General features: G+C 67.8%; 50 protein-coding genes and 1 pseudogene (2 of these 51 only partly in view). 23 read left to right on the top strand and 28 right to left on the bottom strand.

All coding sequences use genetic code 11. The features are described 5' to 3' along the window. The 11 genes from DFLDMN_RS20265 to DFLDMN_RS20215 form a co-directional block, all read right to left on the bottom strand. On the bottom strand, positions 1 to 796 hold the 5' portion of the coding sequence (locus DFLDMN_RS20265) for a tripartite tricarboxylate transporter substrate binding protein (protein ID WP_423199667.1). 176 nt of this gene lie to the left of the window's left edge; 796 of the gene's 972 nt are visible here — the first part of the coding sequence; its start codon is at positions 794 to 796; the stop codon falls past the left edge of the window. Between the two features lie 75 nt (positions 797 to 871). Continuing rightward, positions 872 to 1618 (bottom strand): SDR family NAD(P)-dependent oxidoreductase, encoded by a 747-nt coding sequence (locus tag DFLDMN_RS20260; RefSeq protein WP_423199666.1) that lies wholly within the window; start codon positions 1616 to 1618, stop codon positions 872 to 874. A 43-nt stretch (positions 1619 to 1661) separates the two neighbouring features. Continuing rightward, complete coding sequence (locus tag DFLDMN_RS20255) at positions 1662 to 3023, bottom strand: MmgE/PrpD family protein (RefSeq protein WP_423199665.1); 1362 nt, start codon at positions 3021 to 3023, stop codon at positions 1662 to 1664. Positions 3024 to 3043: 20 nt separating this feature from the next. Next, positions 3044 to 3817: an SDR family NAD(P)-dependent oxidoreductase gene (locus DFLDMN_RS20250; protein ID WP_423199664.1), complete on the bottom strand. Its 774-nt coding sequence runs from the start codon at positions 3815 to 3817 to the stop codon at positions 3044 to 3046. Next, positions 3818 to 5020, bottom strand: coding sequence for an NADH:flavin oxidoreductase/NADH oxidase (locus DFLDMN_RS20245; protein ID WP_423199663.1), 1203 nt, complete (start codon positions 5018 to 5020; stop codon positions 3818 to 3820). A gap of 4 nt (positions 5021 to 5024) precedes the next feature. Next, positions 5025 to 6191, bottom strand: coding sequence for a CaiB/BaiF CoA transferase family protein (locus tag DFLDMN_RS20240; protein ID WP_423199662.1), 1167 nt, complete (start codon positions 6189 to 6191; stop codon positions 5025 to 5027). Positions 6192 to 6252: 61 nt separating this feature from the next. Next, entirely contained in the window at positions 6253 to 7137 is an 885-nt protein-coding gene (locus DFLDMN_RS20235) for an HpcH/HpaI aldolase/citrate lyase family protein (protein WP_423199661.1), read from the bottom strand. Next, positions 7137 to 8036 (bottom strand): FAS1-like dehydratase domain-containing protein, encoded by a 900-nt coding sequence (locus DFLDMN_RS20230; RefSeq protein ID WP_423199660.1) that lies wholly within the window; start codon positions 8034 to 8036, stop codon positions 7137 to 7139. Before DFLDMN_RS20230 ends, DFLDMN_RS20235 begins: the two co-directional genes overlap by 1 nt. A gap of 9 nt (positions 8037 to 8045) precedes the next feature. Continuing rightward, positions 8046 to 9203, bottom strand: a complete 1158-nt coding sequence (locus DFLDMN_RS20225) for an acyl-CoA dehydrogenase family protein (protein ID WP_423200520.1) — start codon at positions 9201 to 9203, stop codon at positions 8046 to 8048. A 226-nt stretch (positions 9204 to 9429) separates the two neighbouring features. Beyond that, positions 9430 to 10302: an IclR family transcriptional regulator gene (locus DFLDMN_RS20220; RefSeq protein ID WP_423199659.1), complete on the bottom strand. Its 873-nt coding sequence runs from the start codon at positions 10300 to 10302 to the stop codon at positions 9430 to 9432. 24 nt (positions 10303 to 10326) lie between these two features. Further along, on the bottom strand, positions 10327 to 11301 hold the full coding sequence (locus DFLDMN_RS20215) for a tripartite tricarboxylate transporter substrate binding protein (RefSeq protein WP_423199658.1): 975 nt from the start codon (positions 11299 to 11301) through the stop codon (positions 10327 to 10329). A gap of 173 nt (positions 11302 to 11474) precedes the next feature. Between DFLDMN_RS20215 and DFLDMN_RS20210 the strand changes: the two genes are divergently transcribed. Then, the gene (locus DFLDMN_RS20210) at positions 11475 to 12326 is read left to right on the top strand and encodes a fumarylacetoacetate hydrolase family protein (protein ID WP_423199657.1); all 852 of its coding nucleotides are present in this window, start codon (positions 11475 to 11477) and stop codon (positions 12324 to 12326) included. Positions 12327 to 12515: 189 nt separating this feature from the next. Further along, complete coding sequence (locus tag DFLDMN_RS20205; protein ID WP_423199656.1) at positions 12516 to 13229, top strand: IclR family transcriptional regulator; 714 nt, start codon at positions 12516 to 12518, stop codon at positions 13227 to 13229. A gap of 282 nt (positions 13230 to 13511) precedes the next feature. Here DFLDMN_RS20205 and DFLDMN_RS20200 read toward each other — a convergent pair. From DFLDMN_RS20200 to DFLDMN_RS20190, 3 genes and pseudogenes are all read right to left on the bottom strand, one after another. Next, a pseudogene (locus tag DFLDMN_RS20200) lies at positions 13512 to 13940 on the bottom strand (hypothetical protein); the annotation flags it as partial. A 112-nt stretch (positions 13941 to 14052) separates the two neighbouring features. Continuing rightward, entirely contained in the window at positions 14053 to 15219 is a 1167-nt protein-coding gene (locus DFLDMN_RS20195) for a CaiB/BaiF CoA transferase family protein (protein ID WP_423199655.1), read from the bottom strand. A gap of 48 nt (positions 15220 to 15267) precedes the next feature. Further along, complete coding sequence (locus DFLDMN_RS20190; protein ID WP_423199654.1) at positions 15268 to 16479, bottom strand: acyl-CoA dehydrogenase family protein; 1212 nt, start codon at positions 16477 to 16479, stop codon at positions 15268 to 15270. 315 nt (positions 16480 to 16794) lie between these two features. Between DFLDMN_RS20190 and DFLDMN_RS20185 the strand changes: the two genes are divergently transcribed. The 5 genes from DFLDMN_RS20185 (at position 16795) to DFLDMN_RS20165 (ending at position 21636) form a co-directional block, all read left to right on the top strand. After that, on the top strand, positions 16795 to 17967 hold the full coding sequence (locus tag DFLDMN_RS20185; RefSeq protein WP_423199653.1) for a CaiB/BaiF CoA transferase family protein: 1173 nt from the start codon (positions 16795 to 16797) through the stop codon (positions 17965 to 17967). 61 nt (positions 17968 to 18028) lie between these two features. After that, entirely contained in the window at positions 18029 to 18787 is a 759-nt protein-coding gene (locus DFLDMN_RS20180; protein ID WP_423199652.1) for a crotonase/enoyl-CoA hydratase family protein, read from the top strand. Next, complete coding sequence (locus DFLDMN_RS20175; RefSeq protein ID WP_423199651.1) at positions 18784 to 19779, top strand: NADPH:quinone oxidoreductase family protein; 996 nt, start codon at positions 18784 to 18786, stop codon at positions 19777 to 19779. Before DFLDMN_RS20180 ends, DFLDMN_RS20175 begins: the two co-directional genes overlap by 4 nt. Positions 19780 to 19852: 73 nt before the next feature. Continuing rightward, positions 19853 to 20818 carry a Bug family tripartite tricarboxylate transporter substrate binding protein gene (locus DFLDMN_RS20170; protein WP_423199650.1) on the top strand — a complete coding sequence of 322 codons (966 nt, stop codon included), beginning with the start codon at positions 19853 to 19855 and terminating at the stop codon, positions 20816 to 20818. 185 nt (positions 20819 to 21003) lie between these two features. Further along, complete coding sequence (locus DFLDMN_RS20165) at positions 21004 to 21636, top strand: TetR family transcriptional regulator (protein ID WP_423199649.1); 633 nt, start codon at positions 21004 to 21006, stop codon at positions 21634 to 21636. A 75-nt stretch (positions 21637 to 21711) separates the two neighbouring features. Here the strand turns inward: DFLDMN_RS20165 and DFLDMN_RS20160 are convergent, their stop codons facing one another. Beyond that, positions 21712 to 22911, bottom strand: coding sequence for an MFS transporter (locus DFLDMN_RS20160; protein ID WP_423199648.1), 1200 nt, complete (start codon positions 22909 to 22911; stop codon positions 21712 to 21714). A 149-nt stretch (positions 22912 to 23060) separates the two neighbouring features. Between DFLDMN_RS20160 and DFLDMN_RS20155 the strand changes: the two genes are divergently transcribed. From DFLDMN_RS20155 to DFLDMN_RS20120, 8 genes are all read left to right on the top strand, one after another. Further along, on the top strand, positions 23061 to 23519 hold the full coding sequence (locus tag DFLDMN_RS20155) for a winged helix-turn-helix transcriptional regulator (RefSeq protein ID WP_423199647.1): 459 nt from the start codon (positions 23061 to 23063) through the stop codon (positions 23517 to 23519). Positions 23520 to 23716: 197 nt separating this feature from the next. Further along, a complete protein-coding gene (locus tag DFLDMN_RS20150) occupies positions 23717 to 25135 on the top strand; it encodes a PLP-dependent aminotransferase family protein (RefSeq protein ID WP_423200519.1) in 1419 nt (472 codons plus the stop codon). Positions 25136 to 25299: 164 nt separating this feature from the next. Continuing rightward, positions 25300 to 25917, top strand: coding sequence for a nitroreductase family protein (locus DFLDMN_RS20145; protein ID WP_423199646.1), 618 nt, complete (start codon positions 25300 to 25302; stop codon positions 25915 to 25917). Between the two features lie 58 nt (positions 25918 to 25975). Continuing rightward, positions 25976 to 26521: a carboxymuconolactone decarboxylase family protein gene (locus DFLDMN_RS20140; protein ID WP_423199645.1), complete on the top strand. Its 546-nt coding sequence runs from the start codon at positions 25976 to 25978 to the stop codon at positions 26519 to 26521. Between the two features lie 73 nt (positions 26522 to 26594). Beyond that, complete coding sequence (locus DFLDMN_RS20135; RefSeq protein WP_423199644.1) at positions 26595 to 27560, top strand: cupin domain-containing protein; 966 nt, start codon at positions 26595 to 26597, stop codon at positions 27558 to 27560. A 31-nt stretch (positions 27561 to 27591) separates the two neighbouring features. After that, positions 27592 to 28506 (top strand): LysR family transcriptional regulator, encoded by a 915-nt coding sequence (locus tag DFLDMN_RS20130; RefSeq protein ID WP_423199643.1) that lies wholly within the window; start codon positions 27592 to 27594, stop codon positions 28504 to 28506. A gap of 50 nt (positions 28507 to 28556) precedes the next feature. Continuing rightward, positions 28557 to 29249 (top strand): glutathione S-transferase N-terminal domain-containing protein, encoded by a 693-nt coding sequence (locus DFLDMN_RS20125; RefSeq protein WP_423199642.1) that lies wholly within the window; start codon positions 28557 to 28559, stop codon positions 29247 to 29249. Positions 29250 to 29326: 77 nt separating this feature from the next. After that, positions 29327 to 30325, top strand: coding sequence for a helix-turn-helix domain-containing protein (locus DFLDMN_RS20120; RefSeq protein ID WP_423199641.1), 999 nt, complete (start codon positions 29327 to 29329; stop codon positions 30323 to 30325). 65 nt (positions 30326 to 30390) lie between these two features. Here DFLDMN_RS20120 and DFLDMN_RS20115 read toward each other — a convergent pair whose 3' ends face one another. After that, positions 30391 to 31833, bottom strand: coding sequence for an MFS transporter (locus DFLDMN_RS20115; RefSeq protein ID WP_423199640.1), 1443 nt, complete (start codon positions 31831 to 31833; stop codon positions 30391 to 30393). 253 nt (positions 31834 to 32086) lie between these two features. Here DFLDMN_RS20115 and DFLDMN_RS20110 point away from each other — a divergent pair, with 253 nt between their 5' ends. Continuing rightward, positions 32087 to 32593 carry a YkgB family protein gene (locus tag DFLDMN_RS20110; RefSeq protein WP_423199639.1) on the top strand — a complete coding sequence of 169 codons (507 nt, stop codon included), beginning with the start codon at positions 32087 to 32089 and terminating at the stop codon, positions 32591 to 32593. 61 nt (positions 32594 to 32654) lie between these two features. Here the strand turns inward: DFLDMN_RS20110 and DFLDMN_RS20105 are convergent, their stop codons facing one another. Next, complete coding sequence (locus tag DFLDMN_RS20105; RefSeq protein ID WP_423199638.1) at positions 32655 to 33548, bottom strand: LysR family transcriptional regulator; 894 nt, start codon at positions 33546 to 33548, stop codon at positions 32655 to 32657. A gap of 115 nt (positions 33549 to 33663) precedes the next feature. Between DFLDMN_RS20105 and DFLDMN_RS20100 the strand changes: the two genes are divergently transcribed. Next, complete coding sequence (locus tag DFLDMN_RS20100) at positions 33664 to 34374, top strand: SDR family NAD(P)-dependent oxidoreductase (protein WP_423199637.1); 711 nt, start codon at positions 33664 to 33666, stop codon at positions 34372 to 34374. A gap of 47 nt (positions 34375 to 34421) precedes the next feature. Here the strand turns inward: DFLDMN_RS20100 and DFLDMN_RS20095 are convergent, their stop codons facing one another. The 5 genes from DFLDMN_RS20095 to DFLDMN_RS20075 all read right to left on the bottom strand — a co-directional run bounded on the left by DFLDMN_RS20095 (position 34422) and on the right by DFLDMN_RS20075 (position 42393). Further along, a complete protein-coding gene (locus DFLDMN_RS20095; RefSeq protein ID WP_423199636.1) occupies positions 34422 to 36164 on the bottom strand; it encodes an ATP-binding cassette domain-containing protein in 1743 nt (580 codons plus the stop codon). A 137-nt stretch (positions 36165 to 36301) separates the two neighbouring features. Then, complete coding sequence (locus tag DFLDMN_RS20090) at positions 36302 to 37954, bottom strand: ATP-binding protein (RefSeq protein ID WP_423199635.1); 1653 nt, start codon at positions 37952 to 37954, stop codon at positions 36302 to 36304. 219 nt (positions 37955 to 38173) lie between these two features. After that, complete coding sequence (locus DFLDMN_RS20085; RefSeq protein WP_423199634.1) at positions 38174 to 39727, bottom strand: MFS transporter; 1554 nt, start codon at positions 39725 to 39727, stop codon at positions 38174 to 38176. Positions 39728 to 39754: 27 nt separating this feature from the next. Then, the gene (locus tag DFLDMN_RS20080) at positions 39755 to 40933 is read right to left on the bottom strand and encodes an efflux RND transporter periplasmic adaptor subunit (RefSeq protein WP_423199633.1); all 1179 of its coding nucleotides are present in this window, start codon (positions 40931 to 40933) and stop codon (positions 39755 to 39757) included. Beyond that, positions 40930 to 42393, bottom strand: coding sequence for an efflux transporter outer membrane subunit (locus DFLDMN_RS20075; RefSeq protein ID WP_423199632.1), 1464 nt, complete (start codon positions 42391 to 42393; stop codon positions 40930 to 40932). Before DFLDMN_RS20075 ends, DFLDMN_RS20080 begins: the two co-directional genes overlap by 4 nt. Before the next feature lie 459 nt (positions 42394 to 42852). On the opposite strand from DFLDMN_RS20075, the gene DFLDMN_RS20070 reads away from it, so the two are divergent. Further along, complete coding sequence (locus DFLDMN_RS20070) at positions 42853 to 43203, top strand: hypothetical protein (RefSeq protein WP_423199631.1); 351 nt, start codon at positions 42853 to 42855, stop codon at positions 43201 to 43203. Between the two features lie 105 nt (positions 43204 to 43308). Here DFLDMN_RS20070 and DFLDMN_RS20065 read toward each other — a convergent pair whose 3' ends face one another. Together DFLDMN_RS20065 and DFLDMN_RS20060 are read right to left on the bottom strand one after the other, a co-directional pair. After that, positions 43309 to 43620 (bottom strand): Spy/CpxP family protein refolding chaperone, encoded by a 312-nt coding sequence (locus DFLDMN_RS20065; protein WP_423199630.1) that lies wholly within the window; start codon positions 43618 to 43620, stop codon positions 43309 to 43311. A 559-nt stretch (positions 43621 to 44179) separates the two neighbouring features. Next, positions 44180 to 46846: a cation-translocating P-type ATPase gene (locus DFLDMN_RS20060; protein WP_423199629.1), complete on the bottom strand. Its 2667-nt coding sequence runs from the start codon at positions 46844 to 46846 to the stop codon at positions 44180 to 44182. 363 nt (positions 46847 to 47209) lie between these two features. On the opposite strand from DFLDMN_RS20060, the gene DFLDMN_RS20055 reads away from it, so the two are divergent. Continuing rightward, positions 47210 to 48118 (top strand): DMT family transporter, encoded by a 909-nt coding sequence (locus DFLDMN_RS20055; protein ID WP_423199628.1) that lies wholly within the window; start codon positions 47210 to 47212, stop codon positions 48116 to 48118. Positions 48119 to 48213: 95 nt separating this feature from the next. Here the strand turns inward: DFLDMN_RS20055 and DFLDMN_RS20050 are convergent, their stop codons facing one another. Together DFLDMN_RS20050 and DFLDMN_RS20045 are read right to left on the bottom strand one after the other, a co-directional pair. Next, positions 48214 to 49200, bottom strand: a complete 987-nt coding sequence (locus tag DFLDMN_RS20050) for a Bug family tripartite tricarboxylate transporter substrate binding protein (RefSeq protein WP_423199627.1) — start codon at positions 49198 to 49200, stop codon at positions 48214 to 48216. Between the two features lie 59 nt (positions 49201 to 49259). After that, on the bottom strand, positions 49260 to 50303 hold the full coding sequence (locus DFLDMN_RS20045; protein WP_423199626.1) for a cyclase family protein: 1044 nt from the start codon (positions 50301 to 50303) through the stop codon (positions 49260 to 49262). Positions 50304 to 50445: 142 nt separating this feature from the next. Here DFLDMN_RS20045 and DFLDMN_RS20040 point away from each other — a divergent pair, with 142 nt between their 5' ends. Together DFLDMN_RS20040 and DFLDMN_RS20035 are read left to right on the top strand one after the other, a co-directional pair. Next, entirely contained in the window at positions 50446 to 51960 is a 1515-nt protein-coding gene (locus DFLDMN_RS20040) for a class I adenylate-forming enzyme family protein (protein ID WP_423199625.1), read from the top strand. 136 nt (positions 51961 to 52096) lie between these two features. Further along, a complete protein-coding gene (locus DFLDMN_RS20035) occupies positions 52097 to 52846 on the top strand; it encodes an IclR family transcriptional regulator (protein ID WP_423199624.1) in 750 nt (249 codons plus the stop codon). A 184-nt stretch (positions 52847 to 53030) separates the two neighbouring features. Here the strand turns inward: DFLDMN_RS20035 and DFLDMN_RS20030 are convergent, their stop codons facing one another. Then, positions 53031 to 54335: an MFS transporter gene (locus DFLDMN_RS20030; protein WP_423199623.1), complete on the bottom strand. Its 1305-nt coding sequence runs from the start codon at positions 54333 to 54335 to the stop codon at positions 53031 to 53033. Between the two features lie 144 nt (positions 54336 to 54479). Here DFLDMN_RS20030 and DFLDMN_RS20025 point away from each other — a divergent pair, with 144 nt between their 5' ends. Both DFLDMN_RS20025 and DFLDMN_RS20020 read left to right on the top strand, forming a co-directional pair. Further along, a complete protein-coding gene (locus DFLDMN_RS20025) occupies positions 54480 to 55649 on the top strand; it encodes an acyl-CoA dehydrogenase family protein (RefSeq protein WP_423199622.1) in 1170 nt (389 codons plus the stop codon). Positions 55650 to 55701: 52 nt separating this feature from the next. Beyond that, a complete protein-coding gene (locus tag DFLDMN_RS20020) occupies positions 55702 to 56169 on the top strand; it encodes a MaoC family dehydratase (protein ID WP_423199621.1) in 468 nt (155 codons plus the stop codon). A gap of 42 nt (positions 56170 to 56211) precedes the next feature. On the opposite strand, the gene DFLDMN_RS20015 is transcribed toward DFLDMN_RS20020, so the two are convergent. After that, positions 56212 to 56526, bottom strand: the 3' end of a protein-coding gene (locus DFLDMN_RS20015) for a diguanylate cyclase (protein WP_423199620.1). 1113 nt of this gene lie beyond the right edge of the window; only the last 315 of its 1428 coding nucleotides appear in the window; its start codon lies beyond the right edge, outside the window — the gene reads right to left on this strand; its stop codon occupies positions 56212 to 56214.

Raw genomic sequence — 56526 nt, 5'->3', positions numbered from 1 at the left:
TCTGCACCTCCCTGCTCACGCCCTTGGGCACGAACACGCCGACCTGCGCCGGGTCCAGCGACGGCAGGCCCGCCTCCTTGAGCGTGGGCGCATCGACGCCGGCGACGCGCTCGTCCGACACCACGCCGAGAATGCGTATCGGCTTGCCCCGGCCGCCGTTGAGCGTGCCGATGGCAAAGTCGAGCCGCTTGGCCATCAGTTCCGGATAGATCGGCGCCTCGCCCTTGTACGGTACTTCCACCGCCTGCAGTTGCAGCGTATCGAGCAGGTTGCGGCCAACCATATTGCCGAGGCTGTTCGGGCCGAAATGGCCATAGCTGAGCTTGCCTGGCCTCGCCTTGATGTCGGACATCAGCTGCTGGATGGTCCGGTACGGCGAGTCCGCCGGCACCATGACCGTAAATACGTTGTCGTAGACCTTGCAGATGTACTGAAAGTCGTTGGCCGAATAGCCCGGATTGCGCATGGTGTAGCTGACCGCGGCAATCGGCGTGATCGGGCCGAAGCCGATCGTATAGCCGTCCGGACGGGCCCGCGCGACCTGCTGCGCGCCGATCATGCCCGAGGCTCCGTCACGGTTCATCACGACGAAGCTGCCGCCCGAAACCTCCGAGATCGAGCGGGCGAACGCGCGCGCGGTGGCATCGATGATGCCGCCCGCCGCCCAGCCGACCAGGACCTGCACGGGCTGCTCGGGATAGGTCTGCGCGCGCACGGGTTGCGTTGCGAGGGCGCCCGCGAGCGCGGCGCATGCGAACACGGGAAAGCAGGATTTGAAGCGGTTCTTGGTATGCACTATGGTCTCCTCCGTTGCTGATTCGAACAGGAATACGACTGCGAAACGACGACAACGCCACTGCCAGACGACGGCTCAGATTCCGCTGTTGCCGACGGTCAGCCCGCCGCACACATACAGCACCTGGCCGGTAATGAACGAGGCCTGCTCCGAGGCAAAAAAGCCCACCGCGTGCGCCACGTCACGCGGCTCGCCGATGCGCTTGACCGGAATGCCGGCGACGATCGCACGCGTGGCGGGACTGTCGGGCGGATTCGAGCGCGCGAACAGCTCCGTGTTGATCGGTCCCGGCCCCACCGCGTTGACGGTAATGCCGTGCTGCCCCAGCTCGAGCGCCCAGGTGCGCGTCAGGCTGATCAGCCCGGTCTTGGTGGCGCCGTAGATCGAACGACCCTCCTTGCCCAACGCCGCGCGGCTGGTGATATTGACGATACGGCCCCAGCCGGCACGCTTCATCGCCGGCAACGCAGCCTGTGCGCACTGCAGCGCTGCCCGCAGATTGGTATGGGTCAGCCGCTCGAACGCCTCCAGCGTGACCTGCTCCAGCCGCAACGGCCCGCCCACGGCCGCGTTGTTGATCACGCAGACGATCTCGTCCCGCGCGGTCACGCGTGCAAGCGCGTCGGTCAGTGCGGCGGCATCCGACAGGTCCACCTGCACATGTCGCGCGCCGTCGACAGCGACCGCTGGCGCCTCGCGATCGAGGTTGATCACGGCCATGCCGGCCGCGCTCAGCGTGCGCACGATCTCGGCACCGATCCCCCGGCTGCCGCCCGTGACGAGCGCGGTGCGGCCGCGCGCGTGGTGTCCCGTGGTGGTCATGTAGCGGTCTCCTTCATGTAGCGGTCTCCTTCATGTGCCGGCGTCATGGCGCCGGCTGGTCTTCGAGCCGCGCCAGGCGCTCGTACAGCGCGGCCGCATCGCCGGCATAGCCACCGTAAGCGAGGCAGTCGAGAAACTTGGCACGAACCGCGCCGGCGTCGAGCGGGTGCTGCGCATGACCACTCGCGCGGTGCACCGCCTTCGTGCGCACGCTGCCATCCTTGCCGAACAGCGTCACGCGGTCTTCGTGCGCGGCCCCGGGCGTCTCGGCGTCATAGCGGTCGTCGGGCACGATCGCCACGCGGCGCATCAGCGCCTGGATATCGGCACGCTGCACGCAGGCATCGGTGAGCTCCAGCAGGCCGACCTTGCCGCTGACCAGCGCGCAGGCCATCGCGAACTGCATGCTGAATTTGGCGGCGAGCGCGGTTTGCGGCTGCGCATTGCGCAGCGCCAGCGCGTGCTCCTTGCTGAGCGTCACCTCGACACGTTCGACCGCATCGGGCGCCACCGGCTGCTCCCGCACCAGCGCCAGCACGGCATCGAGCGCGCGGTGGGTGTAGTAGCAAGTCGGGTACTTCTTCAGGTTGACGCGACGCGCCGCCAGCTGCCAGGTCTTGCCGAGCCCGTCGGCGGCGCGGTCCGTGTCGACCGCGCCCTGGGGGGACACCGCCATCAGGAACCCGCGCGGATGCTCGAGCGCATCGGGCGATGCGGTAAAACCCACCGCCGCCAGCTGCGCGGCCACCACACCGGCCTGCGCGGCGCGCCCAACGTGGAACGACTTCGACATCGCGCCAAAGTTGGACATCAGCCCGGCGCTCTGGCTCGCGGCAAGGCCCAGCGCGTGCGCCGCCTGGCCCGCGTCGAGCCGATACAGCACCGCCGCGGCGGCCGCCGCGCCAATCGCGCCGAAGATGCCGGTCGGATGCCAGCCCTTCATCTGGTGGAAGCCCGCCTCGCGATCGACTAGCTCCGCCCAGACTTCATAGCCCGCCACATAGGCATCGATCATGGCCGCGCCGGACGCCTGCCGCGCGTCCGCAATGGCGAGAATCGCGGGCATCAGCACCGCGCTCGGATGGCCGCGCAGGCACGAGTCGTCATAGTCGAGCACATGGGCGGCAATGCCGTTCAGCATCGCCGCGTCGGTGACGCTGGCGCGCCGCCCGGACAGCCACAGGCGCGACGGTGCGGATAACGATGGCAAGGGCGAGGGCGCCACCGACGGAAACACCCGCAGCGCGAGCGTCACTGCCTCATCCCCGCTGCCCGCCACCATGCAGCCGATGCAGTCGATCATGCCGTCCTTGGCCGCCTCGCGCACTGCAGCCGGCACACCGTTCGCCACCACATCCGCCAAAAAATGGCCAAGCTCCTGCGTCAGCCCTTGCGTTACTGCCATCGCTCTCCCTTTATCCGTTGTCACATCATCACCGCGCCGCCGTTGATGTCGATGGTGGCGCCGGTGATAAAGCCGGCCGCCTCGCTGGCGAGGAATGTCACCAGCGCGCCCACCTCCTCCGGCTTGCCCATGCGTCCGACCGGAATGCTCGCCACCATGCGCGCCTGCACCTCCGGCGCGGAGCCGCTCGTCATCGGTGTCTCGATCCGACCCGGCGCCAGCGCATTGACCGTGATGCCGTGCGCGGCAAAGTCCCGGGCCAGCGAGCGCGTGAAACCCAGCATGCCGGACTTGGTCGTGACGTAATGGATCGCCGCCACCCCGCCCGGCGAGCGGCCGCCCTTGGACGAGATATTGACGATGCGCCCCCACCGCTGCCGGACCATGCCAGGCAGCACCAGCTGGCTCAGGCGGAACGGCGCGGTGATGTTTACCTTCATCACGAGGTCCCACTCGTCGAGCGACATGTCGATGGTCTCGACGCGCTTGCCGTTGCGCTTGGGCGAAATCCCCGCGTTGTTGACCAGGATCGCCACGCGCGCCCATGCTTCCCCTAGCCGCTGCGGCAACTGGCCGATCTGCGCGTCCTGCGAGAGATCGATCTCGATACCGCTGGCGCGGATGCCCGCCGCCCGCAAGCGCGCCACTGCCTCGTCCAGTGCGCCGCGCTGGATATCGAGCAGGACCACTTCGTGCCCCGCCCGCCCGAGCGCCTCGGCAATCGCATGGCCGATGCCCATGGCGGCACCGGTGACGATGGCGACCTTGCCTTCCATATTGACCGCGCTTTGCATTCAGACTCCCTTCGTGGTCATGCCGGTCAGATCGGCCACCTCGCCGATACCGTCCCGCCGCGTCGACAGGTGCGCCTCGAAGCCAGCCTCGGCGCGCTTCCTGAGCCAGTAGCCGTAGCTCGGCGGCACCTTGGCGTAGACCTCGTCGGCCCCGAGCTTGACGGCCGCGTCGAGGACCCAATGCGGGTTATGCAGCAGCTCGCGGCCCACGCCGATCAGGTCCGCGCGCGCGTCCTGCAGCACGGCCTCGGCCTGATCCGCGTGCATGATGAGACCGACGGCCATGGTGAGGATGCCGGCATCGCGGCGAATCCGTTCCGCGTAGGGGACCTGATAACCAAAGCCCTGCGGCGTGGCGTGCGCCACCACCGACTGCGGCGTCATGCCGCCACTGCTGCAGTCCACCACGTCGACACCATGTTCCTTGAGCGCGCGTGCCAGCACGACGCTGTCGTCGAGGCTCCAGCCATCCTCGTCGACAGCCGAGGTGCGATAGAACAGCGGCATGTCGGCGGGCAAGGCGCTGCGCACCGCGTCCACCACCTCGATCACGAAGCGCATGCGGTTCTCCAGCGAGCCGCCGTATTCGTCGTCGCGCCGGTTCGCGGCGGGCGACAGGAACTGGTGCAGCAGGTAGCCGTGCGCGCCGTGGATTTCCACCACGTCGAAGCCGGCCCGCACCGCGCGCCGGGCTGCCTGCTCCCACGCCGCCACCTGCGCCCCGATATCGGTCTTCGACATCGCCGTCGGCACCGACGCGCGCGGACTGTGCGCGATGGCACTCGGGCCGATGATCTCCCACGGCTCGCCATGGTCGACCCCAGGACACTGGTCCATCGGCGCGCGTCCCTCCCAGGGCAGCGTATTGCGCGCCTTGCGGCCCGAGTGGCCGAGCTGGATGCCGGCCACCGCGCCGTAGCGGTGCAGCAGCGCCGTCACCCGCTGCATGCCTTCGATAAAGTCGTCCTTCCACAAGCCAAGGTCATTGGGCGTGGTGCAGCCGCGCGGATCGACCTTGGTCGACTCCATGAAGACCAGTCCGACCCCGCCGATCGCGTACTTCGCGAGATGGGCGAGATGCCAGTCGTTGATGTAGCCATGCGTGGCCGAGTAAGTCAGCATCGGCGGCAGCACGATGCGGTTTCTCAACCGTACCCCGCGCAAGGTCAGCGGCGAGAACAACAGCGGATGGGGTGTCATCATGGCTTCACTCGTCCTGCGCGGCGTCCGCCGCGAGCCGTGGCAGCAACTCGGCCGTGTGAGCACCGAGGGTGGGGGCGCCAAGCCGGTACGGCGGCCGCTCGCCGTCGAACGTGAGCGGCAGGCCCACGGTCGGGAAGGCGCCCTCGGGCCCCTGCTGGATCATGCCCAGCGCTTGCGTCTGCGCGTTCTGCACCACCTGCTCGATGGTCTGCACCGGCGCGTTGGGTACGCCGGCCTCGTCCAGCACGGCGGCGAAGGCCGCGGCATCGAACCGCGCCGCAAAGGCCTCGATCAGCGGAATCAGTGCCGCCTGGTTGCGCACGCGGCCCGCGTTGGTGCGGAAGCGTTCATCGGTGGCCAGGTCCGCGCGGCCCATCACCCTGGCCAGCTTGGCAAACAGCCCGTCGTTGCCGGCCCCCACCACGACCCAGCCGTCGGTGGTGCGAAACGCCTGGTACGGCACGATGCCGGCGGCCCCGGAGCCTTGTGGCAACTGCGGCTTGCCGCTCATCTGCTGGCGACAGATCGGCGTGGCGGTCCAGGCCAGCGCGGTCTCGAACAGCGACGTGCGGATATGGCTGCCGAGGCCGGTGCGACGTCGCTCGATCAGGGCGCCCATCACGCCGATCGCGCCCCACATGCCCGAGCCCATGTCGATGATCGACACGCCCACGCGAATCGGCGGCCGCTCGGCGCTCTCGCCGGTGATGCTCATCATGCCGCCGTACGCCTGCATCAGCGGGTCGTAGCCGGGCTTGCTCGCGAGCGGGCCTTCGTGGCCGAACGCGCCGATTTCGCAGTAGATCAGCGCGGGATTCTCCGCGCGCAGGCCGACCGGGCCCACGCCCAGCGCTTCGGCCGCGCCCGCGCGCATATTGCAGATCACGACGTCCGCGCTCTCGATGATCATCTCGCGCAGCGCATCGCGCTGTTGCGGGTCCTGCAGGTCGACCGCCACGCTCTGCTTGTCGCGATTGAACGCGGTGAAATGCGGGCCCGATCCTTCATGGAACGGTGGCCCCCAGCCGCGCGCGGCATCGCCGCCGCGCGGGTTCTCGACCTTGATCAGTTCGGCGCCGAGCGACGCCAGGATAAATCCCGTGTATGGCGCCGCGACGCTATGTCCGAGCTCGACGACCGTATAGCCGGCGAGCGGTTGCGGATGTGTCATGTCCTCTCCTGTCTGGTGCCGTGATGGGTACCCGGGCGTGTACCGTGGTGGATGCGGTGCGTCATGCCGATGGCTTCTCCCCAGCGCGCGCGAGCAGCTGGCGGGCGCGCTCGGCCACAGGCCTGTCGACCATGAGGTTCTCGAATTTCACCGCGCCCATGCCGCGCGCCAGTCCGGCCTGGTAGGCCGCGACGAGCTCGCGCGCACGCGCCAGCTCGGCCGGCGACGGACCGAAGGCCGCGTTGAGCAGCGGCACCTGCGCCGGATGCACGCACGTGGCACACGCAAAGCCGAGGCTGCGCGAGCGCTTGAGCATGGCGCGGTAGCCATCGTGGTCGGCCAGCGCGGAAACGCCGGCGAGCGTGCCCACCGGCAGGATGCCGGCGGCGCGCGCCGCGTGCAGGCCCAGCATCTTGGCGACATAAAGCGTGTCCGCGCCCGGCTCCGCGTGCAGGTCGGTGGCGAGGTCCTCGCCGCCGATCGCGAGGCCGACCATGCGTGGATGCGCGCGGGCGATGGCCGGCAGTTTTTCCAGCGCGGGCGCGGACTCCACCAGTGCCAGCAGGCCGGTATGGCCCGCCGTCATGCCGAGCGCCTGCTCCCGCGCTTCGATCAGTTCGGCCAGCAACTGCAGATGCTCGGGTCCCATCACCTTGGGCACCACCAGCGCGCGCACGCCGGGCGCAACCGCCGCGCGGATATCCTCGACCGCGAGATCGAGCTCCCGGTTGATACGCACCAGCACATCGGCACCGGCCTGGCCGACGGTGGTCACCGCGCCGGACAGGGCCGCCCGCGCGGCCGGCTTGTCAGTCGGCGCCACGGCGTCCTCGAGGTCGAGAATGATGGCGTCGGCGCCGCGTGTATGGGCCTTGTCGACAAAGCGTTGGCCATTGGCGGGGCAGAACAGCAGCGAGCGCCATGCCGGCAGGGTTGCGGTACGCATCAGGCCGCTCCGAACGTGAACGTGCAGACCGCCGCTTCATTGCCGGCATCGTCGCTGGCCCACACGTCGAGCGTGTCCCCCGCCAGCGCGCCGCCCGATATCACCAGCTTGCCGCCCACGAACAGTGGCTTGACGAGCCGCGCGCTCAGGGAGACGAGCGGGCGGCCGGCGGCGCGCTTGAGCGCCTCGTCGATCGACAGGTGCAGCGTCAGCGCGCCGTTCATGACGCAGCCGGGGTACCCTTCCTCGTTACGCGCGTAGTCGGCGTCGTAGTGGATGCGATGGCCGTTCCAGGTGAGCGCCGAGTAGCGGAAGACGGTGACGGGATCCATGTCGATGGTTGCGCGCCACGCCGCTTCGCGCACTGGCGCCGCGGCCGTGGCAGCTTTCCCCGCGCCGGCCGCGCCCGCACCCTGGCCGGTTGCCGGCGGCGCATCCCGGTAGACCACTTCCTGCTGCTCGATCACCGCCGGCGTGCCCGCCACCGAGATCGTGTGACGCACCGTCAGGAACACCAGCGTGCCGCTGCGCCCCTGCTTCTGCTCGATGCGCGCGATCTCGGAGCGCTTGGTCGCGTGGTCGCCCACGCGCAGCACGCCGGGGAACGACACCTTGCGTCCGACGAACATGCGGCGCGGCAGCGGAATCGGCGGCAGGAAGTCGCCCTTGCGCGGATGGCCGTCGTGCCCGATCTGCGACCGGCGCGCGTTGGCGGTAAAGAACATCGAGTACCAATGCGGCGGAAGCGCGCTGCCGTGCCGGTAGTCGGTCTCGTCCTGGTCAAGCATGGCAGCCATGCGGCGCACGGCGGGCAGCGTGATCTCGTCGTCGACGGTGGTCGCGCGGCCAATCCATGCCGAGAACTCGGCCGCGAAGTCCTGCTCCTGGATCGTGGTCATGGCGTCTCCTCAGTACGAACGCGGCATGCCCAGCACGTGCTGGGCGATGTTGGCCAGGATCAGGTTGGTGGAAACCGGGGCGATGCGTGCCAGGCGCGCTTCGCGCCACTTGCGCTCGACGTGGTATTCGCGCGCAAAGCCAAAGCCACCATGCGTCTGCATGCAGGCCTCGGCCGCATTCCACAGGCATTCGGCGGCCAGGTAGCGCGCCATATTGGCTTCCGCGCCGCACGGTGCGCCGGCTGCGAACAGTGCCGTGGCCCGGCGCACCATCATGTCGGCCGCCTCCATCTGCACATGCGCCTGCGCAATCGGGAACTGGATGGCCTGGTTGGCGCCGATGGGGCGGCCGAACACCACGCGCTCGGACGCATAGGCCCTGGCCTTGCGCACGAACCAGCGCGTCGAGCCGATGGCTTCGGCCGCGGTGATCATGCGTTCGGCGTTCATGCCGTCGAGAATGTAGCGAAAGCCCTGCCCTTCTTCACCGACCAGCGCGTCGGCGGGTATGTCGAGGTCCTCGAAGAACACTTCCGTGGCATGGTGGTTGACCATCGCCTTGATCGGGCGGATGGTGAGGCCGCGGCCCAGCGCTGCGCGGATATCGATCAGGAACGTGGAGACCCCGTCCACCTTCTTCTTCACGTCGGCGGCGGGCGTGGTGCGCGCCAGCACGAGCATCAGGTCCGAATGCTCGGCCCGTGACGTCCACACTTTCTGGCCATTGAGGCGATACCCGGTGGCGGTCCGTTCCGCGCGCGTCTTCAACTGCGTGGTATCGGAGCCTGTGGTCGGCTCGGTCACGCCGAAGGCCTGCAGGCGCAGCCGGCCCGAGGCGATCTCGGGCAGATACTTGCGCTTCTGGGCTTCGCTGCCATGACGCAGCACCGTACCCATGATGTACATCTGCGCGTGGCCCGCGGCGGCATGGCAACCGGCCGCGCAGATCTCTTCCATGATGACGGCGGCGGCGCGCAGGGGCAGGCCCGAACCACCGTACGCTTCGGGAATCAGTGCGGCAAGAAAGCCTGCTTCGGTCAGGGCGGCGATGAAGTCGGTGGGATAGGCCCCGCGCTCGTCGAGCTCGAGCCAGTACTCGTCAGGGAAATCGGCACAGACGCGACGCACGGCGTCCCGGATCTCCGCGAAATCTTCGCCCAGCTGCATGGCGATGTTCTGCTGCGAGTTTGCCGACTCGCTCTTGGCGTTGGACATTCGATTCGTCTCCGTGGTTGATGAGAGGAATCGTAGCTGCCATTGTCCGGGCGTTGAACGTGTCGCCACACATATCAACTGGCTGATGGCACCAGGCCGAAGCGGGTCGATGCGCGCCGATGCCAGTGCATGGCGAGGTCCGCCGCGGTGCTGGCGATGGGCCCGACATGGCGACGGGCTACGACGTCTTGACGATCGCGTAGCCTGGCTGGCACACCTGCACGCGCGGACGCTCCGGCGTGCTGGCGGCACCCGGTGGAAAATGCCTGTCGATCGATTCGCGCAGCAGGTCCATCATGGCCTGCTGGAGCGCCTCGCGCTGCCAGCTGTGCACGCCGATGCCGATGGCGAGCGCCTGCCCGCCGAGGCTGGCGGGCAGGCGCGTGGCGATCACCGAGGAGCCCTGCGTCACCGAATCGACGCTGAAAGCAAACCCGGTGCGCCGGCACTCGTCGATCTCGCGCATCAGGGCCTTGCCGTCCACCGGCTCGGGAAAGTCGATCTCCATCGCCGAGACGTTGCGCACGATGCGCAGCACCTCGTCGTCGGCCATCGTGCTGAGCAGGACCTTGCCCACCGCGGAACGGCAGATCGGCCGCAGCAGCCCGGGCTTGAGACCCACGCGCGACGAGCGCGCCGACACGATGTGGATGTACTGCGCATGAATGCCGTTTTGCATCGCCAGCATCACCACATGGCCCGAGCGGCTCGCCAGGGTCTCCATGAACTCGAGCAGGTTGCCTTGCGCCAGCACCCGCTGGTGCACCCACATGCCGAGAAAGCTCACGCGCAGCGTCGGCTGGAACGTGCGGGTATGGCGGTCGTGATACAGGTAGCCGAGGTCGCTCAGTCCATGCAGCAGCACGGAAGTGCTCGACTGCGGATAGCCGAGCCGCTGCGCAACCTCGCCGACGGTCAGCGCGCGCTGCTCCACCGCAAACAGCTCCAGCACTTCCAGGCTGCGGTGAATCGAACCGACCGTCTTGCCGTATGGAAGTTCGGGCGCGACACGGGTCAGCGGAAAATCGTCTGCCGGATGGTCTGACTCCATGGGTGCGCCTCCTCGCTGATTGACTTACTCGACCTTCACGTTCGCGGTCTTGACGATCGCCGACCATTTCGCGATCTCGCTACGGATCATCGCGCCAAACGCGTCCGGCGACAGCGCGCCCGGTTCCACGCCCTGGCGCGCCAGATGCTCGCGGATCTCCGACGATGTCAGGGCTTCGTTGATCGCGGCGTTAAGCTTGCCGACGACCGCTGCCGGCGTGCCCTTCGGCGCGACGATGCCGTTCCAGCCGATGGCCTCGAAGCCGGGAATCGTCTCGGCGACGGCGGGCACATCCGGCAGTTGCGGAATGCGCTGCCGGGTCATGACGGCGATCGGTGCCACCTTCTTCGCGCCCAGCAGCTGCAGCGCCGGTTCAATGCTGCTGAAGGCAATCTCCACGTGGCCGCCCATCAGGTCGGTCAGCGCCGGCGAGCTGCCCTTGTACGGGATGTGCTTCATCTGCACGCCCGCCATGCTTTCCAGCAACTCGCCGCCAAGGTGGGCGGGACTGCCCTGCCCGTACGAGGCAAACGTGATCCTGCCCGGCCTGGCCTTGGCCGCGGCGAGCAGATCCGCCAGCGTCGCGTACGGCGTATCGAGATTGCGGATGATGATCAGCGGCACCTTGGCCACCAGCGCCACCGGCACGAAGTCGCGCTCGGTGTCGTAGGGCACGTTGTACAGCGAAGGGTTGATCGAGAACGAGCTGGCCACGTACAGCAGCGTCAGGCCGTCGGGCGCACGCCGCGCGACATCGGTCGAGGCCAGCATGGTATTGGCGCCGGGCTTGTTCTCGATCACCACCGGCTGCGACAGGATCTCCGCCACGCGCTTGCCGACCAGTCGCGCCAGGCCATCGGCCCCGCCGCCGGCGGGGTACGGCACCACCAGGCGGATGGGACGATCGTTGTCCGGCGCGGCGGCGCACGGTTGATGGATGAAGGCGCCGGCAAGGCCGGCAGCGAGAATGGCAGTCCTGAAAAACGCGCGCGTGCTCACGAGTGTGGTCTCCGTTGAATGATTGTGATCTCGCGAAATGCTAAGGCGCGCATGGCCCCGCTGAACAGCGTTGTCCCGCAGAGTTCAGCCCGCTGATATCTGCGCGCGGGCGCCTTGTCCGGGGAACGTGCAATGGCTAGCATCGTCGCGATCAACCTGGAGGAAGACCAACCGTGAGATTCATCAGCTTCCGGCGCGCGGGCGCCGATCACATCGGGATACAGCAGGGAGACGATGTCGTCGACCTGTCGGCGGCAACCGGTTGCACCGATCTCGGCGCCGCGCTGCGCAAGCTCGGCGCCGATGGCCTGCGGCGCGCGGCGGCGGCGGCGACACAGCGCCATGCGCTGCGCGAGATCGACGCGTATCGCCCGGCCGTGGCCGACCCCCAGCGCATCTTCTGCGTGGGTCTCAACTATGAGGAACACCGCGTGGAGGCCGGGCGCAACCGCACCGCGCACCCTACCATCTTCCTGCGGCTGCCATCGTCGCAGGTCGGGCACATGGCACCGATCGTGGTGCCGGCCGAAGCCGCCAACGGGCTCGACTTCGAAGGCGAGATCGCGCTCGTGATCGGCAAGTCGGGGCGTCGCATCGCGGAGCATGACGCGGCGCGTCATATCTTTGGCTTCTCCGCCTACAACGATGCTTCGGCACGCGACTGGCAGTCGCACTCGACGCAGTGGACCGCCGGCAAGAACTTTCCGGATACCGGTGCGTTTGGCCCGGCGCTGGTCGACACGGAAGACGTCGCGGCCGACGCCGTGCTGACGCTCGAGACGCGCCTCAACGGCGTAACCATGCAGCACGCCGACACCAGCATGATGATCTTTCCAATGCCCGAGCTCGTCGCCTACGTGTCCCGCTTCTGCGAACTGCTGCCGGGCGACGTGATCGTGACCGGCACCCCGGGCGGGGTCGGCTTCAAGCGCACGCCGCCGGTGCTGATGCATGCGGGCGACATCGTCGAGGTGGAGGTCGGCGGCGTGGGCCTGCTGCGCAATCCGGTCGCGCAGGAAGACTGAAGCCAACGTAGATCGCATTCTGGACATCGGCGAGCGGGCGCGTCCCTGCCTCGACAGGGCGCGCCATGGGTGGTCTCCTGGTGACGGCCGACGCACGGAACAGCGTGCGTGATGGCCCGGCGTTGCAGCTTGTATTCGCTATGCGAATAACTTACTCTGTCTGCAAATCAGCGTACGAGAATCCCCCAGATGCCGCAAGCCTCCATAACCCCCGGTCCGCGGGGGAAGCCAGGGAAGACGGAGAAGCCGGAGAAGCCGGAGAAGGACCGTCAGTTCGTGACGGCGCTGGCGCGCGGCATGCGCATCCTGCAATGCTTCGATACGTTCACGCCGGAGCTGAGCTGCTCGGAACTTGCCAGGAAAACGGGCCTGCCGCAGCCCACGGTCTGGCGGCTATGCCATACGCTGCAGGCGTGCGGGATGCTGGTGGCGGTCAATGGAGACCGGCTGCGGCCGGGCCTTGCGGTGCTGCAACTCGGCCACGCGGCGGTGGCGGGCCTCGATATTGTCGAGCTGGCCCGGCCCCGGATGCAGGCGCTCGCGTCGAGGCACGGCGCGGCGTGCGGACTCGCCATCCGCAGCGCATACAACATGGTGTTTGTCGAGCGCTGCGAGGGTGAGAGCCAGCTGATCATGAACCTGCGCGTGGGCTCCACCGTACCGCTGGCCACGTCGGCACTTGGCTGGGCCTATATCGCCGGGCAGCGCGGTGCCGCGCGGGCGCGGTTGCTGGCGGATCTGCGCGCGCACGATCCGGTGACCATGACCCGCATCGCGGCCGATCTCGAGGCGGCGCTGCGCGAGTACGACCGGCGCGGTTTTATCGTCAACGAAGGGGCGTTCCACAAGGCGTACACGACGGTCTCGGTGCCGATCATCGCGGCCGACGGGACAGTGCCGTAGGCCGCTCAATTGCGGCGCGGCCACCTCGGTGGTATCCGCCGCGGTGCAGCGACGGCTGATTGCGCCGGAGCTGGTGGCGCTGGCGAGTTCGCTGCAGAACGTGATGCGGCAGGGACAGCGCCCCGGCTAGCGAGGGCGGCGCGGGGGCGTGCCGGGTGCGACGGCGCCATCGCCATCGCCATCGCCATCGCCATCGCCATCGCCATCGCCATCGCCATCGCCATCGTCAGCGGCAGCGTCCGCTTCCGTCGCTTCCGCCGCGCGCCCCACCTTCCCCGTACCGCCGCGCAACTGCAGCAGCTCGACAAACGACACCAGCTTGCGCTTCTCGTTGGACAGCGTCTTGCGCGGCGACGCCGTGCCCGCCAACTGTCCCTTCTCGAACCTTGCAGCGGCACGCGCATCCTCGCGCGCGAACGTGCGCGCGGCGCGGGCTTCCGCCTTCAGGCGCTCGTCTTCGAGCCGCGCGGCACTGCGCTCCTCGCGCGCAATATCCTGTACCGCCGCCAGGATCTCGGCCTTGAGCCGCTGGCGCCGTTGCCGGGCAGCCGCCTGCGCGGCCTGCAATTGCTCTTTTCTCTGCCGCAGCCAGTCCTTCCGGTTGACCGGCACTGGCCTGGCCTCCGGCGGCACGCTCAGGCGCAGCGCCCGGCTGGTGGAAACCTTGTCGGCCAGCTCCATGCGCGGCGCGTCCTGCTTTGCCTTACTCACGCTGCATCATTCCCCCGGCATCTGATGGGTGAGGCCCATGCATCACCGTTCGCCGTCCATGAACACATGCGTGAACCTTACCACGTCGGCAGCATCCGCCCGCACGCGCCGCTCATCGAGCCTCGCCGTCGATCATCCCGGCAAACACCTCCGCGCCGTGTTCGCCCAGGCGCGGGGGGCCGCGATCGACCGTCGGCGGCGTGGCCGACAGCTGCATGGCGTTGCGCGGCATCAACAGGGGGCCCTCCGAGGCGTGCGCGAAGGTCTCGAAGAAATCGACGTCGGCCAGATGCGCATCGGCGCGAACGTCGTCCAGTTCATTGGCCGGGGCCGCGGGTACGTCGGCCGCGGTAAATGCCGCCAGCCACTCGGCGCGCGGCCGCGCGCGCAGCGCCGCTTCCACGCGGTCATAGAGCGCGACCACGTTCTCCATGCGACGCCCGATGGTGGCAAAGCGCGCGTCATGGCGCAGTTCGGGCTGGCCGATCAGCTCGAATAGCCGCTGCCATTGCGCATCGGTATTGGCAACGATGCAGATCGGTTCATCGCCCGTCATCAGCGGACGGTGCACCGCGCTGAAAACCCGCCCATAGCCGAGCGGCGCGGCGGGCTCGTCGGGCCCGGGCACGAACACATGGTCCGCCATATGCTCCAGCAGGTTGAAGCCGACCATGGTCTCGAACATCGGTAACTGGATTTCCTGGCCCTGGCCGGTCCGGCCGCGATGCACGAGCGCAGTCATGATGGCCGAATACAGGTACACCCCGCACAGCTTGTCGGCAAACAGCATCGGGATATAGCCGGTCTGGCCGGTCATGCGCCGATTCAGCCCGGGCATACCGCTCAGGCCCTGGATCACGTCGTCGTAGGCGGGCCGGTCGAAGTAGCGGCCGCCTTTGCCAAAGCCCTGCGCGGTGGCATGGATCAGTCCCGGATGGCGCGTGGCCAGGCTCGCATAGTCGATGCCGAGCCGTGCCGCGGCGCCGCTACGCATGTTGTGGACCAGGATATCGGCGCCGGCAATCAGCTTGCGCAGCCGGGCCTGCTCGTCCGCCTGCTTGAGGTCGAGCACCACGCTGCGCTTGTTGCGGTTGAGGTTGAGAAAGAACGATCCCATGCCGGCGGAGCGCTTCTGCCCGATGCCCCGCGTGGGGTCTCCCTCGGGTGCCTCCACCTTGATGACGTCCGCGCCCATGTCGCCGAGCATTTGCGTCGCGACGGGCCCGAGCACGAACGTCGTGATATCGATGACGCGGATGCCTTCCAGTGCGCCTGCCATGGCTGAGTCTCCTGTGGTTATGGTGGGGAAATGCGCTGGCGCGGTGCGTCAGCGGCCGGCTTCTGCCAAGCGCGCGCGACTGGCCCGCTCGGTCTTGACCAGGCCGCCGCCGATGATCAGCCGCTGTACCTCGCTGGCGCCTTCATAGATCCGGAGCGCGCGCACATCGCGATAGAGCGCCTCGACTTCTTCCCCTACCCTGACCCCCGCGCCACCCCAGATCTGCACCGCCGCATCGACCACGCGCTGGGCCGATTCCGTCGCCACCAGCTTGGCCATGGCGGCCTCGCGCGAGGTCGGCTGCCCCTGGTCGCGCATCCAGGCGGCACGGTAGACCAGCAACGCCGACGACTCCACCGCGGTTGCCATATCGGCCAGGGTGGCCTGCGTCAGTTGCATGTCGGCCAGCACACCGCCGAACATCTCGCGTGACAGCGCCCGCTCGATGCCGAGGCGCAGCGCCTTGCGCGCAAACCCCAACGCGGCCGCCGCCACCGAGGTGCGGAAAATATCGAGCGTGCGCATGGCCAGCTTGAACCCTTCGCCTTCGTCGCCCAGCCGCATGCTGGCGTCGACGTGGCAATCGCGGAAGCGCAGGCGCGCGAGCGGATGCGGCGAGATGACGTCGATGCGCTCGGCAATCTCGAGCCCGGGATTGCCGGCATCGACGATAAACGCGGAAATGCCCGCCGAGCGCGTGGTCCCCGGCTCGCGCGCGAACACCACGTAGAAGTCGGCGATGCCGCCGTTGGAGATCCACATCTTGTCGCCGTTGAGCACATAGCCATCGTGCCGGCGCACCGCCTCGCAGCGCATGCCGCCCACGTCGGAGCCGGCCTCCGGCTCCGACAGCGCGAAGGCGGCGAGCCGGGTGCCCTGGGCCACCGCGTCGAGATACATCGCCTTCTGCGCCGCCGACCCGGCCAGTGAAATCGCGCCCGATCCCAGGCCCTGCATGGCAAAGCTGAAGTCGGCCAGCGGGCTCGCCTGTGCCAGCAGCTCGCGCGCCAGGCACAGGGCGCGCGAATCGATACGGGGTTGACCGGCGCCATCGGTGCGCGGCACGCACAGCGTGAGAATGCCGGCCTCGCCGAGACTGGCGACCAGAGCCCGGCAATGCGCATCGATCTGCGCGGGGCCAGTCGGGGCCGGCAGCGAGACGAAGGCGCTCCGGGTCCATTCGACGATGCGCGCCGCGGCATCGCGGTGGGTGGCGTCGAAGAAAGGAAGGGACAGGAAAGGGAGGGAAAGTGAAGGCATGGCAAGCTGGTCCAACGGCAGGGATGACGGCTTCATTGGGCACGGAGGCTGGTGCGCGGCGGCGAGGCATGCGCGGGATGGAGAACCGACACACAACCGTTGCGGATCGGGCTTGACCAAAAACATACTACTGCGTAGCATTATTTTCAAGCACCGCGGGAGCGCGGAAGAAGGCAGAACGGCGGCAGAAAGGCGGCAGAATCCCCGCGGAACCGCGGCGGGATGGCGGCGCGACGAACAGGCGACGCCACGCCCAGCGGGCTCGGCCGCAAGCGGCGATCATGACGCACGCCAGCCAACGCAAACGGAGACAACATGGCATTGCCCCTGGAAGGAGTCCTGGTGGTGGCGGTGGAGCAGGCGGCCGCCGCGCCTTATGCATCGTCGCGGCTCGCCGACGCCGGCGCGCGCGTGATCAAGATCGAACGCGCCGAGGGCGACTTCGCCCGTGGCTACGACTCGGCGGTCGATGGCGACAGTACCTATTTCGTGTGGCTGAACCGCGGCAAGGAATCGATCGTTCTCGACTTCTCCAACGCGGACGATGCCGCATTGCTGCAGCGCATGATCGCGCAGGCCGACGTGCTGATCCAGAACCTGGGCCCCGGCGCGGCCGCGCGTGCCGGCTTCGGCTGGCAGGCCATGCGCGAGCGCCATCCGCGCCTGATTACCTGCGATATCACGGGTTATGGCGAAGCGGGTCCGTATGCCGGCATGCGTGCGTACGACCTGCTGGTCCAGGCCGAGAGCGGCATCGCGTCGGTCACCGGCACCCCGGAAGCACCGGGCCGTATCGGCGTGTCCGCGTGCGACGTGGCCACCGGCATGTACGCCCATGCGGCCATCCTCGAAGCCTTGTTGCAACGCGCCCGCACCGGAGCCGGCAGTGCCATTCATGTCTCGCTGTTCGATGCCATGAGCGACTGGATGACGGTGCCGCTGCTGCACTACGAATATGCCGGCATGGTCTGGCCGCGCGTGGGCCTGTCCCATCCGACCATCGCGCCGTACGGGGCCTTCCCGGTCGGCGGAGCGGTCGGCGTCGAGGAAACCGTGCTGGTCGGCGTGCAGAACGATGGCGAATGGAAGCGTTTCGCGCAGGAAGTGCTCGGCCGGCCTGAGCTGCTGGAGCGCGCGGAATTCGCCACCAATCTCGCGCGCGTCGAACATCGTGCCGAGCTCGACCGCGAAGTCGCGGCGGCGCTGGCCCGCCTGACCAAGACCGAAGTGATCGCCGCGCTCAAGGCCGCACGGATCGCGTTTGCATCCGTCAACGATGTCGCGCAGCTATCCACCCATCCGCAGTTGCGGCGCGTCACGGTGCCCACCGTGCATGGCGAAGCCAACCTCGTGGCGCCGCCGGCCACCTTCCGGGGCGAGCCGCGCGCGCTGGGCAAGGTGCCTGGCCTTGGCGAGCATGGCGCCGCGCTTCGCGACGAGTTTGCCGTCGCGTCCCCGGTAACCCCGACTTCGCCCAGGCAACGCTGACAGCCGCACCAGCGCGGCCACCGATGCCCCAACTTCCCCCCATTGCAGCCCGACACTACCCATGAGCGAAAAAATCCTGACAGAGACAAACGGCGCGGTCACCACCATCGTCATCAATCGACCCGCGGTGCGCAATGCGCTCGACCGCGAGGCCACCGTCGCACTCGGCGCCGCGCTGCGCGCCTTCGAGGCCGACGACACGGCGAAGGTGGCGGTGCTGTGCGGCGCGGGCGGTGCCTTTTGCGCCGGCGCGGACCTCAAGGAACTCGCCGGCGGCGCCCAATACAATGCGTGGGCGGGCGCCGACGGCCCGCTGTCCCGTCCGGCGTCCAAGCCCGTGATCGCGGCGGTGGCCGGCCATGCGTGTGCCGGCGGGCTGGGCCTCGCGCTGTGGTGCGATATCCGCATCGCGGAGGAATCCGCCGCCTTCGCCGTACTCTCGCGCCGCTGGGGCGTGCCCATGAGCGACGGCACCACGGTGCGGCTGCCGCGCCTGATCGGCACCAGCCTCGCCCTGGACATGCTGCTGACCGCGCGCATGGTCTCCGCGCAAGAAGCCCTGCAGATGGGCCTGGCCACGCGCGTGGTGCCCGACGGCACCGCGCGGGCCGCCGCCGAGACCCTGGCCGCGACCATCGCGGCGTTTCCACAGATCGCGATGAACTCCGACCGCGCCTCGGTATATCGGCAGGAAGGCGAGACCATGCCCGACGCCCTCGCCCTGGAAGCCGAACTCGCCGAACGCGCCAAGCATGTGGAAGCGCAGGCCGGCGCCAGTCGCTTTGCCGCGGGCCTGGGCCGGCACGGAGCGCTCGCATGAAAGCCGTCGTCTGTCGTCAGCTGGGGCTCGACCATACCGCACTGGAAGAAGTCGACGCGCCCGCCATGCGGGCCGACGGCATCCGCATTCGCGTCCATGCCGCCGGCGTCAGCTTCGCCAACCTGCTGGTGCTGCAAGGCAAGCACCAGAATCGCTGGGAGCCGCCGTTCACGCCCGGCACCGAAGTGGCTGGCGTGGTGCTCGAATGCGGCAGCGCGACGTCGCGGTTCAAGCCCGGCGATCGCGTGGTGGCCGGTGTCCGCATCGGCGGCTTTGCCGAGCAGGTGGTGGCACCCGAATCCACTGTGTTCGCGCTGCCCGATGCGGTCGATTTCGACGCTGCCGTGCAATTCCCGACCATCTACGCCACCGCCTACGGCGCGCTGAAATGGCGCGCCAATCTGGCGCCCGGCGAGACGCTGCTGGTGCACGGCGCCGCCGGCGGCAGCGGGCTGGCCGCCATCGAGATCGGCAAGATGCTGGGCGCGCGCGTGATCGCCACGGCTGGCGACGCCGCCAAGCTCGACGCCGCGCGCCGCCATGGCGCCGATCTGGCGATCTCCTACCGCGAGGAAAACGTTCGCGATGTGGTGTTGCGCGAGACCGCGCAGCGCGGCGCCGATGTCGTCTTCGACCCGGTTGGCGGCGACACCTTCAACGAATCGCTGCGCTGCATCGCGCCGGACGGCCGCATCATCCCGATGGGCTTCGCCGGCGGCACCATCCCGCAGATTCCGGCCAACCTCGTGCTGGTCAAGAACGTCACCGTGATCGGCATCTATTGGGGCTACTACATGGGCTGGGGCAAGCACGCGCCACCGCCTGCCATGGCCGCACGCGTGCGCGCCGCCTTCGACGACATGCTGGCGGCCACCGCCGCCGGCATGCTGCGCCCCGAAACCTACGCCTCATTCCCGCTGGCGCGCTTCCAGGAGGCACTGCAGGCGATCACCGCACGCCAGGTGATCGGGCGCGTGGTCCTGCATCCGTGACGGGAACGGACGAGACCGGTAACGACACCACAAGATAACGACGCCAAGATCGATCGACACAAAGGAGACAACCATGAAGCAGTACGTTGCACTGATGGCTTTGCTAGGCATATCCCTGCTACCGCATGGCGCGAGCGCCCAGGGTAGCTTTCCCGACCGGCCGGTCAAGCTGGTCGTGCCCTACCCTCCGGGCTCGGGCACCGACACGGTGGCGCGCTATGCGGCACGACGCATGGAGACGGCGCTCGGCAAGCCGGTGGTGATCGAGAACAAGCCGGGCGGCAACGCCATCATCGCCGCGCAGACGGTGGTCAACGCGCCTGCCGACGGCTACACGCTGCTGTGGGCCGCCAACGGGCCGGTGACGACCAATGTCGCGCTGTACGACAAGCTGCCCTACAACCCGCTCACCGACCTGGAACCCGTGGCGCGCCTGGCCTATTCGCCGATGGGCCTGTACGTGCCCGCCGATTCGCCCTACAAGACCGCGCGGGACCTGTTTGCCGATGCCAGGAAACGCCCGGGCAAGCTCAACTACGGCAGCGGCAGCGCGACCTACAACATCGCCACCGAATGGCTGATGTCGCTGGTCGGCACCAAGGCCAATGTCATCTCCTACAAGGGCAGCAGTCCGACCCTGACCGACCTGGCCGGCAAGCAGGTCGACTTCGCGATTGCCGAGTACAGTGCGGGCCTGCCGCTGGTGAAGGGCGGCAAGATTCGCATGCTGGCGTTGACCTCGGACCGTCGCATGGCATCCGAGCCGGAAGCGCCGACGCTGCAGGAACTTGGCTACAAGGAGTTCTTCCAGGTGGCGTGGTGGGGCGTGTTTGCGCCGAAGGGAACGCCCGCGCCCGTGGTGTCGCACCTGGAGAACACGCTGCTGACGATCTTCAAGGATGCCGAGACCGCGCAATACCTGGAGCAGAACAACTTCAGCGCCTTTACCGGTACCGCGCAGCAACTGCGTGCGTTCCAGAAAGCGGAGATCGAACGGGAATCGAAGCTGGTGGACCGCTTCCATATTCCCAAGCTGTAACGCGATAAGGCGATAAGGCTGCAAGACCGGGGGTGCCGGTGGCGGCAGCCGGCGCCGCCGCGAATCTGCTATCTTTTGCACCGCGCGATCGGCGCCAGGGGGGCGCATGCTCCTGGCACCCCGGCTCGTCGATCGCCGGCCATAGAGAAAACAAAGTGAAGTTGTGAGGCGCAAAGTCAGACACCATGGGGCGCAAACGTCAGATCGGAACGCCAGAAGGCGATGAGAAGCAACTGGCCATACTCGATGCGGCCGCGTCGGTGTTCATGAAGCTCGGCTTCGCGGCGACCTCGCTCGACGATATCAGCGACAGCTACGGTGCCACCAAGGGCATCATCTACTACCACTTCCGCAGCAAGACCATCCTGTTCTTTGCCGTGCAGCGCCGTGCCATGGAACTGACCCGCGCGGCGATCGAGCCCGCGGCCACCTCGGCCGCACCGGCGCGCGAGCGCATCGAGGCGATGGCGTTCGCCCATGCGTTGCTGATGATGGAACATCTCGACTACCTGCGCGTGGCCGCTCAGGGCCTGGAATTGCACCTGGGCGGTCGTACCACGGAAGAGGAGCGCGCCGAGATCAAGCGCATTACCGCGCTGCGCGACAGCAACGAGCGGCTGTACCTGCAGGTACTCGAGGAGGGCGTGGCCAACGGCGAGTTCCGCGAGATGGATGTGAGGATCGTCGTCAAGGCATTGCTCGGCGCGCTGAACTGGACCTCGCGCTGGTACCAGCCGCGCAAGGGCGAAACCCGCAAGGACCGCGAAACGATCGCCGCGGAGATCGCGCGCTATGCGGTCAATGGCCTCAAGCGCTAGCCTCAAGCGCTGGCCTCAAGCGTTGGCCTCAAGCGCTGGCCTCAAGCGCCAGAGGCTACCGACACGCAGGCCAGCCTACGCACGCGACAGTGCGCACGGCTGACGCGCCCGCAGGCCGCAAGCCAGCGCCAGCAGACTGACCGCCGCGCCGAGCAGGCATACCCCGGGCCAGCCGCCGTGGGCGTAGGCCGCCGTGGCACCGAGCGCGCCGAGGCCGCTGCCGGTGGCATAGAACAGCATGTACACGCCGATCAGCCGGCTCTGCGCGCCCGCGCGCACGCGCAGGATCAGGCTCTGGTTGGTCACGTGCAAGGCCTGCGCGCCGGCATCGAGCAGCACGATACCCACGAGCAGCAGCCATAGCGACGCGGACAGGCGCGACAGCGGCCACCACGCCAGCACCAGCAATGCCAGCGCACCGAGGGTGACACGCTGGGCAAGGCCGCGGTCCACCCACCCGCCCACGCGCGCGGCCGCGAGCGCGCCGGCCACACCAGCCAGGCCGAAGGCGCCGATGGTGGCGTGCCCCATCTGGTACGGCGGCGCGCTCAGCGCCAACGTGAGCGCGCTCCAGAAGATATTCAGCGCGGCGAACATCAGTAGCGCAAGCCAGCCCCGCGCGCGCACCAGCGGTTCCTCGCGCAACAGGGCGAACATCGAAGCAATCAGCCGCCAGTAGCCAACGCGGGCACCGCCATGCGGCAACCGCGGCAACGCGCGCCACAACGGCACTGCCAGGGCGACCATCAGGATGGCTGCGGCCAGGTACACGCTGCGCCAGCCCGCCAGATCGGCGATGCCGCCGGCAAAGACGCGCGCCGACAGCAGCCCGATCAGCACACCGCCCTGCGTGGCCCCCACCACCCGCCCGCGCTCCGCGGGCGCGGCCGCACTGGCGGCATAGCCGAGCAGCCCCTGGGTCATGGCCGTGCCGAGCATGCCCACGCCGAGCATGCCCGCCAGCAGCAGCGGCACGGACGTGGCCACGCCAACCAGCGTCAAGATCGCCACCAGCGCCACGAGCTGCACGCCCATCAGGCGACGACGGTCGAGCCTGTCGCCGAGCGGCACCATGAACACCAGCGCCAGCGCGCAACCGAACTGGGTCATCGTCACCACGCTGCCCACGGCGGCCGCAGAGATGGCGAATTCACGCGCCAGCGCGTCGAGCAGCGGCTGGGCATAGTAGACATTGGCCACGCTGAGACCGGCTGCGGCGGCAAACAGCATCAGCAAGGCGCGCGGCATCGGCGCCGGCACGGTCGGAGTCTCCATGACAGGATCTCGTTTCAAGTGTTCAGGTGGTGAGGCGTCGGCAAAGTAGTTGCAAATCAAAACTGACTAAAACGGGTTGAATGCTAGGTCAACCAGTTTTAAAATGCAACCGTTCCGGACTCTCGCCGATTTGCTGACGGCATCGATCCATGTCCCCACCCAAGCCCTCCCCCCCGCGCTCCGCCGAACAGCCATGCCCGGTGGCGCGCGCGCTCGACGTCATCGGCGACCGCTGGTCGCTGCTGATCGTCCGCGACGCCTTCGATGGCGTGCGCCGCTTCAGCGATCTGCAGCGTAGCCTCGGCATGGCGCGCAATATCCTGGCCGACCGGCTGCACAAGCTGGTGGAAGCCGGCATCCTAAAAACGCAGGCCGCCTCCGATGGGTCTGCCTATCAGGAGTACGTGCTGACGCCACGCGGGGAACGGCTGTTTCCGGTGGTGGTCGCGCTGCGCCAATGGGGAGAGCGGCACCTGTTCGCGCGCGGCGAACGGCATTCGATCCTCGTCGACCGCCGCACCGGAGAGACCCTTGCGCCCATGACGCCGACAGCGCGAAACGGCGAGGCGGTGGCGGCCATGGATACGGAAGTGCGGAAGGTCCGATAGCGGGCCGCGGGATCGCAGCACCGCGTGAACGGGGGCACGGATGGATCAGGACCGGATCTGGACGATTCCGGACACTTTCGAGACCCTTCGGTACGTGACTGACGCTACGATAAGTCATCGACGATTCGTGGATGGGAAGCAGGTCGCGGGCCAGGGTCTTCGCCGTGGAAGGCGCGCCGCTGTGGAACATCGACCCTATGCTGACAGACGGCTCGCCCCTGCAGATTCCCCTCGACCGCCAGGCGAAGCTGCCTCTTACGGAACAGATCCGGCTGAACATCGTCAGGGCGATCGATTCCGGCCTGTTGCCGCCCGGCACACGCCTGCCTTCCTGGCGCACCCTCGCGACGCAGCTCGGGGTGGCGCGCGGTACGGTGCGCGCCGCCTATGAGCGGCTCTCCGATTCCCGGCTGATCGAAGCCTACGGCGCCAAGGGCACACGTGTGGCGCCGCGTCCGCGCGCAGCCAGCGTGCAGGTCCACACGCCGCGGCCCGATGGCTTCATGAAAGCCGTCCAGGACATGACCGGTGGCCCGGCGATCTTCCAGCTCGGGGTGCCGGCGTTCGGTGCTCAGCCCGAGAAGATCTTTGCGCGCACGCGCTCCTCCAATCTGCTGAAGACCGGGCCGTATGTGTCACTGACCTATCCCGATCCGAGCGGCGAGTGGCGGCTGCGGCAGGAAATCGCCGGCTATCTGTCGCTCTCGCGGCATTTCCATTGTTTTCCGGAGCAGGTTTTCATCACTTCGGGATACAACTCGGGCCTGGGTCTCGCCTTGCGCGTGCTGGGCCTCGACGGTCGCAAGGTCTGGATGGAAGACCCCGGCTTTCTGCTGACGCGCAAGGCGCTGGAACTCGCGCGCCTCGATCCGGTGCCGATCCCGGTCGACGCCGAAGGGCTCAATGTCGAACACGGCATCGCGACCGCACCGGACGCCGCGCTGGCCGTGCTGACGCCCGGCCAGCAAGCGCCGCTGGGCACCACGCTATCGTTGCGGCGCCGCCTCAAGCTGCTTGAATGGGCCGTCGCGCGCGGGGCCTGGATCATCGAGGACGACTATCTGGGCGAACTGCAACTCGACGGCCGCGCGGCGCCCGCGCTGGCAGCCCTTGACGAGGGCAAGCGGGTAATCCATATCGGCACTTTCAGCAAGACCATCAGTCCGGCGCTGCGACTTGGATTCGTGGTGGCACCGCCGGAACTCGTGACCGCGTTCGCGGAAGTGGCGGCGACGCTTGCGCCCGCGCCTGCGCCGCTGGTGCAGCTTGCCACCGCGCAGTTCATGCGCGAAGGCCACTTCGTACGCCGCCTGCGTCGCCTCAAGCGTCTCTACGCCGCGCAGCGCGACGTCCTGTGCGAGCAGTTGCGCGCGCGCGATGCCCAATGGACCAAGGCTGGCCTGGCGATGCTGGTGACATTGCCCGAAGGCACCGCCGACACGGCAATCGCGCGCGAGGCGATGACCGTCGGCATGGCGCCCTCGCCGCTGTCGCGATGGTTTGCGACGCCTGCCAACGCCACGCCCGGGCTTCTGCTTGGCGTTGCCACCGCGCCCGAGGCGTTGGTGGCGAGCGCGTGCCAGCGTCTATTCGACATCATCGCGCGATATCGCTAGCCGGGCGCACTTGTCCCTCCCTTCGGAACGCGAGTGGGCGTCGGTCCATTCGCACACTTTCAATCCGCATTCTTAGTACACATGACAACCGGCATTCTTGGCTCTTCAAAACATGCCAGTCGCCGTACAGAATTTGCACGTCCCCATCTGACAACGGAACGACCATGACCAACGCCGTCATCGAATGCATTCTGAGCCGCAGCGCTGCGAAGTACTACGACCGCACCGCCACCTTGAGCGACGATCGGATTCGCGAGCTGGTGCGCATCGGTACCAGTGCGCCGACCTCCTTTCACCTGCAGAACTGGCGCTTCATCGCCGTCCGCACGCCGGCGGCCAAGGCCAGACTGAGCCCCATCGCATGGAACCAGCCCGCGATCACCGATGCGGCGGTGACCTTCATCGTGTGTGGCCAGCTGGCCGACTCGAGCGTGATTCCCGATCGTCTCGCCCCGCTGGTCGAAGCCGGTGTGATGCCGGCCACGATGGTGCCGGAATGGGAGATTCCCGCGCGCAACCTGTACATGGAATTCCCCCAGCGCCAGCGCGACGAAGCCGTGCGCACCGGCACCTTCGGCGCGGCGGCCATGATCTACGCGGCCCGTTCGATGGGCCTGGGTTCGACCCCGATGATCGGCTTCGACGCCGAGGCCGTGCACCGTGAATTCGGCCTGGCCGCAAATGAAGTGCCGGTCATGCTGCTGTCGGTGGGCGCGGAGCGCGCGGGCAACTGGGCGCAAAAGCCGCGGCGGCCCGTGGACGAGGTCCTGGACCTCGTCTGAGGCGCTGGGAACCGCGTTGCCAACACCTTGTGAAACTTTCTCCCCAGGAACCATTGCGATGCCAAGAAGCACAGCACTGAAGCCGGACCAGGTACCGGCGGAATCCAAGCCCACGCTCGATGCCTTCACCAGGAACATCGGCTTCACGCCCAACATGATGGCAACGTTCGCGCAGAGCCCGATTGCGTTCAACGCATGGGCCGGCCTGCTCGGTGGCCTGAGCAAGGCCCTCGACGTCAAGACGCGCGACAGCATCGGCCTCGTGGTCTCCGAAGTCAACGGCTGCAACTATTGCCTGACGGTCCACAGCTTTACCGCCGAACATATGGCCAAGCTGCCGGCCGAGGAAATCATCATGGCCCGCAAGGGCCGCGCAAACGAGCCCAGGCGCGACGCCGCCGTGCAGTTCGCGCGCAAGGTCATCGAGGCGCGCGGCAACGTGACCGACGCCGATCTGCAGGCGGTCCGCGCGGCCGGCTACAGCGACGCGAACGTCATGGAGATCGTTGCACTGGTGGCCATGTACTCGTTGACGAATTTCTTCAACAACGTGTTCGATCCCGAGAAGGATTTCCCGCCGGTCACACCGGCCGGAGCGATCTGAACCGTCACGGCTCGCATCGAGCCGGCCCGGAACACCCGGGCCGGCCCGATGCCCATGGCTCCGGCGCGCTTCCATGTCCCACGTCGACTGGCTGAGCCAGCTTCTGCAAATGATTGCCATCACCGGTCAGCTCCAGGTCCGCTGCGCCTACCGCGCACCATGGCGTGTGGCGTGGCCGCAGTCCGCCGCCCGCGAGATTCCCTATCACGTCGTGCTCAACGGCCATGCCATCATCGAAGAGTCGCAGACGGGAACCGTTACCGAGCTTGCGGGCGGTGACATCGTGCTGCTGCCGCATGGCTCGTCGCACGTGCTGCACGACGGCAGCGGCAACGCGCCCGCGCCGACCTCGGAGCGCCGTACGCCCGAGGGATGGACGCTCAGCGAAAACGCCGGCGATGGAGAACCGCTCGCCATGTTGTGCGGACGCTTCCTGATCGGATCGCCCCATGACCGCCTGATGCGCGACTATCTGCCCACCATCGTGCTGGTACGTACGATGGACGGCCAGAACGGTGCCGGCATCGGCACAGCGGCAATCCATCTGGCCAAGCTGGTGGCACTGATGCGCATGGAATCCGCCAGCGAGAGGCCAGGCGTCCACGCCATCCTCAACGCGCTGGCATCTGCGCTGTTCGCACTGGCGCTGCGCGCGGCGAGCGAATCCCGGCGCGCCCCGGCGGGCCTGCTCGCACTGACCGGTCATCCGCGCCTGGCACCGGCCATTTCCGCCATGTTCGCCGAGCCGGCGCGACCGTGGACCCTGCCCGTGCTCGCGGAGCTATGCAGCATGTCGCGCGCGACCTTCATGCGGCACTTCCAGGACAAGCTCGGACGCACGGCGTTTGACTTGCTGACCGATATCCGGATGAGCATGGCCGCCAACGAACTGCAAAAGGCCACCATGACGACCGAGGCCGTGGCCGACTCGGTCGGCTATCGGTCGGTGGCGGCGTTTCGCCGTGCGTTCACCGACCGGATGGGCATGACGCCGGCACAATGGCGCCATATGGCGCGCGAGGCGAGTCACACGCCTTGATCCCTCCGCCGCATATGCAAAGGCTTACCGCATGGATCGTCTAGCCTCGATGCAGGCGTTCACCCGCGTGGTCGACGTGGGTGGCTTTACGCGCGCCGCGGAATCGCTCGGCCTCCCCAGGGCAACGCTGACGCGCCTGATCCAGGGCCTCGAGACACACCTGGGCGTCAAGCTCGTGCACCGGACCACGCGACGTGTCAACGTCACGAGCGATGGCGCCGCCTACTACGAACGTTGCGTGCGCATCCTGGCCGACATCAACGAGGCCGAGACTTCGCTCACGCGCGACAACCGCGCGCCGCGCGGCACGCTGACCGTCAGCACTACGCGCGGGCTCGCGCAGATGGTGCTGCTGCCGCGCCTGAACGCGTTCTGCGACGCGTATCCCGAACTGAAGCTCGCACTGTCCATCGACGACAGGCCGATCGACCTGCTGCGCGCGGGGGTCGATGTGGCGCTACGCGTCGGCACGCTGGACGAATCGATGGTGGCCCGGCGCATCGGCCAGCTGAAGCTTGCGTTCTATGCGTCGCCGATCTACCTGCGCCGTTTTGGCACGCCGCGCGATATGGCCGAGCTGGCACAGCACCGGGCTGTCAGTTTCCTGTCCGACCGCGGCGGACGCGAGCCGCCGTGGGCACTGACGCGTGCCGGCGAACGCAGCGAAGTGCTGCTGTCGACGGCCATCGCCACCAACGATGCCGACGTCTACCTCGGGTGCGCGGTGGAGGGCCGTGGCATTGCGCGGATCTGCCGAGCGATGGCCGAGCCCTATGTCCATAGCGGTCGACTGGTGGAAATCATGACGGCGTGGCAGACCGACGAACTGCCGATCTCCGCGATGTATCCGCAGAACCGGCATCTGTCGGCCAAGGTCCGCGTGTTCGTCAACTGGTCCGCCGAAATCTTCGCGCGGCATCCCCATTTTGGCGTAGTGCCCCGCTAGCGCTGCGGCACCGCCTGTTCTGCGCCATGCATTCTCCGGGAGAGCAACCCATGACCCTCGACCATCCCATTTTTTCCCGCTGGCCCGCGCAGTACCCGGACCGGCTCCAGCTCTTCTCGCTGCCCACGCCCAACGGCGTCAAGATCGGCATCATGCTGGAGGAAACCGGGCTCGCCTACGAGCCGCACCGCATCGACATCCTGGCAGGCGACAACCACGAGCCTGCCTATCTCGCGCTAAACCCCAATGGGAAGATTCCCGCCATCTACGACCCGGTCGGCCCCGCCGGGCGGCCGTTGGCATTATTCGAGTCCGGCGCGATCCTGCTCTACCTGGCCGACAAGAGCGGCCGCTTCCTTGCCACCGACCCGGCCACGCGTTACGAAACGATCCAGTGGGTGATGTGGCAGATGGGCGGAGTCGGGCCGATGTTCGGGCAGGTCGGCTTTTTCCACAAATTTGCCGGCAAGGAGTATGCGGACAAACGGCCGCGCGACCGTTATGCGGCCGAATCGGCCCGCCTGCTGGCCGTGCTCGAGGCCCGCCTGGCCGGGCGCACATGGGTGATGGGGAACGACTACGGCATCGCCGACATCTCCCTGCTGGGCTGGGTACGCAACCTGATCGGGTTCTACGAGGCGCGCGAGCTGGTGGGCTTCGATCGCTTCCCGCGCGTGCAGGCGTGGCTCGAGCGCGGTCTGGCACGTCCTGCGGTGCAGCGTGGCCTTCTGGTGACCGCGTAGCATTTCGGGCGTACCCTACGCATGCGTCTGTTTCCTGCTACCTGCCACCTGCCACCTGGCTTGACCATGACAGTCCGATGAACAAGGATGCGAGCGACCAACACGGGCAAACGACGGTAGCGCGGATCTCGGGGCCGCAGCTCGAGGACTTGATCTCCGCGCTCAGCGTGGAATTCGTCCGCCTCACCGAATGCCTGGTAAGCCCCGGCTGGCGCCTGCACCTCGGCGGCACGGCGGCGCCCGGGCTGCACTACAACCTGTCCGGTCATGGCCGCATGGTGCTGGAAGGGCATCCGCCCATCGAGCTCATGCCCCACACGCTCGTCATCACGCCGCCCAACCAGTTCTTTCATGTCGAGGTACCCGCGAAAGCGCCGGCAAGCGAGGTTTCCCACGAGCTGGAGGGACGCTGGGCGCCATTCCCGCCCGGGGCGATCCGGCGCTTCGTGGCCGGAGAAGATCCGCGCATGATGCTGATCTGCGGCTACTTCCAGGCGTCCTACGGCACCTCGCTGAACCTGTTCTCGACGCTGTGCGCGCCCATCGTCGAGCAGTTCGACAACGAACAGCATATCGACCGCACGCTCGAACTGGTGCTGCAGGAGCTGATGAACGAGGAAATCGGCATGGGCGCAATGACGACGACGTTGCTCAAGGTCGTGCTGATTGCACTGCTGCGGCGCTCGTTGACCTCGACCCGCCTGTGGGCCGAGCGCTTCTCGCTGCTGCGCGACCCTAATATCGCCAAGGCCTTCTCGCATATGGCGGCGCGCGTGGAAGCCCCGCATTCGGTCGATCATCTCGCCCAGATCGCGTGCATGAGCCGCTCGGCCTTCATGGCACGGTTCAACGAGGTGGTCGGCCTGCCACCCATGACCGTGCTGCGCAAATTGCGCATGCGGCAGGCGGCCGCGCTGCTGAGCACGGGCGACCTGGCCATCGAGCAGATCATCCGCTCGGTTGGCTACACGAGCCGCAGCAGCTTCCTGAAGGCGTTCCAGGACGCGTACGGCGTGCCGCCCTCCGACTATCGCGCGCGGCACCGGCGCGGCGCTCCCGGTACCACGACGCCCTGACGGCCGGTGCGCCGGCAGCGCGGCCCGCCGGATGACACCATGCGTACCACGCCGCTCGCGCGGCCCTATGTCCGCCGCGGTGGACCCAGGGTCATGGCCGCCGTCAGCGCGCCCGCGAGCGAACTGGCCGCGGCCATGGCAAGGCCGATCTGGTAGCCCAAGGCATACGTGCCGACCCCGGCCGCGAGCGCCACACCGGCCAGCTGCGCGATGCGGCTGGCCGCATTGTTGATGCCGGAGGCCAGGCCTTCGTCGCTCTCCTCGACGCTGGACATGACGGCCGCGGTGAGCGGGGCGACGAGCACGGCGAACGACAGGCCGAGCAGCGTCATCGGGCCGACCACGCCCGCGAGCAACGAGGCCTGCCGCGCGCATGCCATCCAGACATAGGCAAGCGCCGCGCCGGTCGGGCCCACCATCAGCATGACGCGCGCGCCGACCTTGTCGGCCAGCCCGCCAAACCACCGCGACAGCAGACCCGCGCCAAGCAGGAACGGCAGAAAAGCCAGCCCGGCATCCGTCGCCGCCAGCGCGCGCCGCTCGACAATGTCGAACGGCAGCAGGAAAAACATGATCGAGACTCCGGCATAGACCAGCAGCGTCGCAAGATTGAGGCCGACAAACGCGCGGTTCTTCCACAGGCGCGGCGGCGTCATCGGGTGCCGGCTGCGCGCCTCCCACCCGCCGTACGCGACCAGCCCGGCCACACCCAGCACGGCGACGAGTGCCGGACGCAGGCTCAAGTGCGCCGGCATGGCCGAATCCGGCTGGTCGTGGGCAGCCCCCATCTGGCCGAGCGCCCATGCCAGCGCGCCCAGTGCCGCGGCGAGCATGGCGGCCCCCACGATATCGAAGTCGCGGCCCTCGCGGCGATGGTCGCGCGCGTAGACCGTCAGCAGCCCCACCGCCAGCAGCGCGATGGGCGGGTTGATCCAGAACACCGCTGGCCAGCCGAAAGTCTCGGTCAGCCAGCCACCGAGGACGGGACCGGCGGCCGTGGTCAGCGCCGACGCGGCCGCCCATAGCCCGATCGCCCGGCTGCGTTCGCTGCGCGGATAGGTCGCGCCGATCAAGGCGAGGCTGGCCGGCGTCACGATGGCCGCGGCCGCGCCCTGCACCACGCGCGCGGCGATCAGCCAGAGCGGCGAAGGCGCGAGCGCGCAGGCGGCGGACGCCAGGCCAAACAGGATGCATCCGAGCACGAGCATGCGCGCCTTGCCATACGCATCGGCAAGCGCGCCACCGATCAATGTCAGCGAGGCCAGCGCCAGCACATACCCGTTGAGGACCCATTGCACGGCGGCAAGGTCCGCGCCGAAGTCTGCGCGCAGGCGCGGCAAGGTGACGGTCAGCGCCGAACCATCGATGAAGGCCATCGAGGATGCCAGCACGCAGGCTGCCAGCACCATGCGCCGGCAGCGCAGTGGCAACTCCTGCCCGGGCTCGCGCGGGCCGCGTTCCGCATCGATGATATGGCGACTGCACGGTTCGACGATTGGCTGCGTCACGATGGCTCCCGACCCATGAAGGTGCGCGCCGAGGCCGATTCGTGGCGTCCGCGCGAACATGCGTGTGATTATGGCGTCAACGGGGCGAGTACGGTGACGCGCTCGCATATTCGGACGAACCGGAACCCGGGCCGGACCCTAGGGCACGCCGCCATGCGCGGCCCCGGGCGATTGATCCTCTTCAGTCTCGCAACCAGCGGCGCGGTGACCTACAGTGGTAGGCCATCCTCACCTGACCGATTGGGAATCGAAAATGCTTCATGGCAACCAGCACGACCGTCTGAAAGTCGCGGAACACGGCGTCGGACCGCTCTCTCACCTTGCGCTGCTCCGCTGGGCGCTGGTCATCGTCTTCCTGTGGTTTGGCGGCATGAAGTTCACCGCGTACGAAGCCAACGGCATCGCGCCGTTTATCGCGCACAGCCCGCTCATGAGCTGGCTGCACGCGCTGTTCGGCATCCAGGGCGCGAGCTATGTGATCGGGGTACTCGAATTGTCGACGGCGGCGGCGCTGGCGGCGGGCGCATTCCATCCGATCCTTTCGGCGCTTGGCGCGGTCATGTCGGCCGCGACCTACCTGATCACGCTCACGTTTTTCCTGACCACGCCTGGCGTGGCGGAGCCGACCGCGGGCGGCTTCCCGGCAATCTCGGCCTTGCCCGGACAATTCCTGCTCAAGGACCTCGTGCTGCTGGTGGCATCCCTGGTGTTGCTGCGTGCGTCGATGCCCGGTGCGGCGACGACGCGTCGCAACGGCTGAGCGCCCTGGCCGCGCGCATCGTTGCGCGGGCCTGCCACCCTGCGCTCACACGCGGCATGGCCTACGCGGCGAACAGCGCGCGGCTTTCCCTGAAGGCATCGGCAAGATGCCCCACCACGGCGCGGATATGGCTCGCATTGCGATCGCGTCCGCGGATCACGAGATAGATTTCGCGCGCCGGCAGTACCGGTGCCAGCGCACACGGCCGCAGCGCCGGAACCTGCCGCCCGATGTAATGCGGCAACAATGCCAGCCCGGCGCCGGCCTGGGCCGCGCTGGCCTGCAGCACATGGTGCTCGGCGCGGAACGCCACGCGGCAGCGCGGATAGTGTTGCGCGAGCCAGCGTGCTTCGGGCATGCCGGCGTTCTGTTCGTCAAAGCTGACGAAGACCGGCGGTTGGCCGGCTTCCGCTTGCGCGCATCGGTCCTCGGTGCCATAGAAGCCGTAGGCCAGCTTGCCGACGAGCTTCGCGATCAGGTCGCCGTCGGCCGGCTTGCCGATGCGCACGGCAATATCGGCTTCGCGCCGGTCCAGACTGATCGCGCGCAGCTCGGTGGCAAGATCGACGTCGAGCCCGGGATGCAGGGTCGTGAGTCGCGCCAGCCGGTCTGCCAGGAAGCCCTGCGCCATTGCCGGCGGTGCATTGATGCGCACCACTCCACGCACATCCGTGTCAGTGCTCCGCGCGGTGCGCGAGAGCGCATCCGCCGCCGTCTCCATCTCCGTGGCCGCGTGCAGCACGACTTCTCCTTGCGCGGTCAGCAGATACCCTTCCGGGCGCCGCTCCACGAGCTTTTCGCCCATGCTGTCCTCAAGCGACTGCACGCGCCGGGCGATGGTGGCGTGGTTGATCTGCAGCGCGCGCGCCGCCGCCGACAGGCTGCGATAACGGCCCAGCGCCAGGAACACGCGGACGTCCTGCCAGTCGATCTGTGTGCGTTTTCTCTCAGCCATTGTGCGAGGATAGCAGCTGTCGCTCCAGCGCGTCTGCCCATACGCTATGCACAACGTCGGGAACACCCCCGCCGTCCATACCGAACCTTGATCGCACTCACTACTGGAGCATGAGATGAACCCCACCAAAGTTGCCGTCGTTACCGGTGCATCGCAGGGCATTGGCGCCGCCATTGTCGCCGCCTATCGTGCCAAGGGTTATGCCGTGGTTGCCACGTCGCGCCATATCGAGCCCTCCACCGACAACCACGTGGTGACCGTGGCCGGCGATATCCGCGAGCGTGCGGTGGCAACACGCGTGATCGCCACCGCGCGCGAGCGCTTCGGCCGCATCGACACGCTGGTCAACAACGCCGGCATCTTTATCAGCAAGCCGTTCGTCGACTACACCGAGGAAGACTTCCGCAACGTGGTCGACGTCAATCTGGCGGGCTTCTTCCATATCACGCAGGCGGCGCTGCCGGCCATGCTGGAACAACGTAGCGGCCACGTGGTGCAGATCACCACCGCGCTGATCGAGCAGGCCATCGGGGGGCTCGACGCCGGCCTGGCGTTCCTGACCAAAGGCGGCCTGTCCGCCGTCACGCGCGGCCTTGCCATCGAGTACGCCAGGACCGGCGTGCGCTTCAACGCCATCGCCCCGGGCATTATCCGCACGCCGATGCATGCGCCCGCCACGCATGAATTCCTCGCCGGCCTGCATCCGCTGGGCCGCATGGGCGAGGTGTCGGAGATCGCCGACGCGATCCTCTTCCTGGAGGATGCAGCGTTTGTCACCGGCGAGACCATCCATGTCGCCGGTGGCCAGCACGCCGGGCGTGCGTGATGGCGGGCGTCCGTCATGGCGGGCGCGCCGGCCGGCGCCGGGCAGGCTCAGGCGGCGCGGCGTGCCAGCACTTCGTCGCGCGGTCCCGCGTCGACCACGCGGCCAGCTTCCATCACGACGATGGTGTCGAAACGGGTAAGCAAGCCTGGCCGATGGACCGAGGCGACGATGCATGCCGACGGAAAGGCCTCGAACATGCGGTCGAACACGCGGCCCTCGGCCTGCGGATCGAGCGCGCTGGTCGGCTCGTCGAGCAGCAGCAGCGAGCTGCCCCGCGCGGCCAGCGCACCGCGCGCGAGCGCCAGCCGTTGGCGCTGACCGCCCGACAGGTTGGCGCCACGCTCGCTAAGACCGCTTGCCAGTCCGCCGGGCAGGCGTTCCAGCACTTCGTCGAACACACCGGTATGCACCGCTGAGCGGAGCGTCGCCGCATCGGCCGGCGCGCCAAACGTCAGGTTCTCTTCCACACTTGCCTCGAACACCTCGGCCTCCTGCGGAATCAGCGTGGCCAGCGTGCGCAACTCGCGCCAGTCGCGCGGCGCGCCGTCGCGCCGCAGTTCGCCATGCTGCGGCAGGTAAAGCCCGGCCAGCGCGCGCAGCAGCGTACTCTTGCCGCCGCCGCTCGGCCCGATCAGCGCGATCCGCGCGCCACGCTGCAACCGCAGGTCGATGCCATGCAGGCCGCCGCGCGCATCGTTCGCATAACGCCAGGTGGCGCCGTGCAAGCTCAGCGTCTGCCACGGCGCGTCGGGCACCACGGCGGGCACCGGCAGTTCGGGATCGCCGGGCGCCTGCCAGATCGGTTCCGCGCTGCCATAGTCGGTATGCATGCGGGCAAAGCTCTGGAAGTTCGATGCCATCGCGCCGACCACCGTGGCCGCCTGCTGCGCATACTGATAGATCATGAAGACCGTGCCCAGCAGCACCGCCTGTCCCGGCGCACGGTGCTGCAGCACGTACACCACCACCAGGATCCACGTCAGCCCCATGCCGAGCAGATCGACGGTGAACCACTTGCCCTCGTTGACCATCACCGCGCGGCGCAACGGTGCCATCACCGCGGCCATGCGATGGTCGAGCAGCTTGCGCGAGGCAGCCTGCAGGCGCAGGCCGATCACGGTGCTGGCATTGCCGACAAAGTCGAGCAGTGCCGCCGCATAGCGCCGCTCCGCATCGTTTTCGGCACGGGCCAGTTGCATCAGCGTGCGGTCGAAGCGGAGAATGATCAGCGCAATGACCACGTAGCCCGTCACCGCGATCGCGCCGCTGGTATGCGACAGCAATGCCAGCGCCACGATCGGACCGACAAAGCTGAAGGCGCTCTGCAGATAGCCAAACTGGTTCTGCGCAAAGTCCGACAACGCGCGGCTGGACTGCACCACGCGGTGCTGCAGCTCGCCCGAGTGCCGGCCGTCGCGCCACGCCAGCGGCGCGGCCGCGATCCGGGCATAGAGCTGGTCGGCCAGCCGTTCGCGCACGCGCACGCCGACGTTGCGCTCCAGCACGCGGCCCGGCCCATGCAGCAGCCACGACAGCAGGTACACCCCGATGAGATAGAGAATCCAGCGACCCGCAATATCCATGCGGCCCTGCTGCAGCGCGTTGATCGCCTGCGCGGCCAGCCACGGCATGGTCAGCCGCAATAACTGCGCGCCCGACAGCAGCGCCGCGGCGCCGAGCATCGGGCCCCTGACACCCTGCGCATGGCGCCACAGCGCGCGATAGAGATCGCGCGCGGCGCCGCCCAGGCCAATGGCGGGCGGACGAGTAAGGAAATCTGTCTCCGTCATGCGGTGGTCACTCCTGTGCCAGGGACCGTGCCCGTGGCCACGCTGCACTCGGCATCGGTCCAGGAAGGGGTGGCCCGAGCGGGGGCGGGTCGAACAAAAGCGCTATTGTGCCAAACCGCAATGGCGGCCGGTCCGCGCTACACCGATCCCTGCCCGCATGCCGCCGGCCAGGGCTGGTCCCGCCGTGCCGGCAGCGTCAGCCGGAATGCCGCGCCGCCGCCCGCGTCATCCTGCCCGGGTTCGCACAGGCACAGGGTGCCACCATGGGCCTGCGCGATGGCGTTGCAGATCGACAGGCCCATGCCCATGCCGGTGGACTTGGTGGTGGCAAACGGCTCGAACAGGCGTTCGCGCTGCGCGGGCGCGATCCCCGGGCCCGAGTCGCGCACCGTGATGTGCACCGCGCCCGTGGTCTCCGTGGTGCCATCCCACGCCGTGCTCACGGTCAGGCGTCGCGCGCCGTCCGGCATCGCGCGCATCGCCTCGATCGCATTGACCACGAGATTGAGCACCGCCTGCTGAACCTGCACGCGATCGCCGTGCACGGCCGGCAGGTCCGGCGCGAGCACCGCCTGCATGGCCACGCCGTGCTTCATCGCTTCCGCGCGGGTCAGGCTGATGACTTCGCGGATGGCGTCGTTGATCTGCAATGCCGCCATATCGAGCGGGGCCTTGCGGAACAGGCTGCGGATATGGTCGAGGATTTCGGTACCGCGCCTCGCGTCGCGGCGGATACGCTCGAACGCGGCGCGGGCCTCGTCGAGATCGGGCGTGGGCGCATTGAGCCAGCGCAAGCCGGCCTCGGCGTTGGTCGCGCACGCGCCGATCGGTTGTTTCATTTCATGGCCGATCGAGGCCGCGAGCTGTCCCATGGTGGTCACGCGGTTGGCATGCGCGAGCGCGGCCTGCACCTCGCGATAACGGCGCTCGTTGTCGCGCGCTTCCGCTTCGGCCGCCTTGCGCTCGGTCAGGTCCAGCATGAAGGCCACGGCTTCGTGCCCGCCGTCCTCGATGCGCGCCACACCCATCAGTACCGGCACCCGGCTACCATCCTTGCGCAGGTATTCCTTCTCGAAGGGCTGCAGGCGCCCGGTGCGCTTGAGTATGGGCAGGCGCTCGCGCAGGTCGCGCTCGAGCCATTCCGGCGGTGTGAGCTGGGTCCAGCGCAGCGTGCGCGCACGCAGGTCCGCGCGCTCGTAGCCGACGATGCGGAGGAAGGCGTCGTTGGCTTCGACGATGACCTGGGTTTCCACTTCCCAGAGAAAGATGCCGATGATGTCCGCATCCACCAGGCGCTGGATCTTGGCTTCGCGCTGCTCCAGCTGCCGGCTCAGCGTCATCAGCATGGCCAGGTCGGCCTCCAGGATGTCGCGACACAGCGTCAGCAGCCGCAGGAACATGTCGTTGTAGGCGCTGTGCTTGCGATCGAGCACGCAGATGGTGCCGAACGACTCGCCGTCCGGCCAGTGGATGGGCACGCCCATATACGAGATCATGCCGACGGCGATATCGGGATTGGCCGCCCATTCCGGTGCCCGCAGCGCGTCGGGCACCTGCAGCGGCGCACGCGTCTTCATGACCGTCTCGCAATAAAGACCGGTGTCCAGCCGCGCACATTCGGCCGCGACATACGGATTGCCTGGCGACCGGCTCGATACGAACACCTCGATCTCGGGCGGCCTGACCCGCATGATGAGCGCCGACGGCACGCACATCACCTCGGCGAGCATATCGACAATTTCCTGCCACTTGCTGACGGTTTCCGCGGGCACTTCAATGGCATGGGGCATGGCAGGAAAACATTGGGATGAGGTCGATCAGCGGCGGCGGCCTCCGGAGCGGCGCGCGCCAGGTGATGCATTCCAATGTAGTACGGATTGGTGCCTTCGGAGAAACATGGTGCGTCGCGCATGCGGCGGCCCCGCCCAGCCGGCCGGGCCCGCTTGTCATGTGGCGGCGGGGGCGGCGGGTGCCGTGAGGCGCCGTAGCGCGGCATGCACGGCCTCGCGCTAGCGCATCACCTTCTGGAACAGGCTGACCACCATGGCCAGCATCGACACCGCGGCCAGCACCCGGAAGTGATCGAGATTGGCCAGCAGTACCGATTGCTGCGACAGCACCTGCGCGATCTGCGCCACCGCCAGCTCGGCGGCACGCTCGGGGGACGTCCCCATGGCCAGCACGGCTGCATAGCGCCCGTGCGCATCGAGGTACGGCGCGCTGGCGGTATGCACGCCGTCGTGCAGCGTGCTGTAGTGCACCGCCGTCAGCCACTGCTGCCCGACCGTGGCGATGGTCACGCCGAACGCGACGCCCATCTGCCCCAGCATGTTCTTGGCCTGCTGCGCATGCGCGAACAGGACCTCGTCGCCGGCAAAGGCATTGAAGGTCTGCATCGCGGTGACCGGGATCAACGTCATGATGAACACGCCGTACAGGGCCAGCGACGGCAGCACATCGTGCCACAGGTCCGGGGCCGGCGGCATGCGACTGATCAGCCAGGCCGATGCGCCGAGCGCCACAAAGCCGCCCACGAAGTACTTGCGTGGACTGGGCCAGCGCGGCAGCACGCTCGAAACCGATAGCCACGTCACCACGCCCGCCGCCAGGCCAAGCGCATAGAACTGGCCCGTGATCGCCCACGAATGACCGAGCGCGCGCTGCAGGAACAGCGGCAGCAAATAGCCGCTGGACCCGAGCGTCACATAGCAGAAGGCAAACAGCCCCAGCCCGCTCAGGAACCGCACATCGCCCATGCTGCCCACGCGCAGCAGCGGCTGCCCGCTGCGGGCCTCGCTCCACAGGAAGATCGCCAGCGCGCCGATGCCGACCGCCGCCCCGGCCACCAGAAAGGCCCGGTCCGCATAGAAGTCGTAATACGAGCGTTGCAGCACGAACAGCACAAGGAAGCTGCCCACCGCGAGGGCCAGCAGGCGCAACGGATGGACATGAGAGCCCGAGGCGGGGCCGGCCATGCGGGTCGGCAGCACGCGCGTGGCCGGCCACAACGCCAGCGCCGCCGCGGCGACCAACCAGAAAATCATCGGCCAGCGGTCGTCCGTGACGACCAGTGCCGCCAGCCACGGCGCCAGCGCCATGCCGGAACAAACCCCCAGCGCCAGGGCCCGGATACCGCGGAAGCGTGCCGGACCCGGTGAAATCAGGTTCACCGCGAGCCGCGACGACGTCACCATGCCGGCGCAGCCGAGCGACATCACCATGCGGCCGATCAGAAAGTCCGCATAACCGTCCGCCTGCGCGCACCACGCCGCGCCCGCCGCCGTCGCTACCAGCGCGCCCCGGATATAGCGGCGCCAGCCCAGCCGTTCCACCGACCAGCGCTGCAACGCGATGACCACCACGGCGACGCTCGCATAGGCCGCCGCCACGGTGCTGTACTCGTCGGGACTGGCGCCGATTTCGCCCATGATGGGGCCCGCGGCAAACGCCACCATGCCGCTTTGCAGGAAGTCGATCAGCGTCAGTGCGCCGATCACGAGCAGCAACAGGCGTGGCGGCGGCAGCGGCGCGGACGAAGATGAGACCGAGGATGGCGACGTCATGACGAGATCTCCATGGCGTTGCCGCCGTTACTGGTTGTCGGCGACGATGCGGCGCACCAGTTCATCGGCACGGTCGAGTTCGTCGGCAAACACCCGCGTGCGATAGTGCTGGCCGGCCGTATCGAGCGCCACCAGCCGTTTGCCATCGCGCGCACGCGTGTCCACCGTGACCCGCATCGACAAACCGATCTGCAGCGGATGCGCCATGACTTCGGCGGGGTCGAGCGCGATGCGCACCGGCACGCGCTGCACCACCTTGATCCAGTTGCCGGTGGCGTTCTGCGCCGGCAGCATGGCAAACGCGCTGCCGGTGCCAGCGTCCTGGCCAATCACGCGCCCGTGGAATGGCACGGCGTCGCCATACAGGTCCGATACCAGGGTCACGGGCTGGCCCAGGCGGATATCGCGCAGTTGCGACTCCTTGAGATTGGCCGTGACCCAGAGCTGGTCGAGCGGTACCACCGACATCATCGGCACCCCCGCGCTGACGCGCTGGCCCACCTGCACCGATCGCCTGGTGACCACGCCGCCAACCGGCGCCGGGATACGCGTGCGCGAGAGCGCGATACTGGCGTTGCGCACCTGCACCGCCGCCGCCAGTACATCCGGATGCGAGGCCACCGAGGTCCGTTCCACCAGCGCCTGGTTGCGCCGGAGCTGTTCGCTCGCCATGGCTAACGCAGCCTTGGCGGCGGCGACCGCGTGGCGCGCGTGGATCAGTTCCTCGCCCGAGATCGCGCCGCTCGCGACCAGCGCGTTGCGCCGCGTGTAGTTCTCCTGCGCGCGCGCCAGTTCCACGTTGCGCATTTCCACATTGGCGCGATCCTGCCCGGCCGCGGCAAACTGGCCGCGCACCTGGCGCACCGTGCGCGCCAGCTGCGCCTGCGCCGCCGCGAGGGCCAGCCCGGCATCGACACCGTTCAGTTCGACCAGCGGCTTGCCGGACGCCACCAGGTCTGTGTTATCGGCCAGAATGGCGGTCACCACGCCACCCACCTGCGGTGTGACCTGTACCACGTTGCCTTCGACGTAGGCGTCCTCGGTGGATACACGATGCCGCGCGTGCTGCCACCAGGCGAGCGCGGCGCCGCCGAGCGCAATCATGAGCACCACTGCGGCGACGTTGCGTCCATGGCGGCGCCATCCGGTGCGGCGCTGCGCCGCGAGGGGTGGGTCGGCCGCTCTGGTCGGGCTGGCGGGGTTCATGATGGGCTCCTTGTGGCCGTGCCGCTGCCGGCGGAAGACGTCGCGGCGACGCCGTGGGCGCGATCGTCGCCCTCGTAGCCGCCGCCGAGTGCACGGATCAGTTCGAGATGAAGGGTGCGTTCCTGGCTCCTGAGGTCGATCAGCAATTGCCGTTGCTGCAGGACCTGGCCTTCGGCGGACAGCACCTGCAGATAGGTGCCGATGCCGGCGCGATAGCGCGACAGCGCCATGGCATAGGCGTCTTCCGTGAGCTGCAGCGCCTGGCGTTGTTCGCCGGCGCGTTGCGCGAGCCATTGCAGTGAAACCAGTTGATTGACCACGTCGTGCAAGGCGGTCACCAGCGTCGCGTTGTACTGTTCTGCCGCGGCGTCGTATTCGGCCTGCCGCACGCCGAGGTTGGCGCGCAGGCGGCCACCGTCGAACACCGGCAGCGACAGCGCCGGCCCGACCCCCAGCGTACGGCTGCCCGCGGTGAAGAAGTCCGACAGACTCAGGCTCTGCAATCCGGCAAACGCCGTCAGGCTGATATTGGGATAGAACTGCGCCTTGGCCGCCTTGATGTCATGACCGGCGGCCTCCACGCGCCAGCGTTGCGCCACCACATCGGGCCGGCGGCCGATCAGCTCCGCCGGCAGCGCGGCCGGCAGTACCGTGGCAAAGCCTTCGGCCAGGCGTGGCCGCGCGATCCCGGCGCCGGCGTCGGGCCCTTTGCCGGCCAGCGCGGCAAGCTGGTTGCGGGTCAGCGCGATGACCTCGTCGACGGCAGCCAGGCGTTCGCGTGTCGCCGGCAGCGCCGCCTCGGCCTGTTTCATGTCGAGCCGCGAATCGAGCTGCGCCGCCACCCGCTGGCTCGTCAGCGAGAAGATGCCCTCGCGCTGGCGATAGGTCTCCTGCGCCAGATCACGCTGCGCATAGGCCGTATCGAGCCGCACATAGGTCCGTACTACCGCGGTGGTCAGCATCAGCTCGGCCGCGTGATAGTCGACCTCGGCGGCGCGCGCACGGTCGAGCGCGGCATCGAAGGTCGCCTGGTTCTTGCCCCAGAAGTCGAGTTCGTAGCCGAGTCCGAGCTGGATATCGCTCGACCACTTCCAGCTACCCGCCAGCGGCGGCGGCACCGCGCCGTTCTCGCTGAAGCGCTGCCGCGTGGTGCGCCCATACAGGTTGGCCTGCGGATACCGCGCGGCATCGGCCCCGCCGGCGAGCGCATCGGCCTGGCGCACGCGTGCCGCCGCCACCCGTAGCGCGGGCTGTCCGGCCAGTGCCGCCTCGACCAGCGCATCCAGTTGCGGATCGCCAAAGACCTGCCACCATGCGCGCCGTGGCCATGCGGCCGGAGACACCGTGGTGTCGGCAAGCGAGGCGGCGGCAGCCAGCCGGTCGGCATCGTCGACGGTGGCCTGCGTATGCAACCCTGCCATGCTGGCGCAACCCGCCACCAGCATGGCCGCCGCAAGCATGCCCGCGCGCCATGCGTACCGCGCTCGCCACCGGCGCGCCACGTTTACCTTGTCTCCAGGATGTCTCATCGCCTGCCCTGCTACCGCTTGCCTCACGCCATCCATTCAGCGTGCCTGGCTGCAATCTAGCGGCGCGCGCGGCGATGCGGTAGCACCTGGGCGTCACGCACCATGTTGCCTGTGCGGCACCAATGGCCACCATCGCGGAGCGAAGACACGCGCGCGCCGCGCAAGCCTCCATCAGTTGCGCCGGGCAAGTCGGGACCGCGGCATATCAGACAAGTCCTACGACATAGACAGCGAGTCTGGCGTAGCGGCAATGCGTGTGCGCTGCCTAGACTTCTATCTTGTATTGCCCGGCCCATTCCACCGTGGCGGTACATCCCAGGCACCGGCGCATGGCGATCGAACCATGAGACGTCGGCGGTGCATTCCGCGATCCGATATGGAGCCAACAACATGAAATATCCAATCATCCTCGCTCTCGCCGCAGCCACGCTCGGAGGCTGCGCCATGTCGCCCTACACGCCTCCTCCGTCCACCGAAACGCGCGCGATCGGCAACAGCAAGCTCGCACCGAAGGCCGCCGCGCAATGCATCGCCCAGCAATGGGCGGCGTCCATGCGGCAGGAGGTGTGGATGCAATACATGCTGGCCAACGACGAGGCTTTCGACGTCTACGTGCCGGGCCAGCAGCCGCCCAACGGTGCCGCCGCCGTGGTGCGCAAGGCCGCGAACGGCCAGGGCTCGTGGCTCGGCTTCCGCGGTGCCGACAGCGCCGCCGCCGGTGCCCTCAGCCAGTGCCAGTAAGCGGCGCGCGCGTGCCGCAGGACGACCCGCGGGTTGTCCTGCACTCCCTCCGCAGTTCACGCCCAACGACGTTGCGCACGCCGTCAGGCTCGCGCAGCGTCGGGCTTATTGCCAGGACTTGTGCAGCAGCGTCTGCTGGTCCTTGGTCAAGACCGCTTCCATGCGCTTGTGGGCATCCACCGAGGTGTCGTACATCACGGCACGCAGCTTGCCGATCGACTTGTAGACCTCGTCGATCGCGGCCGTGTCCGGGCTGGTTGCACCATGGAGATCGCGCAGCCGGGCCTGCTGATCCATGATCTGACCCATGGTGGCCCAATGCGCCTTGCGGGTTTCATCGACGATACGGTTGAGGCGCGTGCGCTGGTCGTCGGTCAGGTTCATGCCGGGAATGCGCGACCAGGCATAGGGACCCATCCCCATCCCGGGGCCCATCCCTCCCCCCATGCCCATCCCCCATGCCCATCCCCATCCCCATGCCGGGGCCGCCGCCCATCATGCCGGGGCCCATGCCGTCCGGGCCACCCATGCCGTAGCCCATGCCGTAGCCGCCAGGGCCTCTCCCGTCCCGCATGCCGGCCCGTGGCCCCGGGCCACAACCGTCCGCCGGAGCGGGCGGCGCCGTGGCAGTTGCGGCCATCGCGTGGCCCGCCACGGCCCCAAAGCCGAGGGCGGCGATCTGCAGCGCGACGCGCTTCCAGTTGTGTTGAGTGAACATATCTTCCTCCTGCTGGCGGATGAACCGGATCCCGAAAACACGAATGGCAGGTGTGATGGCAGGTGTGCAACCACCATGGCCAGACGCCGCGCGGTGCCACCTGGGTGTGGCCAGGTTCGTATTAGCCATTCTGGAAGCGGCAGCAAAATAGCCGTTGATATGCGTCAAACGAGGGGGCAAAGGTAGACCGGCAAGGGGCGAGCGAAGGAACACGCGAAGGAACACACAAAGGAACACACAAAGGCAAAAGCGGCGCGATCAGTTCACGCCGGCATGCGACCGTTGTCCACGCCGACGCCACCACCACTTGTCGAGGTCGACGGCCAGCATCAACGTTACCGCGATCAGCAACAGGCCGATCCACTCGGACATTGGCACCGGCGCCAGACCGAGCACCTCGCGCAGGCCCGGCAGGTACATCGCCGCGATATGCACGCCTTGCGCCGCCAGCACACTGATCACCAGGAACGGATTGGCAAGAAAGCCCTGGTGCAGGACCGAATGGCGTTCCGAGCGGCTGTTGAAGGTCTGCACGTTCTCGAACAGCACGAACAGCAGCAACAGCAGATTGCGCGCCTCATCGAGTGGCCGCCCCATGTGCAACAGCCAGTAGAACGCCACAAAGCCACCCCCGCCCATGATTAGCATGGACACGCAGATGCGGCGCACCATCATGCGGTCGAAGATTGGCTCGCGCGGACGGCGCGGCGGATAGCACAGCTCATCGCCCTCGGCATGCTCGGTAGCGAGGGCAACGTCCTGGATGCCGTTGGTCACCAGATTGAGCCACAGCAATTGCACGGGCAATAGCGGCATCGGCAGGCCAAACGGCATGGCCAGCAGAAACAGCACCACCTCGGCCGCGCCGGTGGACACCAGCATGAAGATAAGCTTGCGGATATTGGCATAGGCCACGCGCCCTTCGCGAATGCCGTTGACGATAGAGGCGAAGTTGTCGTCGGTGATCACGATGTCGGCGCTTTCCTTGGCCACCTCGGTACCCTTGCGTCCCATCGCCACCCCGACGTGGGCATGCTTGAGCGCGGGCGCGTCGTTGACGCCGTCGCCGGTCACCGCGACAAAATGGCCGATACGCGCGAGCGACAGCACGATGGCGAGCTTCTGCTCGGGGCTCACGCGCGCATAGATGCGGGCCCGCCGCGTGAGCGTGTCGAGCGCGGCGTCTCCCTGCGCCAGCGCCTGGCGCACCGCGTCGCCCGTGACGACGTCGCCCTGGTCAAAGCGCAGTCCGGCCTGGGCCGCGATGGCGGCGGCCGTCGCGGGATCATCGCCGGTGACCATCACGACCTCGATGCCGGCGTCATAGCACGAGCGGATCGCCCGCGGTACCTCGGGCCGCACCGGGTCCTGCATGCCGACCATGCCAAGGAACGTGAGGTTGACCAGATGCCCATGGCCATAGGCGCCGTCCGCCTGCGCGTCGATGGTGCCTTCGGCAAATGCCAGCACCCGCAGGCCGCGCGTTGCCAGTTGCTGCTTCTGCCGCAGCAGCGCGTCGCGATGGATCGGCACGGCGCGGCCATGCATGTCGGCGCGGTCGCACATGTCGATCAGCGTTTCAGGCGCCCCTTTGACGAACACATGGATACGCCCGGCATGAACATGACGGTGGAACGAGGCCGCATAGCGCCGGTCGGGCTCGTAGGGAATACGCGCGACGAGCGGATAGCGGTCGCGCAGTTCGTGCGCGGGCGCGCCGCCCTTGTGCGCCGCAGCAAGCAGCGCGATATCGACGGTGTCCCCGATTCCGCTCCAGCCGTTGCCCTCGTTCGACAGCCGGGCTTCGTTGGGCAGCGTGGCGGCACGCAGCAATGCCGCTACCCGCTGGCGCACGGCGGCATCGCTGCCCTCGCTGCCCTCGCCGCCCCCGGCTGCGTCCCGCTGGCCAACCTCGTCACGCCGCTCCCGCCCGGCGCTGGCGCTGCGAATGGCACAGTGTTCGAGGTCGCTACCGACCTCGAGCGACAGCGCCGTGCCGTCCGGCAGACGGATATCGGTGACCACGAGCTCGTTCAGCGTCAGCGTGCCGGTCTTGTCGGAGGCAATCAGCGTGCACGAACCCAGCGACTCGACCGCCGGCATCTTGCGCACCACCACGTTGGCGCGCGCCATGCGGCGCATGCCGATGGCGAGCGTGACCGAAATCGCCACCGGCAGTCCCTCCGGTATGGCGCTGACGGCCAGCCCCACCGACATCATGAAGAGCTCGGTCCACGGCATATGACGGAGCCACCCGATCAGCACCAGCACCACCACCGCGGCCCCGATCGCGAGCAGGATGCGCCGCGAGAAATGTTCCAGCCGCACCAGAAGCGGCGGTGCCGCCAGCGACCGGCGCCCCAGTTCGCCGGCAATCCGGCCGAGCTGCGTAGCGGCTCCGGTGGCGACCACCACGCCCGTGCCGCGGCCGCGCGTGACCACCGTCCCGGCATGCACGGCATCGGGCGTCCCGGTCGGGGCGCCATGGGATCCGTGCCGCGGCGACTTCCTGACCGGCATCGATTCACCGGTCAGCAACGACTCGTCGCACTGCAGGTCGATGCCCTCGATCAGGCGCACATCGGCCGGCACGCGGTTGCCCGCTTCCAGCAGCACGATATCGCCCGGCACCAGCAACACCGCATCCAGAGTGCGCATGGCGCCATCGCGAATCACGGTGGTGGCGGGCTGTTCCAGCCTGCGCAGCGCGGCGGCGGCCTGGTCGGCGGTATGCTCCTGCACCGTGCCGATCACGCCGTTGACGAGCAGCACGATGCCGATAAAGAACGCGTCGCGCAGGTCGCCCAGCATCAGCGACACCACCGCGGCCGCCAGCAGGATGTAGATCAACGGGCTCAGGAACTGCCGCAGGAATACCGCCACCAGCGAGGGCGGCGCCACGCGCGGCAACGTATTCGGACCCACTTCCGCCAGGCGCGCCTCGGCCTGGGCCGAAGTCAGGCCGCATGGGCCCGTTGGGCCCGTTGGGCCGGTTGGGCCGGTTGGGCCGGTTGGGCCGGTTGGGCCGGATGGGCCGGATGGGCCGGATGGGCCGGATGGGCCGGTTGGGCCGGCGTCGGCCGGCGGATCTTCCGGCGGTCTGGCCGGCGCGTCATGCTCGCGTGACGAGCTGGTAGCATTGTTGGCATTCTGCATGCGGCCCCGGTTTGGCGATGGCGTCAAGGCAGCTACGCGCGCATGCCCCTGATGACAGCATAAGAGCCCGCTCCACATCTCCGTTGAGCGATATCAAGGAAGAACGAGACACCCGCCGATGCGATCCGCGTCATGACCGAGGAAAGACTCCCAGCCGGCAGTGCCGCGCCTGGACTGCCACGCTCGCTGCGCGTGGCGGCGCCCGCCCTGTTCCTGCTGCTGTGGTCGTGCGGCTTTGTCTTTCTCAAGCTCGGGCTGCGCGATGCGGACCCGCTGACCTTCCTGGCCCTGCGCTATGCATGTGTGGTGGCATTGCTGGCGCTCCCGTGCCTGTGGCTGCGCCCGCCGCTGCCGGCCAGGCCGGTGGCATGGCTGCACCTGGCCATGATCGGCCTGCTGATCCAGGCGGGCTATTTCGCGTTCACCTATCTCGGCTTGAAATACGGCATGTCGGCCGGCGCCATGGCGCTGATCACCTCGCAGCAGCCGATCCTGGTCGCGTTACTGGCTCCGGCGCTCGCCGCCGAGCGGGTCGACCGCATGCGCTGGCTCGGACTCGCGCTCGGCGTGGCCGGCGCGACGCTGGTCATCACGGCGAAATCCGCCATCGAGGTCAGCGGCGCGATGGCGTTGCTGTTTGCCGTGCTGGCGCTCTGCGCGATGACCGCGGGCACGCTCTACGAAAAGCGCTTCGGCACGCCGGTCCATCCGGTGCTGGCCAACACCGTGCAATATGCGGTGGGGCTGGTGGTGACCGCGCCGCTAGCCTACCTGCTCGAGCCGATGCACGTGACGTGGAGTATCGGTCTGTTCGCCTCGCTGGCCTACCTGGTCATCGGCAACTCGCTGGTGGCCATCTCGCTGCTGCTGGCAATGATCCGCCACGACGAGGCCTCGCGCGTGTCCGCCCTGTTCTTCCTGGTACCACCGGCCACGGCCGTGGTCGCGCTCGTGGTGCTCGGCGAAGCCATGCCTCCACTGGCGTGGGCCGGCATGGCGGTCGCCGCGCTGGGCCTGTACGTGGTGATGCGCAAACGCTAGCCACCGGGCGACGGCCCGCGAAACTTCACCGGACCGGGCGGTCTCCATCCCGGCGGAAACCGGCCTTTGCCGTGACATTCAGCCATGCGTCCCCGCTACTGGATCCGCGCCCCGGCCGTCGTCACCACGCCCTGCCAGCGTGCGTACTCGGACTGGATGAACGCGCCGTAGCGGGCGGCCGGGCCGCCCAGCGCGTCCACGCCCTGGTCGGCCAGTACCTTGCGCACGGCCGGGCTTTTCAGCACCTCGTTCAGGGCGCCGTTGAGCTTCTCGATGATCGGTGCCGGAGTGTGCGCCGGGGCCACGATACCTTGCCAGGCAGTAGACGAGAAATCGGTGGACATGGCCTCGGCAACGGTCGGCACATCGGGCAGCGTGGCGGTGCGCTTGCGCGAGGTCACGGCGAGGGCCCGCAGGCGGCCGTCACGGATGTAGGGCAGCGCGGTATTCAGGGTGGTCATCATGAACTGGGTCTGTCCCGCGAGAAAATCGACCAGCGCCGGGGCCGTGCCCTTGTACGGAACGTGCGTGGTCTTGAGCTGGAACTCCGCGGTGAACTGCGCCGACGTCAGGTGTTCGATGGCACCCGTACCCGACGAACCGTAGTTGAAGTGGTTCGGCCGACTCCGAATCAGCTGCACCAGCTCCTTCGGCGTGCGCGCCGGCACGTTCGGATTGACCATCAGTACCAGCGGCATTTCCGCGGTCAGCGCCACCGGTGCAAAGTCCTTGATCGGGTCGTAACCGACACGCTCGTACACCCACGGCGCGATGGTGATCGACGAGGTGTTGTAGAGCAACGTATAGCCATCGGCAGGTGCCTTGGCCACGGCCTCCCCGGCGATATTGCCGCCGGCGCCGGGACGGTTCTCGATCACGACCGACTGGCCGAGCTTGTCCCCCAGCGCTTGCCCGATCACGCGCGCGACGATATCGGTGGGACCGCCGGGGGCAAAGCCGACGATCATGCGGATGGGCCGGTTGGGATAGTCGCCTGGCTGCGCCGCCGCCAGGCTCGGCAGCAGCGTGGCGGCCGCGCAGGCGGCCGCCACCAGGCAAGCGCGAACAGCTTGCTGGTACATGGTTGTCTCCGTGTAATCGTCGTTATGGTGTGCGGCTACCGGTCACGCGCGGGCCGCGCTCAGACGGTGGCGACCGGCGTGACGGGCGAGCCGACCGCGCCCGGCAGATAGAGCGGCGGCGCGGTCAGCAGGAAGGCCGAGCGCTGGTGCGCGCGCAGCCAGTCAGCCAGTTCCGCCAGCCACCACAGTTCTGCCAGCGGCACGCCGAGCTTGAACAGGCAGTGCTGGTGCAGCGGCAGCGCCGGTCGCTGGCCCAGCGTGACCTCCAGCGCCGGCAATCCTTCCACCGCGTAGTTGTCGGCGCAGATTGCGGCAACCTGGCTATCCGAGATCCATTGCAGCAGCGGCTCGTCGCGACCGTCGAGCACGGCCGCGGTGCGGGCCAGCACATCGCCGTCGGGATTGCGGTTCATGCCGACCAGCACTTCGGTAAAGCCCGTACGCAGCACCAGCATGTCGCCGGGCAACACGTCGATGCGATCCTGGTCCAGCACGCGCATCAGATCGTCATAGCCGACGTAGTGCCGCTCAAGCCCGAAATGATGCTTGAGGTCGATCATCACCGCACGGCCCTGGATCGCCTTGCGCGCCATGTTGGCCACGCCGAGCGCGTGCGCGCCGTACGGGCCCTCCACGTCCCGGTCGCCCTCGGGCTGATAGTCGCGCGGGCCCACCACATGCTCGTTGGCGCGATAGCCGTTGTAGTAGACCTTCTCCTTTACGCCATTGCCTGCCACGTCGAAGAAGGCGCCCACATGCGCAAACGAATCCCACTGCGTGGAGTACTGGAGGGCAAGTGTGACCTCGTCGTCGCTGAGCACATCGGTATTGCGCGCATCGAGGCGTGCCAGCGGAAAGTTCAGGCACGGGCAGCCATCCTGCAGCGTGGGCGACAGGCGCGGCGGGTGCCGGCGCGGATTGAGCACCGCGCCACCCGGATAGTCGAGCGGCAGGCTCAGGCAGAACGAGCGGCCTTCCTTCACTTCGGCTATACCGGCCCGGACCTTTTCGGGCGTCAGCAGGTTGAGGCGACCGAGCTGGTCGTCCTCGCCAAAGTCTCCCCATGTCGAGCCCTCGGGCCGACGCTTCCAGCGTGTTGCCATGCAACCGTCTCCTGTTTTTATGTAGTCGTGGCTCCGGACCACGGCGCGTGCCGGTCTCGATGCCGCTTCCGAATTCTAGCCTTGAGGCTTACAATGTCAACCGGCTGATTGTAAATTCACTATACTGAAAACAGGAGACACGATGATTTCCCGTCTGTTGCATATCGCCCGCGCCCAGGCCGAGGCTCCGTTCCTGCTTTACGAGGACCAGTGCTGGTCGTTTGGCGCGGTGGCCGACGCCGCGCTGCGCGGCGCGGGCTGGCTCGATACGCTGGGCGTACAGCGCGGCGATCGCGTGGTGGTGGCGATCGGCAACCGGCCGCTGTTCCTGTTCACATGGTTTGCGCTGCTGGCGCGCGGGGCGGTGGCGGTACCGGTCAGCCACGAGATGTTTGGCGATCCGCTGCGGTACATCGTGCAGCAGAGCGCGTCGCGCTTCCTGTTCTGCGAGACCCCTGAACAGGCGCGTTTTGCCGCCGACCTGCGCGAGTGCGATATCGCGGTGCGCGCGTTCGAGGACGAAGCCGAGTTCCTCGGCGCGATCGCGGCGTTTGCGCCGGCTGCCGCCGATGGCCTGGCGCAGGCGGAAGACCACACCGCCGCGGCCATCCTCTACACCTCCGGCACCACCGGGCTGCCCAAGGGCGTGGTGATTCCCAACCGCTCCTACCTGGCCGCGGGCGAGAAGGTGACGCAGGCCATCGGCATCACGCGCGACGATCGCATCCTCACCTTTCTGCCGCTGCATCATGCCAACCCGCAGATGTATTCGGTCATGTCGGCGCTGACGGTCGGCTGCAGCGTGGCGATCGTGCCGAAGTTCTCCGCGTCGAAGTTCCTGCAGCAGGCCGAGCACTTCCGCGCCACCGGCTTTACCTACGTGGGCACCGTGCTGAGCATCCTCGCCAAGGAATGGGCCGCGCCCGTGCAGAGCCCGCTGCGCTGGTGCGTGGGTGGCGGCGCGCCGCGCGCGGTGTGGGAGCGTCTGACCGGACTGCTGCCGGTGCAGGTGCACGAACTGTATGGCATGACCGAGACCGGCGGGCTGGTCACGATCAATGCGAAGGCGCGCTATCGCTTTGGTTCGGTCGGTGCCGCGCGCGACGACTTCGATGTGGTCGTGCTCGGCAACGACGGACGTATCCTGCCGCCCGGGCAGGTCGGCGAGATCGCCGTACGGCCCCGCGAACCCTATGTCATGACCACCGGATACTTCCGCAAGCCCGAGGAAACGCTGGCCGCCATGGACAACCTGTGGTTCCACACCGGCGACCTGGGACGCTTCGATGCCGACGGCTACCTGTATTTCGAAGGCCGCAAGAAGGAACTGATCCGGCGCGGCGGCGAGATGATCTCGCCGGTCGAGATCGAACTGGCCGCGCTCAAGTTCGCGCACATCGCCGACTGCGCCGCCGTGGGCGTGGCCGACGATATCCTGGAGGAAGAGGTCAAGCTCGTGATCGTGCAGCGCGAAGGCTTCGAGGCGGGCGCGCTGATAACCTATCTGCGCGAGGTGCTGCCGCGCCATATGGTGCCGCGCTATCTGGAGTTCGTTGCCGAGATCCCCAAGACGCCGACGCAGAAGGTCCAGCGCTTCCGCCTGCCCGGGAACTCGGCCGCGACCATCGATATCCGCGCCGCCGGCGGCGAGCACTGAGCGCCGATCCGTCCGTAAGTTATTGCAGGATCCGCGCCTGTGCCCTCCTGGTCCCCTGTTGGTAGCCACTCGGCCCGCGATCGAGGTGCTATCGATCCGCTATCATTGGCGCCTGTCACCCTAACCCATCCTGCCCATGACCGTACCCGCCGCCGGCCGCACCCTGGACATTATCGAGATCTTCGCGCGCGAGCGTCGCCCGATGTCGGTATCGGTGCTGGCCAAGGCAACCGGCATGCCGCTCTCGAGTTGCCATGGCCTGGTCAAGACGCTGGAGTCGCGCGGCTACCTGATGGAAAGCAAAACGCAGGGCGGCTACTACATGACGCGTCTGCTCGGACACCTGGCCCGCTCGATCGAGGAATTCGATCCACTGCCGGACTGGGTGGTGCCGCAGCTCGCGGACATGCGCGACAAGTGCGCCGAGACCGTGGTGCTGGCCAAGCTGGTCGGCAACCACGCCACCTATGTGGAAGTGCTGGAGAGCGAGCAGAGCATCCGCTTTATCGTGCGCGTGGGCGATACGCGGCCGCTCCATGCGAGCGCGGTCGGCAAGGCCCTGCTTGGCGCAATGCCGCCCGAGGAACGCGAGGCGATGCTGGCCGAAGTGCAGTTCGTCAAGCGTGGCCGCAAGTCGATCACCACGCGCGCGGCGTTGCTCAAGGATCTGGAGACCAGCCGCGCGCGGGGTTGGTATATGAGCAGCGGGGAGTATTTCGACGACGTAAGCGCGGTGGCCGATGCGATGCGGGTCGGCAAGGAATACTACGCGGTGGCCATCGCCGGCCCGTCGTCGCGCATCGAACCGGCGCTCGACCGCTACGCGAAGCTCGTGACCGCATTTACCCGGAACTGGCGCTCCGCGTTTGAAGTGCGCAGCGCCTGATCCATCGCGCTGCGCCCGGTCGCCGCGACGCCGGGTGGGCTTCCTCGCCGCCTTTACGCCTTTACGCCTTTACGCCTTTACGCCTTTACGCCTTTACGCCTTTACGCCTTTACGCCTTTACGCCGTTACGCCGTTACGCCGTTACGCCGTTACGCCTTTACGCCTTTACGCCTTTACCCCTTTCCTATTCCGCCGACGCCGACAGCGGCTTCTCGCCGTCCTCGCGGACCCGCGCGTCGCCGGCTGGTTCGCCATCGCGGTCGTCGAGTTCCTTGCCGCGCGTTTCCGGCAGCAGCGTCGCGGCAATCAGCACCAGCACATACGCGCCGCCGGCAAATGCACCGATGGCCGCCGCCAGGCCCACGCGCTCGCTGAGGTGGCCCACCAGCGTGGGAAACAGCGCGCCCACCGCGCGCCCGAAGCTATAGGCAAAGCCCTGTCCGCTGGCGCGCACCGAGGCCGGGAACAGCTCGGTCAGGAACGAGCCCAGGCCGCTGTAGATGCCCGAGGCCGCAAACCCGAGCGGAAAGCCGAGCAGCAGCATCTGGCTATTGCTGATGTCGTACTGGCTGTAGAACCAGATCGACAGGCCGGACAGCACCGTGAACACATATAGATTGGCGCGGCGCCCCCACCAGTCGGTCAGATAGGCGCCGACGATATAGCCGGTGAACGAGCCCACGATCACCACCATCAGGTAGCCGCCCGTATCGAGCACCGACAGGTGGTACCTGGTGCGCAGGAACGTCGGCAGCCAGATCGTGATGGCGTAATAGCCGCCCTGCACACCCGTGCACAGCAGTGAGGTCAGCAGCGTCACACGCAGCAGGCGCGGCGAGAAGATACGCGTGAACGGCACGCGCTCACCGCTTGCCGCGGCGGCCGCGCGCGCCTTCGCCGATACCTCGGGCTCCGGCACATGCCGGCGGATGTAGAACACCAGCAGCGCCGGCAGGATGCCGATCCAGAACAGGATGCGCCACGCCTGTTCCTCGGGCACGAACGAATACACGAGCGTATAGGCAATGGCGGCGATGCCCCAGCCGACCGCCCATGCGCTCTGCACGGTACCGACCGCCTTGCCGCGGTGCTGGCCGCGCACCATCTCGCCCATCAGCACCGAGCCCACCGCCCATTCGCCGCCGAAGCCCAGGCCCTGCAGTGCACGCAGGAAGAAGGCCTGCTCGAAGCTCTGCGCAAAACCCAGCAGCAGCGTGCAGACCGAGAACCACAGGATCGTCCACTGCATCACGCGTACCCGGCCATAGCGGTCGGCCAGAATGCCGGCCAGCCAGCCGCCCACCGCCGACACCAGCAGCGTGACGGTACCGAGCATGCCGGCCTGCGCGCGATCGATATGCCAGATCGACATCAACGTGCCGAGCACGAACGTGAACATCATGAAGTCCACGCCGTCCAGCGCCCAGCCCCCGAACGCCGCCACAAAGGTGCGGCGTTCCTCCTTTTTCAGTTCTCGATACCACTGCATGGTTGTCTCCGGTGTCGTCGTTTTTTATCTGTGTACGGCTTGCACCGATTCTACGACCGGCCCGTATAATGTCAACCTATAGAATATTCATTCAGCATACTGAATGCCTAGGAAGCATTCCGTAAGCCATACAAGGAGACCGACATGGCCGGCAAGCTCTGGCAAGACATGGTGGAGCCGTCATTCCTGCAGACATTGCGCACGCTGGTGAAGACGCGCATCGAACCGAACGCGGCGGCGATCGACGCCAACGATGTCTATCCCGTCGACGAAATCCGCATGCTGGCGCGCGCCGGCTACAACAGCATCTTCCTGCCGGAGGCCTACGGTGGCCGCGGCAGTTATCGTCATGCGCTGGCGGTGTTCGAGGAAGCGTCGTATGCGAGTGCCGCGGTCGGCATCAGCCTGATCACGATCCTGCAGGCGCAGACCATTCTTTACCTGTTCGGCGGCGAGTCGCTGCGGCGGCGCTACCTGCCGCGCTTCGCCGATGGCCTGATCTCCGCCTATGCGCTGACCGAAGCCAACCACGGCAGCGATATCCGCTCGCTCGATACCAAGGCCGTGCAAGTCGGTGACGAATGGGTGCTCGACGGCGAGAAGTCGTTCATCACCTCGGGCTCGGCCGCGGAATTCTTCATCATCCTCGCGGAGACACCCGGCGGCGTGTCGGCATTTGCGTTACCCGGCGCTACCGACGGCCTCTCGACCTACGTCGGCACCAACTCGGCCACGTTCGGCCTGCGCAACGGACCTCACGTAAACCTGGTGCTCGATCAGGTGCGGCTGCCGCTCGATCACCTGATCGGCCTCGGAGGCAAGGGCGTGCGCCAGGCGGTGACCACGCTGAACTACTCCCGCACCATGGCGGCCGGCATCAGCCTCGGCATCGCGCGCGCGGCGTTCGACCGCGCGCTCGCCCATGCGAAGCAACGCAAGGTGTTCGACAGCTCCGTCTTCGACAAGCAGGGCATCCAGTGGTACTTCGCCGATATGGTCACGCGCATCGACGCCGCGCGCCTGCTCACCTATCGCGCCGCCGACGCACTCGATGCCGCGCTCGATGCCGCGCCGGGATCCGCCGACATCGACGTGCCCCGGCTGTCGAGCGAGGCCAAGCTGATGGCCGCCGCGCTCGCCACCGAGGTGGCCGGCACCGCGATCCAGGTATGCGGTGCCTATGGCGTGATGGAAAACTCGCCGTACGGTCGCTATCTGCGCGATGCCAAGGCCTACGAGATTGCCGGCGGGGCCTCGGAAATCCTGCGCAACACGATCGGCAAGGCACTCCAGACCTACGACCCGGACCTGTAACCCGGGCCATTTCCTTCCCGCAGACATTGCGCACTACCAACGAGGAGACGACATGAACGGCACGCAGCCGCAACGCCTGGGACAAGGCTTCTACTGGCAGGATATCCGCGAGGGGCAGGTCTTCGAGACCTTCCGCCGCACGGTCACCGAGACCGACCTGGTCAACTTCATCTCGGTGACCGGCATGCTGGAGGCGATCTTTATCGAGGACGGCTACGAGGCCGGCGCCATCCGCGGTCGGCCGGTGCCCGGCGCGCTGACCTACACGCTGATCGAGGGCTTTATCCTGCAGACCATGATCCAGGGCACCGGCCTGGCGATGCTGGAACTCACGCAGAAGATCCACGCGCCGGTGGTGGTGGGAGATACCATCCACGCACGCATCGTCGTCACCGGCATTCGGCCGACTTCGAAAAGCGGCCGTGCGGTGGTCGACTCCGCAATCGAGGTCTGCAACCAGCGCGGCGAGACCGTCATGACCTACACCGCGCGGCGTCTGCTGGCGGGCCGGCCGGACTGAGCGCGGTGCCGGTGAGCCGGTGAGCCGGTGAGCCCGTACCGTTCAGGCCGACGCCGGCGGCGTGACCGGCGCTGCCGCGGGCGGCATGCCATCGTCGCCGGCGTACTCGACGCGGTCGCGCCCGCCTTCCTTGCTTCGGTACAGCGCCGCATCGGCGCGCGAGATCATGCCGTGAATGGTGTCTCCGGGCCGCACGCTCGCCACGCCAAGGCTCGCGGTCATGCGGCCGGTCACGGCAAAGTCGCGCGCCGCCACCGCCTGGCGCAGCCGCTCGGCAAAGCGCACCGCGTTCTGCAGGGCGGTATCGGGGCAGATCAGCATGAATTCCTCGCCGCCCCAGCGACCGACCGTATCGCT

This window comes from Cupriavidus sp. H19C3 (assembly GCF_049393815.1).
Lineage (GTDB): Bacteria > Pseudomonadota > Gammaproteobacteria > Burkholderiales > Burkholderiaceae > Cupriavidus.
The sequence above is the reverse complement of the archived record's forward strand: the minus strand, read 5'-3'. Positions and strand labels throughout refer to the sequence as shown.

What these genes read in the sequence shown, in the direction of transcription:
- DFLDMN_RS20260 (WP_423199666.1), bottom strand. Translation starts at nt 1,618, where the DNA reads ATGACCACCACGGGACACCACGCGCGCGGCCGCACCGCGCTCGTCACG.
- DFLDMN_RS20110 (WP_423199639.1), top strand. Translation starts at nt 32,087, where the DNA reads ATGCTTCATGGCAACCAGCACGACCGTCTGAAAGTCGCGGAACACGGC.
- DFLDMN_RS20125 (WP_423199642.1), top strand. Translation starts at nt 28,557, where the DNA reads ATGACCCTCGACCATCCCATTTTTTCCCGCTGGCCCGCGCAGTACCCG.
- DFLDMN_RS20070 (WP_423199631.1), top strand. Translation starts at nt 42,853, where the DNA reads ATGAAATATCCAATCATCCTCGCTCTCGCCGCAGCCACGCTCGGAGGC.
- DFLDMN_RS20100 (WP_423199637.1), top strand. Translation starts at nt 33,664, where the DNA reads ATGAACCCCACCAAAGTTGCCGTCGTTACCGGTGCATCGCAGGGCATT.
- DFLDMN_RS20170 (WP_423199650.1), top strand. Translation starts at nt 19,853, where the DNA reads ATGAAGCAGTACGTTGCACTGATGGCTTTGCTAGGCATATCCCTGCTA.
- DFLDMN_RS20155 (WP_423199647.1), top strand. Translation starts at nt 23,061, where the DNA reads ATGTCCCCACCCAAGCCCTCCCCCCCGCGCTCCGCCGAACAGCCATGC.
- DFLDMN_RS20035 (WP_423199624.1), top strand. Translation starts at nt 52,097, where the DNA reads ATGACCGTACCCGCCGCCGGCCGCACCCTGGACATTATCGAGATCTTC.
- DFLDMN_RS20095 (WP_423199636.1), bottom strand. Translation starts at nt 36,164, where the DNA reads ATGACGGAGACAGATTTCCTTACTCGTCCGCCCGCCATTGGCCTGGGC.
- DFLDMN_RS20120 (WP_423199641.1), top strand. Translation starts at nt 29,327, where the DNA reads ATGAACAAGGATGCGAGCGACCAACACGGGCAAACGACGGTAGCGCGG.
- DFLDMN_RS20190 (WP_423199654.1), bottom strand. Translation starts at nt 16,479, where the DNA reads ATGCCTTCACTTTCCCTCCCTTTCCTGTCCCTTCCTTTCTTCGACGCC.
- DFLDMN_RS20130 (WP_423199643.1), top strand. Translation starts at nt 27,592, where the DNA reads ATGGATCGTCTAGCCTCGATGCAGGCGTTCACCCGCGTGGTCGACGTG.
- DFLDMN_RS20165 (WP_423199649.1), top strand. Translation starts at nt 21,004, where the DNA reads ATGGGGCGCAAACGTCAGATCGGAACGCCAGAAGGCGATGAGAAGCAA.
- DFLDMN_RS20195 (WP_423199655.1), bottom strand. Translation starts at nt 15,219, where the DNA reads ATGGCAGGCGCACTGGAAGGCATCCGCGTCATCGATATCACGACGTTC.
- DFLDMN_RS20075 (WP_423199632.1), bottom strand. Translation starts at nt 42,393, where the DNA reads ATGCTTGCGGCGGCCATGCTGGTGGCGGGTTGCGCCAGCATGGCAGGG.
- DFLDMN_RS20150 (WP_423200519.1), top strand. Translation starts at nt 23,717, where the DNA reads ATGCTGACAGACGGCTCGCCCCTGCAGATTCCCCTCGACCGCCAGGCG.
- DFLDMN_RS20160 (WP_423199648.1), bottom strand. Translation starts at nt 22,911, where the DNA reads ATGGAGACTCCGACCGTGCCGGCGCCGATGCCGCGCGCCTTGCTGATG.
- DFLDMN_RS20240 (WP_423199662.1), bottom strand. Translation starts at nt 6,191, where the DNA reads ATGACACATCCGCAACCGCTCGCCGGCTATACGGTCGTCGAGCTCGGA.
- DFLDMN_RS20055 (WP_423199628.1), top strand. Translation starts at nt 47,210, where the DNA reads ATGACCGAGGAAAGACTCCCAGCCGGCAGTGCCGCGCCTGGACTGCCA.
- DFLDMN_RS20050 (WP_423199627.1), bottom strand. Translation starts at nt 49,200, where the DNA reads ATGTACCAGCAAGCTGTTCGCGCTTGCCTGGTGGCGGCCGCCTGCGCG.
- DFLDMN_RS20140 (WP_423199645.1), top strand. Translation starts at nt 25,976, where the DNA reads ATGCCAAGAAGCACAGCACTGAAGCCGGACCAGGTACCGGCGGAATCC.
- DFLDMN_RS20065 (WP_423199630.1), bottom strand. Translation starts at nt 43,620, where the DNA reads ATGGGTCCCTATGCCTGGTCGCGCATTCCCGGCATGAACCTGACCGAC.
- DFLDMN_RS20205 (WP_423199656.1), top strand. Translation starts at nt 12,516, where the DNA reads ATGCCGCAAGCCTCCATAACCCCCGGTCCGCGGGGGAAGCCAGGGAAG.
- DFLDMN_RS20245 (WP_423199663.1), bottom strand. Translation starts at nt 5,020, where the DNA reads ATGATGACACCCCATCCGCTGTTGTTCTCGCCGCTGACCTTGCGCGGG.
- DFLDMN_RS20250 (WP_423199664.1), bottom strand. Translation starts at nt 3,817, where the DNA reads ATGCAAAGCGCGGTCAATATGGAAGGCAAGGTCGCCATCGTCACCGGT.
- DFLDMN_RS20020 (WP_423199621.1), top strand. Translation starts at nt 55,702, where the DNA reads ATGAACGGCACGCAGCCGCAACGCCTGGGACAAGGCTTCTACTGGCAG.
- DFLDMN_RS20105 (WP_423199638.1), bottom strand. Translation starts at nt 33,548, where the DNA reads ATGGCTGAGAGAAAACGCACACAGATCGACTGGCAGGACGTCCGCGTG.
- DFLDMN_RS20045 (WP_423199626.1), bottom strand. Translation starts at nt 50,303, where the DNA reads ATGGCAACACGCTGGAAGCGTCGGCCCGAGGGCTCGACATGGGGAGAC.
- DFLDMN_RS20185 (WP_423199653.1), top strand. Translation starts at nt 16,795, where the DNA reads ATGGCATTGCCCCTGGAAGGAGTCCTGGTGGTGGCGGTGGAGCAGGCG.
- DFLDMN_RS20135 (WP_423199644.1), top strand. Translation starts at nt 26,595, where the DNA reads ATGTCCCACGTCGACTGGCTGAGCCAGCTTCTGCAAATGATTGCCATC.
- DFLDMN_RS20180 (WP_423199652.1), top strand. Translation starts at nt 18,029, where the DNA reads ATGAGCGAAAAAATCCTGACAGAGACAAACGGCGCGGTCACCACCATC.
- DFLDMN_RS20235 (WP_423199661.1), bottom strand. Translation starts at nt 7,137, where the DNA reads ATGCGTACCGCAACCCTGCCGGCATGGCGCTCGCTGCTGTTCTGCCCC.
- DFLDMN_RS20085 (WP_423199634.1), bottom strand. Translation starts at nt 39,727, where the DNA reads ATGACGTCGCCATCCTCGGTCTCATCTTCGTCCGCGCCGCTGCCGCCG.
- DFLDMN_RS20175 (WP_423199651.1), top strand. Translation starts at nt 18,784, where the DNA reads ATGAAAGCCGTCGTCTGTCGTCAGCTGGGGCTCGACCATACCGCACTG.
- DFLDMN_RS20220 (WP_423199659.1), bottom strand. Translation starts at nt 10,302, where the DNA reads ATGGAGTCAGACCATCCGGCAGACGATTTTCCGCTGACCCGTGTCGCG.
- DFLDMN_RS20080 (WP_423199633.1), bottom strand. Translation starts at nt 40,933, where the DNA reads ATGAACCCCGCCAGCCCGACCAGAGCGGCCGACCCACCCCTCGCGGCG.
- DFLDMN_RS20090 (WP_423199635.1), bottom strand. Translation starts at nt 37,954, where the DNA reads ATGCCCCATGCCATTGAAGTGCCCGCGGAAACCGTCAGCAAGTGGCAG.
- DFLDMN_RS20030 (WP_423199623.1), bottom strand. Translation starts at nt 54,335, where the DNA reads ATGCAGTGGTATCGAGAACTGAAAAAGGAGGAACGCCGCACCTTTGTG.
- DFLDMN_RS20145 (WP_423199646.1), top strand. Translation starts at nt 25,300, where the DNA reads ATGACCAACGCCGTCATCGAATGCATTCTGAGCCGCAGCGCTGCGAAG.
- DFLDMN_RS20225 (WP_423200520.1), bottom strand. Translation starts at nt 9,203, where the DNA reads ATGCAGCTGGGCGAAGATTTCGCGGAGATCCGGGACGCCGTGCGTCGC.
- DFLDMN_RS20230 (WP_423199660.1), bottom strand. Translation starts at nt 8,036, where the DNA reads ATGACCACGATCCAGGAGCAGGACTTCGCGGCCGAGTTCTCGGCATGG.
- DFLDMN_RS20040 (WP_423199625.1), top strand. Translation starts at nt 50,446, where the DNA reads ATGATTTCCCGTCTGTTGCATATCGCCCGCGCCCAGGCCGAGGCTCCG.
- DFLDMN_RS20255 (WP_423199665.1), bottom strand. Translation starts at nt 3,023, where the DNA reads ATGGCAGTAACGCAAGGGCTGACGCAGGAGCTTGGCCATTTTTTGGCG.
- DFLDMN_RS20025 (WP_423199622.1), top strand. Translation starts at nt 54,480, where the DNA reads ATGGCCGGCAAGCTCTGGCAAGACATGGTGGAGCCGTCATTCCTGCAG.